Below are 55599 nucleotides of genomic sequence, written 5' to 3'. Positions count from 1 at the left end.
AAAAGCATGAAGTCGGAGTGGTGCGGTTGCATGTGTGGCCCAGCGGGTGTCCAGGAAGAAAACGTTGCTGAATGGATAAAAGCAATAAGCGCACTGAAAACACGGACGCCCTGTGTCCGTTCCATGCCAATGCGGCTTCTGGCCGTTGACTGCCGGCCAATTCAGGGTCTGAATTGCGCAGGCAGGGCCTTCACCGGAGACACTCAACAGTCAGCGAGCACGGCCCCCGTTATTCGGGTGGCCTAAAAACACGGGCCCCACATGGGACCCGAAAATTTTGGCAGGGGTGGAAGGATTCGAACCTGCGAATGCCGGAATCAAAATCCGGTGCCTTAACCAACTTGGCGACACCCCTACACAGGTAGATTGTCGGACCTGAAAACTGTCAAAGACAGCTGTCAGGCGACCGGCAACCAACCCTTTAATCGTTGTTTCTGAAAACACATTCCGTGGCCTTGATCTTACCAACCGGCCAGAGGATGTGCCTCCAGGTTGCTGCATTTGCGGACCTGCCAGTCGCCCGGGGCGACCGCCAGTTCCATCTCGTGCGGCATATGCGCAAACACAGCACTTCCCGAGCCAGTCATGCGGCCTTGCAAATGCTGCATGGACAGCCAATCGAGTGATTGGCCAACCTGCGGACACAAGGCCTGCGCGACTGGCTGCAAGTCGTTATGGCCGAATTCGTAAACAGAGCCAGTTGCGTTTGCAGCAAAGCCTCGGATTGTAGCAGTTTCTGTATCGCGTTTGAGCCCTGGCGAGCGGAAAATGGCGTCGGTCGGCAGCCCGGCGGACGGTTTGACCACGACAAAACGGGCAGCAGGCAGGGTCAGTGGCGTGATTTTCTCACCTACACCTTCCACCCAGGCGTGGCCGCCGCTGAGGAAAAACGGCACGTCGGCACCGAGGCCGAGGGCGATGGCCTGCAGTTGCTCCGCTGCCAACCTGACGCCCCACAGGCGCTGCAGCGCCAGCAGGCAGCTGGCCGCGTCCGAAGAGCCGCCACCCATGCCGGCCTGCGACGGAATGCGTTTTTCCAGCCCGATGTGCACGCCCAGCGCTGTGCCGGCAGCGCGTTGCAGTGCCCGCGCGGCCCGCACCACCAGATCCTCGGCCGGAAGCGCTTCGCTGGCCTCGCTGCCAAGGTCGGCGCGCGTGATCTGGCCATCCTGGCGCAGCTCGAAATGCAGGGTGTCACACCAGTCGATCAGCATGAATGCCGACTGCAGCAGGTGGTATCCGTCGGGACGGCGTCCGGTGATGTGCAGAAACAGGTTGAGTTTGGCCGGCGCCGCGACATCGTAGATCGCCCTCAGCGGCGGGGCCGAGGCAGGGCCCGTCAGTTCGCCCTGCATCAGGGCGCCGCCAGCACGATGCGCAGGTCGGAACGCGGTTGCGGCATGGTCCGGCTGGCCGAGATCCGGCCTTCGGCCTGTTGCGACAGATCGGCATTCCAGCCGTCTGCGACGGTGCTTTTGCCGTCCAGCCAGTCAAACAGGGCCGGTAGCGGCACGGCCGCGCCGGTGGCTTTTTCAAGCAGTTCGTCGACCGTGGCAAAGCGCTGGACCTGGTTGCCGGAATCGAGCACGGCCTCCTGGGGTGACCAGCGCAGCACGGCCAGGCTGTTGCCCAGCGGGCTGTTCAGTGTCAGTTCGCCCTGTGTCGGATTGCCCTTGAGTTCGAAGCCGGCAAAAAAAGCCTGCGGGGGCTCGCTTTGCACCTGCAGGCTGATGCGGCCTGACCAGAATGATCTTTTTTCATCATTTTGGCTTGCAGCCCTTGGCGTGCTTGCGCAACCAGCTATGAAAGATGTAGCAAGCAGCAGGCTCGCCAGCAGGGCGGTCAAGCGGCTCAGTGGAGCGTCAAGGAGGGGCATGGCGGCTTACAGCCTGACGCGAAGGCGTTTGAGTGTTTCGAGCAGGGTTTCGTTGTCGGCGTTGAGCAGCATGCCTTCCTTCCAGATGGCCAGGGCCCTGTCGCGCTGACCCAGGCTCCACAGCACCTCGCCGAAATGCGCGGCGATCTCGGCGTCGGGTTTGGCCTTGTAGGCAGCTTCAAAAATGGCCAGAGCCTCGGCCTTGTTGCCCAGGCGGAACTCGACCCAACCCAGACTGTCCTTGATGAAGGGGTCCTCCGGCGCGTACTCCAATGCCTTGAGGATCAGCTGTTTGGCCTCGGGCAGGCGCACGTTGCGATCGGCCAGCGAGTAACCCAACGCGTTGTAGGCGTGGTGGTAGTCGGGCTTGCGCTCCACCACCTGGCGCAGCAGGCGTTCCATTTCCGGCAGCGCGTCGAGCTTCTCGGCCATCATGGCCTGGTCGTAGAGAAGCTCGGGTTGGTCCGGAAATTGTGCGACGGCCTGGGCCAGCAATTCGTAAGCGCTGCGGTATTCCTTTTGCTCGCGCAACAGGTTGACTTCGGCCATCAGCTTGATGCGTTTGTCATCGGGGCTGCGTTCGGGCAACTTCCGGATCAGCTGGCGGGCCTCGGCGAGTTTGCCCTGCCGGGCCAACAGCGAGGCACGGCGCACCTGCGCCTGGACCAGTTCCTGTGCATCGGGGATCTTGTTGATCCAGTTTTCCGCTGCGGCGAAATCCTTGCGCTTTTCAGCAATCTGCGCGAGGGACAGGTAGGCCTGGGACAGGCCGCGGCTGGTCTGCGGCTGGGCTTCCCCCTGACCGGCCAGCTGAATGTAGCGGAGCAGCGAAGTCTGCGCCGCCGCCAGCTGGTTGTCCTGCAGCTGCAGGGAGCCCAGCACCAGCCAGCCTTCGGGGTAGTCGGGCTTGTCGCGCGTGACCAGTTGCAGCTGCGCGCTGGCTTCGGCATAACGCTGGACATCGACCAGGACGCGGGCATAGGCCATGCGGATCTCAGGCACGGCCCGGGGGTTGCCCGCAAAGTATTTCTGGACCAGGGCTTCGGCGCGCGGCAGTTTGGGGTCCATCAGTTCCAGTGCCAGCAAGGTCGGTCCTTCAGCCGCGGGGTCGAAGGCCTGCCCGCGTTCGGCCGCCTCCAGCGCGCCGGGTGCCTCGCCGGCGGCCAGCCGCATGCGCCCGACGGCGGTCCAGGCAGCCGCGCCTGTGGCCGGGGCCTTCAGCTCGTCGGTCAGCGCCTGCTCGAGCACGCTGGCGGCGAGTTTCTTGTCGCCGACGCGGGCATAAAAACGTGGCAGGCTGGTGATGGTCTGCGTGCGCTCGACCTCGGGGGCGAGCTTCACTTCATTTTTCAGCGGCTCCGCGGTTTCGGTGATGCGGTTCAGTGCCAGCAGGATCTGCAGCACGTAGCGGTTGGCTTCCCGGGAGGCCGGCTGCGCCTGGCGCCAGGCCTGGGCGGCCTGCAGCGCTGCGTCGCCCGAGCGCGATTGCAGGGCGATGTCGGCGGCGCGCTGGTACAGCTGGGCGTCGTTGGTTTTCCGGGCAGCGTCCAGCATCAGTGAAAAACCGGTCGGGGCATCACCTTCACGCGCCGTGAGTTCACCGAGCAGCACCTGGTAGAACAGCTCTCCGTCCAGGCTGGACGGCACCGGGGTGAGCACCTGGGCCGCGGCAGGCGCCTCAGGCTGGGCAGCGGGTGACAAGGCCGGGGCAGGCGGGGTGGTCTGGGCCCACAGCGCCGGAACTGCCAGGCAAAGTGCACTGAAAACGCTGATAAGTTGTTTCATCGGGCCATGATAATTGAAGCCCTGAGCCCATGTAGGCTTGATCCCTGATTGACCCGAGTTGCCCATGCCCGAACTGCCTGAAGTCGAAGTCACCCGCCTGGGTTTTGCCACCCGCATTGCCGGCGCCGAAATACTGGCGCTGCAGACGGGCAAGTCGCTGCGCTGGCCTCTGGGCTGCGACGCCGCGCATCTGACCGGGCATACCGTGATCGAGGTCCGCAGGCGCGGCAAATACCTGCTGCTCGACACCACCGGCGGCCTGCTGCTGATCCATCTGGGCATGTCCGGCAGCCTGGGCTTTGGTGCAGACCTGCCACCGCCCGGGAAACATGACCATTTCGACCTGCGCACCACGGCCGGCACCTTGCGCCTGCATGATCCACGCCGCTTTGGCGCGGTGGTGTACGCGCCGGCCGAGCACGACGCCGCTGCCCAGAAGCTTCTGGGCCGGCTTGGCGTGGAGCCGCTGACGGACGATTTTGACGCGCTGGCCTTTTACCGCGCGCTGCAAGGCCGCAAGACGGCCATCAAGCAGGTGCTGCTGGCTGGCGAGATCGTCGTCGGGGTCGGCAACATCTACGCCTCGGAAGCGCTGTTCATGGCGGGCATCCGTCCGACCGTGCGGGCGGGGCGGCTGAGCAAGCCCCGCGCCGCCAGACTGCATGCGGCGATCCGCAGCGTGTTGACCCAGGCGCTTGCAAAGGGCGGCAGCACTCTGAGGGATTTTTCCAACGCCATGGGCGAGAGCGGCCACTTCCAGCTTGAAGCCATGGTTTACGACCGGGCCGGCCTGCCCTGCAAGCAGTGTGCGGCTCCGGTTCGCATGCTCCGACAGGGGCAGCGTTCCACCTTTTACTGTGTCAACTGCCAGAAACCCTGACCACCCGTCACGCCGGGGGGATGACCGTTTCCGCTGGGCGATGCTATATTGACCGGTCTATGTCCACGCCGAACCATGTCCTTTAACGAACAATTTGACCAGCATGGCGCCTGGCGGCGTGAGTTTGCCTTGCGCCTGAAGCTCCTGTCCGAATGGATGAAGGGCCACGATCTGCTCAATGCCGCCGTGGAAGAGCGCCTGCTCCGCCTGGAGTCGCAAGTGCGTTCGGACAAGGTCATGGTGGCTTTTGTCGCTGAATTTTCGCGCGGCAAGTCCGAACTGATCAATGCGATCTTTTTCGCCGGCTACGGCCGACGCATCATGCCGGCCAGTGCCGGACGCACGACCATGTGTCCGACCGAACTGGGCTACGATCCGGACACGCCGCCCTGCCTGCGTTTGCTGCCCATCGAGACCCGGCTCAAGCCGCAGGCCTTGATGGAATGGCGCATGGTTCCCGAGAAGTGGACCCGTGTCGACCTCGATGTGAATGATCCGGTCAAGCTCTCGAAGGCGCTGGAAAAGGTGGCCGAAGTCCGCCACGTCTCTCAGGACGAGGCACGTGCGCTGGGGTTCTGGCATGACGACGCACCGCAGGACAATCCGCGGGTCAATGCCGACGGTCTGGTGGAGGTGCCGAAGTGGCGCCATGCACTGATCAACATCGCCCACCCGCTGCTCAAGCAGGGGCTGGTGATTCTCGATACGCCAGGGCTCAACGCAATTGGCGCCGAGCCGGAACTGACGGTGAGCCTGATTCCGCAGGCCCATGCGGTGGTCTTCATCCTGGCGGCCGATACCGGCGTGACCAAATCCGACCTGGCCATCTGGCGCGAACACCTGATCACCGAGGGTGACAATAACGATGCCCGCCTGGTGGTGCTCAACAAGATCGATACCCTGTGGGATGCCCTGAGTTCGCCCGCACAGATCCAGGCGCAAATCGAGCGTCAGCGCGCCAGCTCGGCGGAAATTCTGGGGCTGCCGGTGGCCCAGGTCCTGCCCGTTTCCGCGCAAAAAGGCCTGGTCGCCAAAGTCACGGGTGACGACAAGCTGCTGCAGGCCAGCTGCCTGCCCGGCCTGGAGCTGGCCCTGGCGCAGGGTGTGATGGGGCAGCGGCAGAAAATCCTGCGTTCCGCGGTGGCCGCCGGCATCGTCGAGCTGCGCGCCGAAGCGGGCCGCGTCATCCACATCCGCCGGCGCGACCTGGCCGAGCAGATGATCGAGCTGCGCGGTCTGCGCGGCAAGAACGACTCGGTGATCAAACACATGCGCTCGCGCATCGAGCAGGAGCAGCTTGAGTTCAATGCCAGCGGCGCCAAGATTCAGGCCGTGCGTTCCATCCACCTGAAGCTGCTCAGGGAAGTCTTCCACCTGCTGGGCACACCCACGCTCAAGACCGAGCTGGCCGAACTGACCGACGCACTCAAGCAGCCCGGCATCAAGCTGGGCGTGAAGAAGGCCTATGGCAAGACCTTTGCGCGGCTGCGCGAAGGGCTGCAGAAAGCCCAGACCACCAGCGCCGACATCCAGAGCATGCTGGGCGGATCGTTCAAGCAGCTCAATGCCGAATTCGGATTTTCCCTGCAGGCGCCCAAGGAGCCCGAGATGGGCCGCTTCATGGTGGACCTCGAGCAGATCGAGCGCAGCCACCTGCAATACCTGGGCGTCGCCAACATTCTCAAGCTGGCGCAGCCGGATTTTTCCGACCGGCTGGTGCGTGCCCTGGCCACGCGGCTGCGCGTGGTGTATGAGACCGCGCTCGGCGAAGTCGAGCTGTGGAACAAGTCGGCCGCCTCGCAGCTCGATGCCCAGCTCAAGGAGCGTCGGCGCAACTTCAGCCGCCGCATCGAGGCGATCGAACGGATTCAGCAGGCTGCCACCGGCCTGGATGAACGCATCGCTGAAATTGCCGCCCATGAACGGGCGCTGGATGAACTGGACGGCAAACTCGACGAGCTGACGGACCGGCTCGTGCATGCGCCGGCCAGTCCGCACGACCCGGCCTTGGCGGCTCCGGCCGCCGCCATGATCCAGGCCGCCTGAGCGCGGGGATGGCCCTGAGCTCCACGCCCGGCAACGGTGTGCCCCCGCTGCTTTCCGGGTCGGCGGGGACTGGCTGGCAGGCAGAGGAGTTGGGCCGCCGTTTTTCCGCACAGGTCGTGCGCTGGCAGAAGAGCCACGGACGCCACAGCCTGCCCTGGCAGAACACGCGTGACCCTTATCGCGTCTGGCTGTCCGAGATCATGCTGCAGCAAACGCAGGTGGCCACGGTGCTCGACTATTACGCACGTTTCCTGGCGCGGTTCCCGGCGGTGGCCGATCTGGCCGCCGCCGCGCAGGACGATGTGCTGGGTTTGTGGAGCGGTCTGGGGTATTACAGCCGGGCGAGAAACCTGCACCGCTGTGCGCAAGACGTCGTGCGCTTGCATGGCGGGCAGTTTCCGCAGACGGCGGAGCTGTTGCAAACCCTGCCCGGCATCGGGCCCTCGACTGCCGCGGCCATCGCCTCTTTCTGTTTTTCGCAGCGCGTGGCCATTCTGGACGGCAACGTCAAGCGGGTGCTGACACGGGTCACCGCGTTTTCCGGCGATCTCGCTTCCAGCACGCAGGAGCGGCAGCTGTGGGCCATCGCCACCGAACTGCTACCGCGCCGCCAACTGAGGGAAACCATGCCGCGTTATACCCAGGGCCTGATGGATCTGGGTGCAACGATCTGCACGACACGCCAGCCCTCCTGCCTGCTGTGCCCGGTGCAGGGCATGTGCCGGGGCCTGGCCAGCGGCACGCCGGAAAGTTTTCCGGTCAAGACCCGCAAGCTCAGGCGCAGCGCGCAGTCGCTGACCTTGCTGTGGGCAGAAAAAGCCGACGGCAGCGTGTGGCTGGAACGCCGTGCTGCGCCCGGCATCTGGGGTGGCCTTTATTGTTTTCCGGTGTTCGACAGCGAAGAGGATTTGCTGGCGGCCTTGCCCGCGGCCCTGCAGACCCGGTTGACGGCGGTCCAGCCCTTTGTGCATGTGCTGACCCACAAGGACCTGCGCCTGTCGCCGATGGTGCTGGCGCTGTCGGCCCCGGAGGCCAGAAGCACCCGCCTGCCGGGCGCCGGTGCCTGGTTTGCGCGCGAGGGCTGGGAGGCGCTGGGACTGCCTGCGCCGATCAGGAAGTTGCTCACGCAACGCGCGGCCTGATTCCCCGGGATTATTGATGAAAAAGGCCTGCAGCCCTTGATGGGCGGGCGCGAGCAGCTATTAAAAACAGAGTACTCCAGCCGCGCGGGCCAGCTCACGGCGCGGCGTCGAGTTCCCGGTGGCGCTTGAGCGTGACCCAGTGCGGGCCGAAAGCCTGCGCCAGCTGCTCGACCAGGTAAACCGAGCGGTGCTGGCCGCCGGTGCAACCGATGGCCACCGTCACATAGCTGCGGTGGTCGCGGGCCAGCGCGTGCAACCAGTGGCCGATGAACTGCTCGATGTGGCGGAACATGTCGTCCACCTCGGGATGTCCTTGCAGGTAACTCACCACCGCCGCGTCCTTGCCGGTCAGGCGGCGCAATTCCGGTTCGTAATGCGGGTTGGGCAACATGCGCACATCAAACACGTAGTCGGCGTCGACGGGCACGCCGCGCTTGAAGGCAAACGATTCAAACACCAGGGTCAGCTGGGTGGCCGGTGAGGAAATCAGCGCCTTCACATAACCCTGCAGCTGGGACGGCCGGATCATGCTGGTGTCGATCACGTGGGCCTGTTCGCGCAACTCGCCGAGCAGCTCTCGCTCCTCGTCGATTGCATCGACCAGGGCGCGCTGCTGGTCCAGGTCGTCCCGCCGCGACAGCGGGTGCATGCGCCGGGTTTCCGAAAAGCGCCGCACCAGGGTGTCGGTGCTGGCGTCGAGAAACACCGATTGCACGGCCACGCCCTGTTCCCTCATCTGCGCGAGCTGCAGCGGCACCAGCGGCAGCGAGACGGCGCTGCGCACGTCCATGGCGATCGCCACCTTGCTGGCGCCGTGCTGCTTTTCCAGCGCCACAAAAGGCAGCAGCAGCTCGGGCGGCAGGTTGTCCACGCAGTAGTAGCCCGCGTCTTCCAGGGCATGCAGCGCGATGGATTTGCCGGAACCGGACATGCCGGTGATCAGCACCATGTCCATGTGCGGGGTCAGGTCCGTGGCCATGGCCGGGGTGGGGTCGGGGGCGGCGTTCATTGGCCCAGCATTTCCTTGGCATGGGCCAGTGTGGTGCCGGAGAGCTTTTCGCCGCCCAGCATGCGGGCCACTTCGGCCACCCGCTGCTCGCTGTGGACCAGCTCCACGGTGCTCACGGTCTTGCCATGGTCCGGGCGTTTGGCCACCATCAGGTGATGGTCGGCACAGGCCGCGACCTGGGGCAGGTGGGTGACGGCCATGACCTGCCGGTCCTTGCCGAGCTGCTTCATCAGCCGGCCCACGGTTTCGGCCACCGCGCCGCCGACGCCAGCATCCACTTCGTCAAAAATCAGGGTTTGCGCCTGCCCGAGCTGGCTGGTGGTCACGGCAATCGCCAGCGCAATGCGCGACAACTCGCCGCCGGAGGCGACCTTGCCGACCGGCCGCGGTGTGCTGCCGCTGTGGCCGGCCACCAGAAATTCTGCCTGCTCCAGGCCATGCTGCGCGGGCTGCTCCAGCTTGCCCAGCGCGACTTCGAACCGGCCGCCTTGCATGCCCAGGCCCTGCATCGCCTGGGTGATGGCTTTGGCCAGCAGCGGCGCCGCCTTGCTGCGGGTTTTCGACACCTGGCGCGCTGCTTCCATGTACGCGGCCTGGGTCATCTGCTCGGTTTTCTCCAGGCCCACGAGGTCGGCGGCCGCATCGAGTTTCTGCAGCTCGCTGCGCCAGCCGGCCAGCAGTTCCGGCAGCTCGGCCGGCGTGCGCTTGTAGCGCCTTGCCAGGCTGACCCACAGCGAAAGGCGTTCGTCGAGTTCGGCGAGGCGCTGCGGTTCCAGCTCGGCATGCCGGGCGTAGCCGTGCAGCGAATGCACGGCATCTTCCACCTGGGCCAGGGCACTGCTTAAAACCTCGGTCAGCCCTTTGAATTCGGGCTCAATATGCTCCTGATTCTGTAGCGCAGTAAGGGCGCGTCCCAGCAGGGCACTGGCATTGTCATCGGACTCCTGCAGCGCATCGACGGCCGTCTGCACTGCATCGCGCAGGGACTGCACATTGGACAGCCGGCTGTGCTGCGTGTTGAGTTCTTCCCATTCCTGATCGCCCGGTGCCAGCTTGTCGAGCTCACCGATCTGCCAGGCCAGGCGTTCCCGCTCGCGCTGCAGGCTGTCCTGCGCCGCGCGCGCGTCATGCAGGGCCTTGTGCGCACTGCGCCAGGCCTGCCAGGGCTGCGCCAGCGCCTGCGCCGGGACACCGGCGTAGGCGTCGAGCAAGCCGCGCACCGCATCGGGACGGGTCAGGCTTTGCCAGGCATGCTGGCCGTGGATGTCGACCAGCAGGTCGGCGATCTCGCGCAGCTGGGTGGCCGTGGCCGGGCTGCCGTTGATCCAGGCCCGGCTTTTGCCCTGGGCGTCAATCGTGCGGCGCAGCAGCAAGTCGTCTTCGGTCGCAAAGCCGGCCTGGTCCAGCCAGGGGCCGAGCCGGGCCGGTGCGTCGAAGGTGGCGCTGATCTCGCAGCGCTGCGCGCCCTCGCGCACCACACCCGCGTCGGCGCGAGCACCCAGGGCCAGTTGCAGGGCGTCGATGAGGATGGACTTGCCGGCCCCGGTCTCCCCGGTAAGGACGGTGAAGCCGCTGTCCAGGTCCAGCGCGAGTTCACGCACGATGACAAAGTCGCGCAGGGCGATGTTCTTAAGGCTCATACCGCACCTTCATTCCAGTGAAGTTTTTTCCGCAAGGTGTCGAAGTAGCTCCAGCCCCTGGGGTGCAGGAAGCGCATCTGGTACTTCGAGCGCCGCACCGTGATGCGGTCGCCGTGCAGCAGGCTGGCCAGCGACTGCATGTCGAAATTGGCGCTGGCGTCGCGGCCCGCGACAATTTCCACGGTGACCTCGCCCGTGTCGGGCAGCACGATGGGCCGGTTCGACAGCGTGTGCGGCGCGATCGGCACCATGACCCAGCCGGAAATCGAGGGATGCAGCAGCGGACCGCCGGCCGACAGCGCGTAGGCGGTGGAACCTGTCGGCGTGGCAATGATCAGGCCGTCGGCGCGTTGGTTGGCCACAAAACGGCCATCGACTTCGACCCTGAGCTCGACCATGCCGGCCGTGGCGCCGCGGTTCACGACCACGTCATTCATGGCGGTGGCGCTGAAGACGCAGCGGCCGTCACGCATGACCTCCGCCTGCATCATCCAGCGCCGGTCTTCCTCGTATTCGCCGCGCAGCATGGGCTCGAGCGCCGTCTGGAAATCCTCGAAGGCGATGTCGGTGATGAAACCCAGCCGGCCCTGGTTGATGCCGACCAGTGGCACACCGAACTGGGCCAGTTGCCGTCCTATGCCCAGCATGGTGCCGTCGCCGCCGACCACCAGTGCGAGGTCGCAATGCGCACCAACGCCGGCCACGTCGAGCACTGGGTAGTGCATCAGGCCGGTGTTGCTGGCCGTGTCTTTTTCCAGCGTGACCTCGCAGCCCTGCGTGTGCAGGAAGCCGGCAATTTCCTCCAGCGCCGAGCGTGAACCCTGCGCGTGGTACTTCCCGATCAGGGCGACGTGACGAAATTGCGACTTCATCGCCAAATTACATCACAACATTCTTGCCAAGCTTCGTAGAATGGCTTCATGCTTGATGAACGTGCCCGACTGTTGTTAAAAGCGCTTGTGGAGCGCTACATCGCCGACGGTCAACCGGTCGGCTCGCGCACGCTGTCCAAGGCCTCCGGACTGGACCTGTCGCCGGCGACCATACGCAATGTCATGAGCGACCTGGAGGATCTGGGCCTGATCGTCAGCCCGCACACCTCGGCCGGCCGCATTCCGACCGCCCGCGGTTACCGCCTGTTTGTCGACACCATGCTGACCATGCAGCGCGACCAGTATTCGTCGCTCAGCACGCTGGGCGCGCCCCGCCTGGCACCGGACCAGCCGCAGAAGGTTTTCAGCAACGCTGCCAACATCCTGTCGGACCTGTCGCAGTTTGTCGGTGTCGTGATGGCCCCGCGCCGCACGTCGGTGTTCCGCCACATCGAATTTCTGCGCCTTTCCGAAAAGCGCATCCTCGTCATCATCGTCTCGCCCGACGGCGACGTGCAGAACCGCGTGATCTTCACCGAGACCGACTACACCCAGAGCCAGCTCATCGAAGCGGCCAACTTCCTCAATTCACACTACGCCGGCATGGCGATCGAGGAAGTGCGCGAGCGCCTGGGCAGCGAGGTCGAGGCCCTGCGCGGCGAGATCGCCAGCCTGATGCAGGCGGCCGTGCAGGTCAGCACAGAAGCGATCGAGTCGCGCGACGAGGTGGTGATTTCGGGCGAGCGCAACCTGCTGGCCGTCAGCGATTTCTCCAGCGACATGGGCAACCTGCGCAAGTTGTTCGACCTGTTCGAGCAGAAGGCCCAGCTCATGCGCCTGCTCGATGTGTCCAGCCGGGCCGAGGGCGTGCGGATCTACATTGGCGGCGAAAGCCAGGTCGTGCCCTACCAGGAGCTGTCCATCGTGACCGCACCCTACGAAGTGGACGGGAAAGTCGTGGGCACCCTGGGCGTGATCGGGCCCATGCGCATGCCCTATGAAAAAATGATCCAGATCGTCGACATCACGGCCAAGATGGTCAGCAGCGCACTGAGCCACAGCAAGTAGGGCCGGTACAATCTGCACTGGCGACGTGGGGCGTTAGCTCAGTTGGTTAGAGCAGAGGACTCATAATCCTTTGGTCCACAGTTCAAGTCTGTGACGCCCTACCACCCATTAAATAGGTTATAATTTGAGGCTTAGCGGCTGTAGCTCAGTTGGATAGAGTACTTGGCTACGAACCAAGGGGTCGTGGGTTCAATTCCTGCCAGCCGCACCAAACGTCAAGCCCTGGAACCGAGAGGTTCCAGGGCTTTTTCGTTACGATGTCCCGATATGGACACGTTTTGACTGCCTCAGTCACTCATGAGCAAAGCCTTCACCAAAGAAACCGACGCGGAAGACGACGACGAACTGTCGCTGCCGCCTTTGCCTGCGGGTGGCAAGAACTACATCACGCCCGAGGGTTACGCACGGCTCAAGGACGAGTTGCTGGACCTGATCGACAACGAGCGTCCCAAGGTGGTGGAGGTGGTTCATTGGGCTGCCAGCAACGGGGACCGCTCCGAAAACGGCGACTACCACTACGGCAAGAAGCGGTTGCGCGAGATCGACCGGCGCATCCGGTTTTTGACCAAGCGGCTGGAAATTGCCGAAATTTCCGACCCGGCGGTTCACCACGGCAGCGACCAGGTATTTTTTGGCGCCACGGTCACCTACATCGACAGCAGCGGTTCCGGGCAGACCGTGACCATTCTGGGCATCGACGAGGCGAACAGTGCGCGCAACCAGGTCAGCTGGATATCACCCATTGCCCGCGCCCTGCTGAAGGCGCGGGTTGGCGATGAGGTGAAGCTGGCCACTCCGGGCGGGCTCAAGGACATCGAGGTGATGCAGGTCAGTTATCCGGCGCCGGATGCCCGCCGCGGGCAGCACCGCTCATGAGGTAACCAGCCTGCGGGGCGGTTCAGACGCCTGGTTTGGCGCGCTGGACCCGCAAAACCGAAGGCGTGCGCTTGACGCCGCGCATGACCGACGCCAGGTGAATGCGGTCACGCACGGCCACATCAAAGCGCAGGTCAGTGGCGTCCTGCGCCGGCTCCTGTCCCATGTCGACCCGCGTGATGTCGGCTTCGGCGGCGGCCAGCGCCGAGGCCACGCGGGCAAGCACGCCTTTGCCATTGGTGACCGTGACCAGCAGGCCGGTTTCAAAGGCACGGGTGGGTTCGTCCGACCAGTCAACCGCAATGAAGCGCTCGCTGTCGCGGTGCTGCAGCTTTTTGGCGACGGCACAGTCGTCCGTGTGGACCACCAGGCCTTCACCGCGTCCCAGATAACCCACGATGGCATCGCCCGGGATGGGACGGCAACACGGGGCAAACTTCACCGAGGCGCCTTCGCTGCCGTCCAGCACCAAGGCACCCTGAGAAATCGACTCGTGCGCGGTGTAACGCTCGCGGCTCATCAGCAAAGGGTCCGGTTTTTCGCCGGTTTCCGCCAGCAGGGTGACGATGCGTTTGGCGATCATGCTGGCGATCCGTTTGCCCAGGCCGATGTCGGTCAGCAACTCGGCGCGCGTGCGGTTGCCGCTGAAGCGCAGGATTTTTTCCCAGGTGGCGTGGTGGGCGTCGTCGTCCTCGGACAGCCGCTCGCGGTCTATGCCCTCGGCCCGCAGGGCTTGCGCCAGCATTTTCTCGCCGAGGTCCTGCGACTCGCTCAGGGCCATGGTTTTGAGGTGATGGCGGATTTTTGACCGGGCCTTGCCCGTGCGCACAAAACCCAGCCAGGCGGGGTTGGGGCTGGAGACCGACGCGGTGATGATCTCGATCACGTCGCCGTTGTGCAGCTCCGATCGCAGCGGAACCTGCTCGCCGTTGACCTTGGCGGCCACGGCGCGGTGCCCCACGTCGCTATGGATGGCGTAGGCAAAATCGACAATGGTGGCGCCGCGTGGCATGGCCATGATCTGGCTTTTCGGCGTGAACACATACACGGCGTCGGGGAACAGGTCGATCTTGACGTGGTCCCAGAACTCGGCGGCATCCCGCGTCTCATGCTGGATATCGAGCAGGGACTGCAGCCACTGGGTGCCCAGCCGCTGCGAGGCGTCACTGTCCGGGTCGGTGGCCTTGTAGAGCCAGTGCGCGGCAACGCCGGATTCGGCCACGATGTGCATGGCCTCGGTGCGCATCTGGAATTCGATGTTGGTGCCGAAGGGGCCGACCAGCGTGGTGTGCAGCGACTGGTAGCCATTGACCTTGGGAATCGCGATGTAGTCCTTGAACTTGCCCGGCAAGGGCTTGTAGAGCTGGTGCAACACGCCCATGGCGGTGTAGCAGGCAGTGACGCTGGCAACAATGACGCGAAAACCGTAGATGTCCGTCACCTGCGCAAACGACAGGTGTTTTTCATCCATCTTGCGATAGATCGAATAGAGGGCTTTTTCGCGCCCGTAGATATGCACCTGGATGCCGGCGCCGGCAAACGCTGCTTCCACTTCGGACTGGACACGCTTGATCACGTCGCGCCTGCGGCCGCGTGCACGGGTCAGGGCCTTGGTCAGCGTGGCATAACGCCAGGGGTACAGGTGCTGGAAGGCGAGGTCCTGCAGCTCTCGGTAGGTGGCGTTCAGGCCAAGGCGGTGCGCGATCGGCGCATAGATGTCCAGGGTCTCGCGCGAGATGCGCTGCCACTTGCTGCGCGGCACGTCGCCGAGTGTGCGCATGTTGTGGCTGCGGTCGGCCAGCTTGATCAGGATGACGCGGACATCACGCGCCATCGCCAGCAGCATCTTGCGAAACGATTCGGCCTGGTTTTCCTCGCGGGTATTGAACTCCAGTTTTTCCAGCTTGGTCAGGCCGTCCACCAGTTCCGCGACCGGCGCGCCGAAACGCTCGATCAGCTCCGGCTTGGTGACGCCGCAGTCCTCGATTGCATCGTGCAGCAGGGCGGCCATGAGGGCCTGGGCATCCAGCTTCCATTCGGCGCACTGCTGCGCTACAGCGATCGGATGGGTGATGTAGGGCAGGCCGCCGTTGCGGATTTGGCCCAGATGCGCTTCATCGGCAAAGCGGTAGGCGGTGCGGACGTTATTGACGTCCTCGACGCTCATGTAGTCCAGTTTGGCCGTGAGCGCAGCAAAACTCGCTGCGGCGGCATTGGCGGCAGCCGGCGTGGACTTGATGCTTGCGATGGGAAAATCCAGGGCGCTCATGCCTTAAATGTATCGTGGTGCCGATAAAACGTGAAAAAAGCGGGCATTCCACGACGTTGAGAAAACAAAAAAGCACCGCGGGCGGTGCTTTCTGGAGGATAGAGAAGGGGGCTTTAGCCTGGAACCTTTTTCAGCATTTCGAGGCCAATTTTGCCTTCGGCGATTTCGCGCAAGGCGGTCACGCCCGGCTTGTTCTTGCTTTCGATCTTGGGTGCATGGCCCTGGCTGAGCATGCGCGCGCGGTAGGTCGCGGCCAGAACGAGCTGGAAGCGGTTGGGGATTTTTTCCAGGCAGTCTTCAACAGTGATGCGGGCCATGATGATCTCCGGGTTAAACGCAATGGGGGGATAAAGCAGCAGGTCAGTCAATGTGCAAGGCCTTGAAGGTCTCGGCTCGGGCACGTCGTTGGGCTGCAAACTTGAGCCGTTGGGCATGAACAATGGTTTTCAGGTCGAAAACCGCCCGCTCAAATAACTCGTTGATTATAACGAAATCGAATTCACGGGCCTGGGCCATCTCGATGGCCGCATTTTTCAGGCGCAGTTCGATCACTTCCGGCGCATCCTCGCCGCGGCGCTCCAGCCGTGAGCGCAACTCTTCCCAACTGGGCGGCAGGATGAAAATCAGGACCGCGTTGCTGAAAATGCGCTTGATGTTGATCGCTCCCTGAAAGTCGATTTCCAGGATGACGTCGGCACCGGTCGCCACGCGTTCCTCGATCGTCTGCCGCGACGTGCCGTAACGCTGGCCATGGACATGGGCCCATTCGAGGAAGGAGTCCCGCAGCACCATGCCGTCAAACTCCTCCGACGAAATAAAGAAATATTCGCGGCCATGTTTTTCCTGCCCGCGGGGCGGCCGGGTGGTGTGTGACACCGCCGGTTGCACCCGCGCATCGAGCTCCATCAGGGCCTTGACCAGACTGGATTTGCCGGCGCCACTGGGCGCCGCGACAACGAAGAGATTTCCGGGATAGTCCATAGCGGCGGGTGTTGTAGGTTGTTGTTCTGGCCGGTCAGGCCTTATTCGATGTTCTGGACCTGCTCGCGAATCTGCTCTATCAGCACCTTCATGTCCACCGAGACATGGGTAAGTTCCAGCGACCCGGATTTTGAGCCCAGCGTGTTGGCTTCGCGGTGCAGCTCCTGGATCAGGAAGTCGAGTCGTTTGCCCACCTCGCCGCCGGCCGCCAGCAGCCGGTCGATTTCGTCCAGATGGGAGGACAGACGCGTGATTTCCTCCGCCACATCGATGCGTATCGCAAAGGAGGTGGCTTCCGTCAGGGCCCGGTCCTGCGCCGCTTCGGGCAGGGTACTGCCGCCGCCCAGCGCCATGGCTTCCTGCCAGCGTTCCATGAAACGGATTTTTTGCTGCTCGACCAGTTTCGGCACCATGGGCACGGCCGAGGCCGCCAGCGCCCGCAACTGGGCCGTGCGGTCCAGCAGCATCTGCGCCAGCCGGGCACCTTCGCGCTCCCGGGCCGCGAGCAGGTCCTTCAGAGCCTTTTTGGACAGTTTGAGCAACTCGTCGCTGTAGTCATGGATGGTTTTGTCTTCGCCGCCGGCCAGCCGCAGCACGTCGGCCACACTGAGGGCGGCGGCATGGGGCAGCCACGATTTCACCGTGTCTTCCAGGGAGCCCAGGCGCTGCAGCGTGCTGGCCGCCGGGGCGCGCAGGTTGCTGCCGGAGTTGCTCTCCAGCGAGACACGCATTTCTATCTTGCCGCGCTTTAGCTTGCCGGTCAGCAGCTCGCGCAAGGCCGGCTCGACCTGGCGCAATTCATCGGGCAGGCGGAAGGCCAAGTCCAGAAAGCGGCTGTTGACCGAGCGTATCTCCACACCCAGGCGTGCGCTGACGTCCGTCCCGGCGTCTGTTTCAGGGGTATTTCGCGCGGGGTTGGATTGGACGGCTGCATAGCCTGTCATGCTGTAAACTGACATTTAGTAATACGCTTTTCGTAGAGTAAACAGGACCTGGTGATCCCGTCACCTTGCATCAATCCCGAATTATGTCAAAGGTCAAGCCCGCGCCACTCCCACCCGATACCGTCATTGGCGGCTATCGCGTCGTGCGCAAGCTGTCGGCCGGCGGGTTTGGGGTAGTTTACTTGGCCGTCGACAACGAGGGCCAGCAGGTCGCCATCAAGGAGTATCTGCCGTCGTCGCTGGCGAGTCGCCCGCCGGGTGAATTGCTGCCCCAGGTGCAGCCGGAAAAGCTCTCACTGTACCGACTGGGGCTGAAGAGTTTTTTCGAGGAAGGTCGCTCGCTGGCCCAGATTTCGCACGCGTCCGTGGTGAGCGTGCTCAACTTCTTCCGCGAAAACGAAACCGTCTACATGGTGATGAACTACCTGGAGGGTGGCACCCTGCAGGATTTCATCATCACCGCACGCGAACTCAAAAAGCAGAAGGTGTTTCGCGAGTCGACGATCCGCTCGCTGTTTGACGAAATCCTGCGCGGTTTGCGCATCGTGCATCAGCACAAGATGCTGCACCTGGACATCAAGCCGGCCAACATCTTCGTGACCGACGACAACAAAGCCGTGATGATCGACTTCGGCGCCGCCCGCGAGGTGTTGAGCAAGGAAGGCAACTTCATCCGGCCCATGTACACACCTGGTTTCGCCGCGCCCGAGATGTACCGCCGTGATTCGTCGATGGGGCCCTGGACCGACATTTACGCGATAGGCGCCTGCATTTACGCGACCATGCAGGGTTATCCGCCCAATGATGCGCCGCAGCGCCTTGAAAAAGACCGTCTGTCGCTTGCACTGTCCCGTTTGCGCGGCGTGTATTCAGACAACCTCATTGAAGTGGTTGAATGGTGCATGTCACTCGATCCCCTGTCCCGGCCGCAATCGGTTTTTGCCCTGCAAAAAGAGCTCAGCCGCGAGGGTGAGCGTCGCTACACCAAGCTGACGGTCGGCGAAAAAATGCGGCTTCAGTTTGACAACATGGTGTCAGACACCAAGAAAACCGCGCGCAAGGCCACCGGCTTTGCGACGAAATTCAAATGAAATTCTCGGTATTTCAGGTCAGTCGCAAGGGTGGTCGCGAGAAAAACGAAGACCGCATGGGGTATTGCTACACGCGCGAGTCGGGCCTGTTTGTGCTGGCCGACGGCATGGGCGGCCACCCCGAAGGCGAGGTCGCGGCCCAGCTGGCGCTGCAGACCATTTCCGCGCTGTATCAGAAGGAAGCCCGGCCGCTGGTCAGGGACACCACCGAATTCCTGTCGTCGGCCCTGATGGCGGCGCACCACCAGATCATCCGTTATGCCAGCGAAAAAGGCATGCTCGACACGCCTCGCACCACGGTGGTGGCAGCCATTTTGCAGGGATCGGGCGCGACCTGGGTCCATTGCGGTGACTCGCGGCTCTACGTGGTGCGAGACGGCGAGCTGCTGACCCGCACGCGTGACCACTCCTACCTGGAGCAGCAAAACGCCGGCATCATCAAACTCGAGCGCCTGAACCGCAACATCCTGTTCACCTGCCTGGGCTCCCCGTCCAAGCCGGTGTTCGACATCGCCGGCCCGGTGGTCCTGCAGCAGGGCGACAAGCTGATGCTGTGCTCCGACGGGCTGTGGGGCACACTGACCGACGCTGAAATTGTCCGCCATATGGCTGGCAACAGCGTGTCCGAGGCCGTGCCCGACATGGTCGAACACGCGCTGCGTAATGGCGGCGAGCACAGCGACAACGTCACCGTGCTGGCGATGGAATGGGAAACCCCCGACGCTTTTGAATCGACGCGCGGCATTTCGACCGACAGCATCATGGACGGCGTGTTTGCATCGACCATTCAAGCCGGCGTGCTCGACTCCAGCGTCGAAGACCTTGACGATGCGGCGATCGAACGTTCCATCGCTGAAATCAACGAGGCGATCCGCCGCTCGGCGGCAAAAAAGGCCTGAGTTTCCTTCAGGCAGCTTGGCCGCCTTCGCGCAGGTGCTGCCTTTGGCCTGACTTCCCTATTCTTTTTTTCCTGTTTCCCCCGGGCGCAGCGACGCCAGAAAGCCCTGACCATGAGTTCATTTTCACGAAGCAACGCCCGTGCCGCTGACCAGTTGCGCCCGGTGCGCATCACCCGGGCCTACACCGCCTATGCGGAAGGTTCGGTCCTGATCGAGTTTGGCGCGACGCGGGTGCTCTGCACCGCCTCGGTCGAGGAGAAAGTGCCGGGCCACAAAAAGGGCAGTGGCGAGGGCTGGGTCACCGCTGAATACGGCATGCTGCCGCGTGCCACCCACACCCGCAGCGACCGCGAGGCCGCGCGCGGCAAGCAGAGCGGGCGCACGCAGGAGATCCAGCGCCTGATCGGGCGCTCGATGCGTGCGGTGTTTGACCTGAAAAAACTCGGTGAACGCACCATTCATCTCGACTGCGATGTGATCCAGGCAGACGGCGGCACACGCACGGCCAGCATCACCGGCGCCTTCGTTGCTGCGCAGGACGCGGTGAACAAATTGCTGGCTGAAGGCAAACTCAAGGAAACACCGATCATCGGGCACGTGGCCGCCATCTCCGTCGGCATCGTGCAGGGCACGCCCTTGCTCGACCTCGAATACATTGAAGACGTCAGTTGCGACACCGACATGAACGTGGTGATGACCGGCGCCGGCCATTACGTCGAGGTGCAGGGCACAGCGGAAGGCGCGGCCTTCTCGCGCAAGGAGATGGATGCGTTGCTGCTGCTGGCTGAAAAAGGCATCAGCGAGCTGGTCACGCTGCAGGAGCAGTCGCTCCTGAATTAATAGCTGCTTGCGCACGTCCCGATTGGGCTACAGCCTTATTTTAATTATGAAAATCGTACTCGCATCGAACAACCCCGGAAAACTCGCTGAACTGCAGGCCATGCTGGCACCGCTGGACGTGACGCTGGTGAAACAGTCCGACCTGGGCATCCCGGAGGCCGAGGAACCCTTTCGGACTTTTGTCGAAAACGCCCTGGCCAAGGCGCGTCATGCATCACGGCTCAGTGGCCTGCCGGCGCTGGCCGACGACGCCGGCCTGTGTGTTGATGCCTTCGGCGGGCTGCCGGGTGTGGACACGGCCTTTTACGCCACGCAGTTTGGCTACGACAAGGGCGACGACAACAATGTGCGCGCCCTGCTCGAACAGATGGCCGGCTTGGAACAGCGCCGCGCCGCGCTTGTCAGCACCCTGGTCGCCGTGCGTTCAGCCGACGACCCCGAGCCGCTGATTGCGATGGGCCGTGTCAGCGGCGAGATCGCGCGCGAGCCGGTGGGCAGCAACGGCTTTGGTTTTGACCCGGTGATGTACATCCCGGCCTTCGGCAAGACCTTTGCGCAATTGCCGGTCGAGGTGAAAAACGCCCACAGCCACCGCGGCATGGCGGCGCGCCAGATGATGGACCTGATGCGCGAGCGCTGGCTGTGAGCGCTTTCGTGTTCGTAGTCCCATGACTTTTCCCATTCCCGTCGTCAGCGCGTCGCCCGGGGAGGAAGCCGGGGCGGGGCTCAAGGACATCCAGCACTACATGCGGGAAGGCACGCTGCAGCTGTCTGCATTGCCGCCGCTGTCGCTGTATGTGCACCTGCCCTGGTGCCTCAAGAAGTGCCCTTACTGCGATTTCAACTCGCATGAAGTTTCCGGCGAGTTGCCCGAGCAGCGTTACCTGGGCGCGCTGATGGCCGACCTCGAAGCCTCGCTGCCGCTGATCTGGGGCCGCACGGTGCACAGCATCTTCATTGGCGGCGGCACGCCCAGCCTGTTTTCGCCGCAGGCCATCGACCGCCTGCTGGCTGACATCCGCGCGCGGCTGCGGCTGGAGCCCGACTGCGAAATCACGCTGGAAGCCAACCCCGGCACCTTTGAAAAACACCGCTTCAAGGCCTTTCGCAGCGCCGGTGTCACACGGCTGTCGATAGGCGTGCAAAGCTTTGACGACGGGCACCTGAAAGCCCTGGGCCGCGTGCACGACCGCGCCCAGGCGCTGGCCGCGGTCGAGGAAGCCGCGCAGGCTTTCGACACCTTCAACCTGGACATCATGTACGCCTTGCCGGGCCAGACGCTGGATGGGCTGGAGCGCGACATGCTGCAGGCGCTGGCGTTTGCGCCGCCGCATATTTCGATCTACCACCTGACGGTCGAACCCAACACCTTCTTCGCCAAACATCCGCCTGTGCTGCCGGAAGAAGACGACGCCTACGCCATGCTGGACCGCATCACCGAACTGACCGCCGCAGCCGGCATGGACCGGTATGAGGTGTCGGCCTATGCCCGGCCCGGCCACCGCTGCCTGCACAACCTGAACTACTGGAAGTTCGGCGACTACCTGGGCATAGGCGCCGGCGCCCACAGCAAGCTCAGTTTTGCGCACCGCGTGGTACGCCAGGTGCGTTTTCGCGAACCCAGGCTTTACATGGACAAGGCGCTCGCCGGCACGCCGGTGGCGCAGGACAACGAGGTCAGCCGTGCCGATTTGCCGTTCGAGTTCATGCTCAACGCCCTGCGCCTGCGGGAGGGCTTCAAGCTGCAGGACTTTGCCGAAAAAACCGGCTTGCCGTTGACGGCGATCCAGGCCGGGCTGGATGAGGCCGAACGCAAGGGCCTGATCGAGCGGGACTTTGCGCGCGTCAAGCCAACCGAGCGCGGCTTTGACTTCCTGAACGATTTGCAGACGCTGTTTCTGGATCCTGCACAGTCATAAACCGGCTGTTCGCTTTGGGGCAGCGGCCGGCTTTTGGCCCAAGCAGTCTCTCTCAGGTTGGGCATCGCAGGACCCGGGATACGCACCCCCATGACCCGGCCCAAGCATCCCCTCGCGAATTCGCAGTGTTGCTTTTTTGCGAAATGACGGTGATTGCTGCCATCTTCCTACAAACGGACGACACATGCCCGCCCACATTAGCGGGTGATTTCACTCTTGGTGTGACTCGAATTTGTCAATACGAGCCAGGCCAGCAATGAATCAGCGGCTTTTTTATCAACTGTCTCAACCCTTAGGACAAACATCATGACAGCATCAAAATTCCCGGCAGCCCGGCGCGGACTGGGTCTTATCGCTCTGGCGGTACTGGCAACTGTTTCCAGCTCCGGCGCCTTTGCGCAAGACGAGACCACCGGTCCGTATATTGGCGGCAACATCGGTCGTACCCGCGCCGACTTCAACAACGACTCCATCAACCGGACGCTGGTCGGTCAGGGTTTGAGGGTCGGTACCGCGACTGAGGACAACAGCGGCACGGGCTACAAACTGTTCGGCGGCTACCAGCTCAACCGAAATTTTGCGGTGGAAGGTGGTTATTTTGATCTGGGCAAGTCCAGCTACACGGTTAACGCCAACCAAATTGTCGGTAACGCACCCGGCACCTTCAACGGTGAAACTCGCGTTCGTGGTCTGAACCTGGATCTGGTGGGCATGTTGCCTTTGTCTGATCGCTTCTCGGTGTTCGGTCGCGTTGGTGCGGCTTACGCACAAAGCCGGGCCAGCTTCAACAGCACCGGCTCCGTCCCTGTGAACCCCTCCAGCACGCGTAGCAACAAAACCAACCTCAAGGTCGGCGTGGGCATGCAATACGCCATCACCGAAGCGCTGGCTTTGCGTGGCGAACTGGAACGCTACCGCATCGAGGACCCGGTCCGCAACCGCGGCCACATCGATATGGCATCCCTTGGCCTGGTCTACCGTTTTGGCCCCAAAGCCCAGACGCCTGTTGCGCAAGCCTACGTGCCACCGGCCTATGTCGCTCCGGCGCCTGCCCCTGCACCGGTGTACGTCGCGCCTCCTGCGCCCGTGGTCGCACCCGCCGCCGCGCCAACGCCCGCGTACGAGCCACCAGCACGTCCCGCCAAACAGGGCCGTAACTAAGTAGGTCTTGGAGGGGGTTGCAGAAGTAGAAGTACATGCTTCCGTGACCCCCGTCGCTTGACCTGATGCTGGAGGATGACTCGCTCATTCAGCCATCGGCAAAGGGACAAAACGAACGAGAACTTCCCCTGTGGTTGTGTCGGGTTCCCTGTCAAGGAATGGCGAGACAGAGATTTGCCGTGAATATGCCCTGCCGTGTCACGGTCAAGCCTGCATAATGTGACGACTCAGCCTGCCTTGACAGGTTATCGTCTCGCGCTCAGGATCAACACCATGCCAACTCAGATAAAAAATAATGAACGCCGGCTTGGGGGTGGTCTGCCGCAGACCAGTTTCACCCGCTCTGTCTTCCTCTTTCTGGCCCGATGTGTCCTGCCGGGAGCAGTTGCGCTCACTGCAGTGATACTTCCAGCCGCCGCCGCACCGAACTCCCCACCTTCAGGCACGCCAGAACCTGCCATAACTTCGCGTGATAACGCCAGCGCCTCGGCATCTGCCGACCCGCAGGCCGCGCCGGTTCAGCTTGTCAGGCTGGCCAACTTTGGCCAGGAAGCGTCTTCGCCGGAGTCCAGGAAATTGGCCGACTGGGTGGTTGACTCGGCCAACAACGGCAATTTGCCCTTCATGATCATCGACAAGGCACAGGCCCGCGTGTATATGTTCAATGCCCAGGGACAGCTTCGAGGCGCGTCTGCTGCGCTGCTGGGCCTGGCCGTGGGCGATGACACCGTTCCCGGAATTGGTCAGCGCAAGCTGTCGAGCATTCTTCCGTCTGAGCGCACCACGCCTGCCGGTCGTTTTGTGGCTTCACTGGACCGGGATATCCACGGCCAGGAGGTTCTGTGGGTGGATTATGACTCTGCCCTTTCGCTGCACCGGGTCGTGACGGGGCAGCCCAAGGAGCGACGGGCAGAGCGCCTGGCCACACCGAGTCCACTGGACAACCGCATTTCCTTTGGCTGCATCAATGTGCCGGTCAAGTTCTATGAAAACGTGGTGAGTCCGTCGTTTACCGGAACAAATGGCATCGTCTATATCCTCCCGGAAACGCGCTCGGCCCGTGAGGTCTTCGGCTCTTACGATGTGCAGGAGTCCTCGCGCAAGCAAGCCTCCGCCGGGGTTGCTCCGGCAGGTAACGCCGGCGCGAGATAGTTCGGTATTCGAGGGTGGCAGGGGCGCCTCCCAACGCTGCAGGCGATCTTCCCCGCTCATGGGCGGGGCCGGCCGGTCAGGGCTTGCGTCTGGCCTCGTAGGCGGCAATCGCCTTCTTCAGGTCGGTGTACTCTTCGCAGGGCATGAAGCACAGCTTGTCGAGCGCGGCCAGATGCTGCCTGGCCTTGGCCAGGTCCCCCACCATCAGGTAGGCCTCGCCCACATACTCATGCGCGCCGCGGTGTTTCGGGTTGAGCCGCAGGGCTTCCCCATAGTGCTTGAACACCAGCGCCATGTCCGGATTCGCGCCCTTGCGGATCGAATAGGCGTAGAGGTTGTGATAGTCGGCATTTTGCGGCGAGCCCGCCAGCGCTTTCTGCAAGCCGCTCTGGGCGGCGGCCCAGTCCTTCTTCGCAAACGCTGCCTGGGTGGCTGCCAGCACAGGGTCGGCAGAAGCGCCGGCGTCCGCCGAACTGCTCACGTCGCCCGCGGCAAAGGCCGCTGAGCAGACAGACAGCAACGCGAAAACCAGATGTTTGACGAGACGGTTCATGGCTGACTCCCTGGAAGCCGATGGACATGCGCGGGGTGGCATGCAGCACAAATGGTACTGCGCCGGCCGGCGGCAGTAAACCGTCTGCTGCCGGGAATATCGCAGGGGTGGGGTGCACCAGGAAAACGGCGCCGGATGTTCTTGTGATCCGCGGCCTTCACCACGGTCTCGCCGATCCCTTCCACGCGGCGTGTCAAGCCAGGCGGCCTGGAGTCGGTTCGCCTGTTAGCGGTTAAACTACCCCTCCTGGAAGCGTGGCAGAGTGGTCGATTGCACCGGTCTTGAAAACCGGCAAAGGGAAACCTTTCGTGAGTTCGAATCTCACCGCTTCCGCCAGACGGTCCGTCACCGGCCCGTAGCTCAATCTACTCCCATGATTTCCCCCTTTCGTTGTTGGCCCGCTCTCGTCAGCTTGTTGCTGGCTGTTTGGGCCGGCCCTGCAGCCGCACAGCCGCTCGCACAGCCGCTGATTCCGCCCGGGGTGCACCTGGGCGTGACCGTTTCCGAGTTGCGCGAAGCTGTACCGGGCCTTCATCCGGTTCCTCGGCCGCAGTCCGTCGCTGGTGCTGTCGGGCGCTGGAGGGTTGATGGTGTCCAGCAGGCGGGTCTGGCTTTCGACGAGACCTTCTTTTTTGCCGGGCCGGCGCTGCAGCGCGTGGAACTGCTGCTGCAACCCGGCACGTCCTCAACCTCCGGCGAGGCTTTCGCGCATCTGGTGGCCTCGCTGCAGGCTCAGTATGGGCCCGAACTGCCGCTGCACGGCGCTTTGTCCAGCGTGGAGGCGGGAAGCGCCTCCTGGGTGCACGACGGCGTGGACATTCTGGCCCTGCAATCCGGTTCTGCGGGCCGAACCAGCGTGCGTCTGATTTACAAGGCGCGCGTTCTCAAGGACGCAGGCGAACTCTAGAGGCGGGCACCCCGGCTCAGGTTCAAGCCGCGCCCAGCATGCCTCTGCTTTCGATAAACGCCACCACCTCCGCCAGGCCCGTGTTGGTCTTGAGGTTGGTCATGACAAAAGGCTTGAGGCCCTTGGTCGTGGTGCGCATGCGGATGGTGTCGGCTTCCATCACGGCCAGGTCGGCGCCCACGTAGGGGGCGAGGTCGGTCTTGTTGATGACGAACAGATCGCTTTTGGTGATGCCCGGGCCACCCTTGCGCGGAATTTTTTCGCCGGCGGCGACGTCAATCACGTAAATCGTCAGGTCGCTGAGTTCGGGGCTGAAGGTGGCGGCCAGGTTGTCGCCGCCGGACTCGACAAACACCACGTCGGCGTCGGGAAAGTCTTCCAGCATGCGGTCGATGGCTTCGAGGTTGATGGATGCGTCTTCGCGGATCGCGGTGTGCGGGCAGCCGCCGGTTTCCACACCCATGATGCGTTCGGCATCGAGCGCGCCGCTGACGGTGAGGATGCGCTGGTCTTCCTTGGTGTAGATGTCGTTGGTGATCGCGACCAGGTCGTACTTGCCCTTCATGGCCTTGCACAACATTTCAAGCAGGGTGGTTTTTCCGGAGCCGACCGGCCCGCCAATGCCTACGCGCAGCGGAGGGAGTTTTTTGGTTCGATTGGGGATGTGGTGCATGCTCATCGGAAGTGCCTCGGAATGGTGACTTCGCGCTCAGGAGCGGAAAAGCCGGGAATACTGGGTTTCGTGTTGCGATGAAAGAATCGCCAGCATGGGCGAAAAGGCCTGGCGTTCATGGTCTTCCAGCGCCATCGCCGTCGTGATGGCTGCCGGAATTTCTGCAGCCAGCCGCGCCAGGATGCGCTGGCCGGCGCTCTGGCCCAGCGGCACCGATTTGAGCGCGGCCTGCATCATGTTTTCGGCCCAGCCAAACGCGTAGGCGGTCAGGCAATCGGTCACACCGGCAGCCAGTGGCGAGGCGGCCAGTGCGAAGGTGACGGGGTAGGTCGGTGGCAACTTCGCGCAAGCATCGATCGCTGCATCGCTAATGCTGTGGTGATTGCGCAGCCAGTCGAGCAGCGAGCGGCCCATCTGTTCGGTCTGCGCCCGCAGCTCGCTGGTTTCGCGGGTCTGCAGCATCCAGTCGTTGAGGGCTTTGACCTTGTCAAGTTTGGCGCTGCGCCAGGCCGGAATCGCCTGTGCGATCACCGCCAGGTCGGCGCGCGCCAGGCTCAGCTGCATCTGGTCGCTGAGCCAGTCGGCCGCTATGCTTTCCGTAGCTACTCCCGCCCGGTCCACGCCGGCTTCCAGCCCTTCGGAGTAGGAAAACCCGCCGACGGGCAGGGCCGGGGAGGCCAGCCAGATCAGCTGCAGCAGGCTGGCGGCCGGCAGGGGCTGGGCCGTGGCGCTCAATGGCTGTGCGGCTTGTGGGGGTGGATCTGGATCGCGACCGGCGGCGCCTCGTGCGCGTGGTCATGTCCGTGATCGTGGCCGTGATTGCAGTCGGGCCCGTGCACGTGGGGCGCAGGCGCCGCAGCCGGTGCATGCGCATGGCTGTGCTCGTGGCTGTGGCCGCCCGCGCTGTAGGCGCCACCTTCCGGTTCGAAGGACTCGCTGACTTCGTTGACGATCAGGTGCATGGAGCGCAGCATCTCCGCCAGCACATGGTCGGGCTCGATCTTCAGGTGGTCCGGCTTGAGCTCAATCGGCACATGCCGGTTGCCGAGATGGTAGGCCGCGCGGGCCAGGTCGAACGGTGAGCCATGCGCGTTACAGGCGGTGACGCGCAGCACGGTTTGCGGCGCAGCAATGACCCTGATCATGGAGCCGTCTTCGGCCACCAGTACGTCAGCACCTCGCACCAGCGTGCCGCGTGGCAGAAAAATGCCGAGCTGGCGGCCCAGCGAGTCGGTGGCCTCGAAGCGGCTTTTCTGGCGGATGTCCCAGTCGAGTTCGACCGTGGCAGCGCGCTTGAGCAGCACGGGTGCCAGGCCAGCGCCCTGCGGCATGATTTTGGAAACCTGGAGCATGGATGAAGTTCGTTTCAGAAAAGAAAATAGCGCTGCGTCATGGGCAGGCTGGTCGCCGGCTCGCAGGTCAACAACTGGCCGTCGGCGCGCACCAAGTAGGTCTGCGCATCCACTTCCATTTTCGGCGCATAGTCATTGTGGATCATGTGGCGCTTCTGTACGCCGCGGATATTTTTCACGGCGGCGATGTTCTTGGCCAGACCAAAACGCTCCTTGATGCCGCCGGCCAGACCCGCCTGCGAGACGAAGGTCAGCGAGCCCTTGGCAATCGCGCCGCCGAAGCCGCCGAACATGGGCCGGTAGTGCACCGGCTGCGGGGTCGGGATGGAAGCGTTGGGGTCGCCCATGGCGGCCATCGCGATGAAGCCGCCCTTGAGAATCAGCGCCGGCTTGATGCCGAAGAAGGCCGGCTTCCAGACCACCAGGTCGGCCCACTTGCCGACTTCGACGGAGCCGACCTCGTGGGAGATACCGTGGGCGATCGCCGGGTTGATGGTGTATTTGCTGATGTAACGCTTGACGCGGAAGTTGTCACACCGAGGGCTATGGTCTGCTGTACTCGGCAGGCCACCAATCGCTTCCCTCTCCCCACGGGAGAGGGATGGAGGGTGAGGGTTGGCGGGAGGCGCGAGGTGACCCCGCTGGACCTTCATCTTGTGCGCGGTCTGCCAGGTGCGGATGATGACCTCGCCGACGCGGCCCATGGCCTGGCTGTCGCTGCTCATCATGCTGATCGCGCCCAGGTCGTGCAGCACGTCTTCGGCGGCAATCGTTTCCTTGCGGATGCGGCTCTCGGCAAAGGCCAGGTCCTCGGCGATCGCCGGGTCGAGGTGGTGGCAGACCATCAGCATGTCCACATGTTCGTCCAGCGTGTTGACGGTGTAGGGCATGGTCGGGTTGGTCGAGGACGGCAGAAAGTTCTGCTCCCCGACCACCTTGAGGATGTCGGGTGCATGGCCGCCGCCCGCGCCTTCGGTGTGAAAGGCGCACAGGGTGCGGCCCTTGGTCGCGGCAATCGTGTTCTCGACAAAACCGCTTTCGTTGAGCGTGTCGCTGTGAATGGCCACCTGCGTGTCGGTCTCGTCCGCCACGTCGAGGCAGTTGCTGATCGCGGCCGGGGTCGTGCCCCAGTCCTCGTGCAGCTTCAGACCGATCACGCCGGCATCGATTTGTTCATGCAGCGCGGCCGGCAGGCTGGCGTTGCCCTTGCCGAGAAAACCCAGGTTCATAGCAAAGGCGTCGGCCGCCTGCAACATGCGTTCAATGTTCCACGGGCCGGGTGTGCAGGTGGTGGCAAAGGTACCGGTGGCCGGGCCGGTACCGCCTCCCAGCATGGTGGTGACACCCGAGGTCAGCGCTTCCTCGATCTGCTGCGGGCAGATGAAATGGATGTGCGAGTCGATGCCGCCGGCGGTGACGATCATGCCTTCGCAGCTGATGATCTCGGTGCCGGGGCCAATGATCATCTCGACCCCGGGCTGGGTGTCGGGGTTGCCGGCCTTGCCGATGGCCGTAATGCGCCCGCCCTTGAGGCCAATGTCGGCCTTGACGATGCCCCAGTGGTCGACGATGAGCGCGTTGGTCATCACGCAGTCCATCGCACCTTCTGCCCGCGTTTTCTGTGACTGCGCCATGCCGTCACGGATGGTCTTGCCGCCGCCGAATTTGACTTCTTCGCCGTAGCTGCCGGCACGCAAGGTGTAGTCCGCCTCGACCTCGACCATCAGCTCGGTATCGGACAGGCGCAGGCGGTCGCCCACGGTGGGACCGAACATTTCTGCGTAAGCGCGTCTTCCTATCGTTGCCATTAACGGACTCCCGCAGGGCCGCCCCAAGGGAGGCCAGCGCCCCCTCGGGGGGCAGTGAATACACGAAGTGATGAACGTGGGGGCATCAAATCTTCCCTTGGACAAGGCCGCGAAAGCCGTAAATCTTTCGTTCGCCGGCGAAGTCCACCAGCTCCACCGTGCGCTGTTGCCCCGGCTCGAAGCGAACGGCCGTGCCGGACGCGATGTTCAGGCGCATGCCCTGCGCGGCGGCGCGGTCGAAAGCCAGCGCGCCATTGGTTTCGGCGAAGTGGTAGTGCGAGCCGACCTGGATCGGCCGGTCGGCGCTGTTTTGCACCACCACGGTCAGGGTGCGGCGCCCTGTATTGAGTTGGTGGTCGGGGCCGTCAGTGATCAGTTCGCCGGGAATCATGAACTCACCTTAAGCGAGGCGGCCGAGCAGGGCCAGACCGAAGACTGCCACGCCGGCACCGGCCAGACGCGGCACCCAGACGTTGGCGTGGCGCAGGCCCCAGCCGACCGCCACGCCGGCGGCGTGTATCAGCAGGGTGGCGGACAACATGCCGGCCACGACCGGCAGCGCGGTGGCATCGCCGGCGAGCTCGTAGCCGTGGGCCACGCCGTGGAACACTGCAAACACGCCGACCAGGGCGGCAGCGCCGATGCCGGGGACGCGCCAGCGCGTCAGTACCAGCAGGCCGAGGACCAGCAGCGAGGCCGCGATCATGGGTTCGACAGCCGGCAAAGCCACCCCCTGCAGTCCGAGCGCGGCACCGACCAGCAGCATGGCGGCGAAACCCAGCGGCGCCCACAGCAGGTTGGGCCAGGCGCGGCGCGCTGCGAGTGCGCTCCACAGGCCGACCGCGACCATGGCTGAGAGGTGGTCCAGGCCGGTCAGCGGATGCAGGAAGCCGCCCAGAAAGGCGCTGGCGTGGCTGTGCGCCCCCTCGGTGGCTTCATGGCCAATATGGGCGCTAGCCCCCATCGACAGGGCGCAAGCAGCTATAAAAAAGAGAGCGTTCTTGGATTTGATTTGCATGGTGCTGTCTCGGCTTGTTTAAACAATCGGCTGGTGAACGGTGACAAGTTTGGTGCCGTCGGGAAAGGTGGCTTCGACCTGGATGTCGGGAATCAGCTCGGGGATGCCGTCCATCACGTCGGCGCGTGTCAGGAGGGTCCGGCCTTCGCTCATGAGCTGGGCCACGGTTTTTCCGTCGCGCGCACCTTCCATCACGGCGGCGCTGATCAGCGCGACGGCTTCGGGGTAGTTCAGTTTCAGACCCCTGGCCTGGCGCCGTTCGGCCAGCAGGGCGGCCGTGAAGATCAGCAGCTTGTCTTTTTCTCGGGGGGTCAATTCCATGGGTTCTCCGGGGGCGGCTGCGGCATTGTTGGTGTGCCGGGGTGCAAGAATGGTGCCACAGGAACGGGATGGTTTTCCCTCTGTGGCATGGAATCTGCACTTCATCAGCTCCGCCTGATGACGTATTGACACCCCCACCCCCATGGACACCCCAGCCGCACCGCTGACCCTGAAGACGCAGGCCGTGCCCCCGTGGGCGCCTGCGCCGCTGGCGCCGGCCGAGCCGGAAGCGCCGGTGCAGCGCATCATCAAGGTCAGGCGCGACTACAACAGCTGGGTGGCCAGCGAAACCATGGAAGACTACGCGCTGCGTTTCACGCCTCAGCGTTTTCGCAAATGGTCGGAATGGCGGGTCGCCAACACCGCTTTCGGCGCGGCCTCGTTTCTGATCCTGGAGGCGGTCGGCGCCACCTTGCTGGTGCAGTATGGGTTTACCAACGCCTTCTGGGCCATCGTCGCCACCGGGCTGATCATTTTCATGGCCGGCCTTCCGATCAGCATTTACGCCGCCCGTTACGGTGTGGACATGGACCTGCTGACGCGCGGCGCCGGCTTTGGCTACATCGGCTCGACCCTGACCTCGCTGATCTACGCGTCCTTCACCTTCATTTTTTTTGCGCTGGAGGCTGCCGTCATGGCCTATGCGCTGGAGCTGGCGCTGGGCATTCCGCCGAGCTGGGGCTACCTGATCTGCGCGCTGGTGGTGATTCCGCTGGTGACCTACGGCGTGTCTGTCATCAGCCGCCTTCAGATATGGACCCAGCCGCTGTGGCTGATCATGCTGGTGGTGCCGTTTGTGTATGTTCTGGTGCGTGATCCGGGTGCTTTTGCGGGAATAACGCACTACAAAGGTGAGAAAGGGGGCAATTCGGGTTTTGATCTGCACTTGTTTGGTGCCGCCTTGACGGTGGGCATCGCGCTGATCACGCAAATGGGTGAGCAGGCCGACTACCTGCGTTTCATGCCGGCACGCACCGCGGCCAACAGCCGGCGCTGGTGGGCCAGCGTGCTGGCCGGTGGCCCGGGCTGGGTGGTGCTCGGGGTGCTCAAGATGCTGGGCGGCGCGTTTCTGGCCTACCTGGCGATCCAGCACATGGTCCCGGTCGAGCGTGCGGTGGACCCGAACCAGATGTACCTGGCGGCGTATGAATATGTGTTTCCGCATTACGGCTGGGCGGTGGCCGCGACCGCGCTGTTTGTGGTGATCTCGCAGCTCAAGATCAACGTCACCAACGCCTATGCCGGCTCGCTGGCCTGGTCCAACTTCTTCTCGCGCCTGACGCACAGCCACCCGGGGCGGGTGGTGTGGGTGGTGTTCAACACCCTGATCGCCTTCATGTTGATGGAGATGAATGTGTTTCAGGCGCTGGGCGACGTGCTGGGCCTGTACTCCAACATCGCCATCGCGTGGATGATGGCGGTGGTCGCCGACCTGGTCATCAACAAGCCGCTGGGCCTGTCGCCCAAGGGCATCGAATTCAAGCGCGCCCATCTCTACGACATCAACCCGGTCGGGGTCGGCGCGATGGCGCTGGCCTCGCTGCTGTCGGTGAGTGCTCACCTTGGGCTGTTCGGCCCGTTCGCGCAGGCTTTTTCTGCGGTGATTGCATTGGGCACGGCTTTTGTCACCTCACCGCTGATTGCCTGGGCCACGAAAGGGCGCTACTACATCGCGCGACGGGGCGAGGCGCCCGAGACCGATGCCCAGGGCAACGACCAACCGTATGCGCTCAAGCGCTGCGTGATCTGCGAGCGTGACTACGAAGGCCCGGACATGGCGCATTGCCCGGCCTACCAGGGCCCCATCTGCTCGCTGTGCTGCACGCTGGACGCGCGCTGCGGCGATTTGTGTAAGCCGCAGGCCAGCCTGTCCGCGCAGTGGTCGGCGACGCTGCGCTGGCTGTTGCCACGCCGCATCTGGCCTTACCTCGATACCGGACTGGGCCACTTCCTGCTGCTGATGCTGGTCATCGTGCCCTTGCTGGCCAGCGTCTTCGGCCTGCTGTATCACCAGGAAATGAGGGCCCTGCTGGACCTGCAGGCTGCGTCGGAGTCGGCGCTGCGCTCGGGCTTTCTGAAGGCCTACATGGCGCTGCTGGTGATCGCCGGGCTGGTGGCCTGGTGGCTGGTGCTGGCGCACAAGAGCCGGCAGGTGGCACAGGAAGAATCGAACCGCCAGACGCATTTGCTGATGAAGGAAATCGAGTCGCACCGCCAGACGGACGAGGCGCTGCAGCAGGCCAAACGTGTGGCCGACCTCGCCAACCAGGCCAAGAGCCGCTACATCAGCGCGATCAGCCACGAATTGCGCACACCGCTCAACAGCATCCTCGGTTATGCGCAACTGATGGGCGAGGACACCTCGATTCCGCCGCATCGGCAGCAGGCCGTGGGTGTGATCAAACGCGGCGGTGAACATTTGCTGTCGCTGATCGAAGGCACGCTGGACATTGCGCGGATTGAGAGCGGCAAACTCACGCTCAATGTCAAACCCATGCACTTCACCGACTTCGTGCAGGAACTGACCGGGATGTTCGAACTCGAGGCGCAGGCCAAGGGCCTGGGTTTTCACTTCGAGTCCGAGGGCACACTGCCGGTGGTGGTGCGCGCCGACGAAAAACGTGTGCGGCAAATCCTGATCAACCTGCTGGGCAACGCCATCAAATTCACCGCCAAGGGCCGCATCAACCTGCGCTTGAAATACGCGCGCGAGATGGCCAGCATCGAGATCGAAGACACCGGCCCCGGCCTGTCGGCGCAGGAGATCGAGCGCATCTTCGAGCCCTTCACGCGCGCGTCTATGCCCGGACCGGCCGCGCCAGGTGCCGGCCTGGGCCTGACGATTGCCAAGATGCTGACCGACCTGATGGGCGGCGAACTCACGGTGGCCAGCACGCCCGACATCGGCTCGGTGTTTCGCGTCAAGCTGTTTTTGCCCGAGGTCCGGCTGGCGCCCGGCGCGGCATTGCCGGTGCGGTCTTCGCGCGCGCACAAGGCGCGTTACGGTTATGCGGGCGAGCGCCGGCGTGTGCTGGTGGTGGACAACGAAGAGGCCGACCGCGAACTGCTGGTCAATGTGCTGGAGCCGCTGGGTTTCGAGCTGCGCACCGCCGCCAGCGGCCATGACTGCCTGGATTTGCTGGCCGCCGGCTACCGGCCCGAGGTGATCCTGGTGGACCTGGCCATGCCGGGCATTGACGGCTGGGAGACGATTCGCCGCTTGCGCGCGCTGGGCCACACGACCCCCGCCGTCGGGCCGCCCCAAGAATGCATCACCCCCGAGGGGCTGGAGCCGGAGGCTCCAAACCTGCTTGAACAGGTTGGGACAGGCGACAGAAGCGAAGCCTCTGACGAGGGGCGGCCTGCAAGGCCTCGCGCATTACATGCAGTGAAAAGCGTGGGGGCGCACATTGCCATTGTGTCGGCCAATGCCTTCGACAAGGGCCTGGACAACGACGTCGGCATCCGGCTGGAGGACTTCATCCTCAAGCCGGTGCGCCACAGCGAGTTGCTGGACTGGCTGGAGCGGCGCCTGCAACTGGTCTGGCTGGAAGCCCCGGCGCAAGCCCCCGCTGCTCCCGCCAGCCCGGCGCTGCCGCACGTCTATCCGCCGCCCGCGCAGCTCGAGGCCCTGCGCGAGGTGGTGAACCTGGGCTATTTTCGCGGCATCATGAACACGCTCGACGAGATTGAAAAATCGCAGCCGCTGAGTGCCGGTTTTGCCGCCGAGATGCGCGGCCTGGCGCGCCAGTTCCAGTTTGAAACCATGAGCCGGCAGCTCAGCGAGGTACCCCCATGAATGACCGCGTGCTCGCGCAGACGCTGGACCGCGCCAACAGCGATGTGGTGCTGATCGTCGACGACGTGCCCGACAACCTGTCGGTGCTGCACGATGCGCTCGACGAATCGGGCTTCACCGTGCTGGTGGCCACGCACGGCGAGGCGGCCCTGCAGCGCGCCGTCCAGGCCCTGCCCGACATCGTGCTGCTCGACGCCATGATGCCGGGCATGGACGGCTTCGAGGTCGCCAAACGCCTGAAGGCCGACGCACGGACCGCGCATATCCCCATCATCTTCATGACCGGGCTGACCGAGACTGAGTATCTGGTGGCCGCGCTCGATTCGGGCGGCGTCGATTACGTGACCAAGCCGATCAAGCCAAAGGAGGTGCTGGCGCGCATCGGCGTGCATCTGCAGGGCGCGCGCGAGAAGCGCCAGGCGCGCAATGCACTCGACGCCTTCGGCTACGCCACCATCACGGTGCGTGTCAGCGACGGCAAGCTGATGTGGCAGACACCGCTGGCGCGCGAGTTGCTGCTGCAGTACTACGGCACCAGCGCACCGCAGACGCCGGAAGCGGTGCTGACCTGGCTGCGGCGCCACTTGCTTGATGCTGAACGCCAGATAGAACCGCCGCGCCTGGTGTGCGGGAGTGCCGTCTCGGGGGCACGCCGGCTGACCTTTCGCCTGCACCAGCAGACCGGCGACGATGACTGGCTGATCATCATGCGCGAGGAATCGGACGATACGGTGATCCAGGCCATGAGCCTGAGTTTCAAGCTCACGGCGCGGGAGGCCGAGGTGCTGTACTGGGTGGTCAAGGGCAAGATCAACCGCGACATCGGCGATATTCTGGGTACCAGCCCGATGACGGTGAAAAAACACCTGGAGCGGGTGTTTGCCAAACTCGGGGTTGAAACCCGCACCGCAGCGGCCGGCATGGCCATGAGTCGCATCCGGCTGCTGCATCCGCAGTTTGAACAATAGAGAGAGCCCCCACGTTCGCTCGCTGCGCGTAGCTCTCTGCCCCCCGGGGGGGCGCTGCGCCTGCGGACTGGCAGAGCCAGATCCGCGGCCCCTGCTTGAAAATACCTCCCCGGCGGGCGCTCTGCGCCTTGTTTCCTGCGTCCCAGTACTGGCTTTGTGCAGGCAGGCGTGGTAAGGGTTACAATAAGCACTTCGGTAAAGCATCAGCTTTTTTCATCGAAGCCCCCTTACCAAGCGGCTTCCTTCTCAAATGCGGCGCTTCCAAGAGCCCGAATTCACAGTGTGTTCAGTGCCCCTACAGTGCTGAACCCTCTCAAACACTGTTCCATTTCCGGCGAGCACCCCTCCCAACGGTGCCCACGCAAGGCTCAACCAGCCAGCCCTTTATGTTGTAAAGCCTGGCGGTCAGGACCCGAACACGCGCGGGCTTGCTTGCAAGCCACTTATTTCCTTATTTATCAAGCCGGGAAAAATACCCGGCACGGACTTTATGAACATCGATCACACCAACATCGCGGTGGGCAAGTACCTTGTCTCCCCGCTCGCCAAGCCGCAGGGCGAAGGCCTTTACGCTGCGTCTGTCTCCATCCGCTCCGGGCGCGGCAGTGCCACGCATGACCGCGTGCTGCGTTTCAGCGGGCTTTTTGACAGTGCCGCGGCTGCCGTGCATTACGCGACGGAGCATGCGCTGGGCTGGATTCACGAACGCACGTCGCCGGTTTGCGCCTGAGTGGCCCCGCCCACCACCTGCACGACAGATTTTTTTCAAATATCCAAGGAGTTTTCATCATGGCCAAAGAAGAACTGATTGAAATGCACGGGCTGGTCAACGAAGTGCTGCCGGACTCGCGCTTTCGCGTGACGCTGGACAACGGCCACAAGCTGGTGGCTTACACCTCTGGCAAGATGCGCAAGAACCACATCCGCATTCTGGCGGGTGACCAGGTGTCGCTGGAGCTGTCGCCTTACGACCTGAGCAAGGGCCGCATCACTTTCCGGCACATCGCCGGCCGCGGCCCGGGCCCTTCACGCACCCACTAGGCGCGAAACACGCTTTTTCATGATCATTTTGGCTGCCAGCCCTTGATGGGCGTGCGCCAGAAGCTACTTTATTGATAGCAATCTGCTACCGTCTCAAAGGCGGGGCGCGTTGTCCGCAGAAGTCGGCGGCCGCGCCATCCATGCGAACATCGACGAGCGCATCGCTTCCTCAACCGTCATCGCAATCGGTTGTACCCATTCAACAGGCACAAAGACGGTGTAGCCGCCAATCATGTAGCCCATCGGCAAATACACCGCCACACGCTCCCCCGGCAGGAAGCCCGCGGGCAGATCCGCAAAACTGCGGCGCGTGATCAAGCCCACAATTTCGAGCCCGTGGTCCGGCATCCGCAGGATCACCACGCTTTGTTCACCCTGCTTGCCTGTTGGCGAAAAGTAGTCGGCAAAACTCTTGAGCGACGAGTAAATGCTTTTGACGACCGGCAGGTTGGTGAACGGCAACTCGACAAAAAGCAGCGCCTTGCGCACCTTCGGGTTGGACACCAGGTAGCCAATCAGCACAATGCCCAGCATGCCGACCACCAGCCCCATGCCCGGAATGTAGAAGTCACCGAACAGCGGCCGCAGGATCCACAGCGTCAGGGTCTCCATCCATGCCAGCATGACAAAAAGAAGGTACAGGGTCAGGGCCAGCGGCAGGATCGTGATCAGACCGCGGAAGAAATATTTGTAGAGCTTTTTCATGTTGGTTTCAGAGATGGGGCGACCTTGAACAGGAGGGGGAGCGAGGCCTCAATATACCCAAGCTCTGTGGCGCAGGTTGCGCACCCGGTGTGGTGATCAACGCGGCAATGTAGGTCTGGCCCTACTTTTGTTGGGGTCCGCTTCCGGCACGGGTCCCGACAGGCGCTGTTTATCTTTGGATTTCGTACTTATCAAGGAGAAATCACATGCCCATCATTGCCTGGTTACTCGGTGTGCCGGTTACCGTCATCATCCTTTTGATGCTGTTCGGCGTTTTTTGAATCGGGAGGTCCTTCATGCTTCGTAAACTGCTTGTTTTTGCCCTCACCTCCGGAGTGGCGGCCAAGCTCTATGGCAGCTATGTCGCCAGGCGCAGCCAGCCCGTGCCGACGTTCAGGCCAGCTGCGACGCGGCGTCGGCGCGCTGGCGTCCGGAGCGATCAGGCCTGAAACCTTGCCCCGACCTCGCTGGTCGGGTCGGGGCGGGTTTCACGTCGCATGCCTTGCATGCCAACGGCTATTGCATTTTCAACAGGGGCCCAAAGCAGGCCTGGAGCGACGCCTTGTCACACACCAGCATCTTGTCGCCTTGCGGGTTGAACTGGATGAAGCGGGTGCTTTGTTCACCCGGACCTTCCAGCAGCGCCCCGGAACAGTCCTTCTTGTCGTTTTGCCGGACCACCGTTTCCACCAGTTTGTAGAAACCGCTGGCGTCCGGCAGCTTCGCGACCTCGTATGTTTTTTCGGCCACCTCCTGCCCGCTGGTGCTGAGCACCGTGCGGTTGCTGCGGTAATGCCAGGTCTCGGTGCAACTGCCGCCAAACAGCGACCAGGACCAGGTTCCTGTCAGGGGGTGGGCGTTCGCCGGTGCGGGCTCGCCGGCAGCCTGCAGCGCGGAAGCGGTCATGAGCAGGCAGGCAGTGAAAAGCAGTTTTTGCAATCGTGACTTTCTCAGAGACAGGGGTTGGGTGGAGGGTGCCGTGGCCGATGCTACTCCCTTGCAGCGCGTTCCCGGGGGCAGCATCAGGCCCGGTCAAGGGGCTCTCAGGCATTCTAGGGTTCCCGTCCTTTCCGCATGGGCGTGAAGTGCTGCATATTTCATGGCAAAGCGGCGGAGCGGCCGGACCCTCGCAACGCCGTCAGCGTTCACCCTCGCACATCCTGCAGCCAGCCTCACCGTTCACGGGGGCCAGGCAAACGTGACCGACACCCGGCGGGACTTCAATGGCGTGGCACGCTCAACTTCACCTGGAGATAGACATCCTGAAAAAACTTGCCCTTGTGCTCGCCGCCGCTTCGCTGGCTGGCTGCGTGGCCGTGCCCTACGGCGCCGGTCAGCCCTACTACCGATCCCACGGCGTACCCCACGACGGCGACCGCGACCGCGACAGCATTCACAACCGGGCCGACCGGGACCGCGATGGAGACGGCGTGCCCAATCGCCGGGATCGCCGGTCGGACAACCCGCGTCGCTACCAGGAAGTGACGTGGCTATAGTGGGGGATGTTCACGCTGAAGGAAACGCCATGAAAAAGTCCCCCCTGTTGCCCTTGTTGTCCTTGTTGCCCATGCTGCTGCTCGGCGCCTTGTCACCCGTTCGCGCCCAGAGCATTGGCGAGGTGGACACCGTGTTCAAGTTCATCGGGCCAGATCACAAAATTGTGGTCGACGCCCACGATGACCCCAAGGTCAGGGGCGTGACCTGTTATGTTTCCCGGGCCAAAACCGGCGGTATCAAGGGGGCTGTGGGTTTGGCCGAGGACAAGTCGGAGGCGTCCATTGATTGCCGTCAGGTGGGGCCGGTCTCGTTTGTCAAACCGCTGCCGCAACAGGAAGAGGTTTTCAGCGAGCGGATATCGCTGGTTTTCAAGAAGATACGCATTGTGCGCATGGTGGATGCCACCCGCAACACCCTGGTTTACCTGACGTACTCGGACCGGGTGATCGAAGGCTCGCCGCAAAACAGCGTGGCAGCGGTTCCCGTTGATCGCGCGATGAAAATCCCGCTGCAACCCTGATGCACAGGTGGCGGCAGGGCGTTTTTGTGCGATGTCTGCGGACGTGCACGCGCGGCGGCGACCGACATCAACCACGGACTAATCCCTATTTCAACCGCACCGCAGAGGCGCACACTTTCCGCACGGAGGTCGCGGCCTTCGACACGCTCAAACCTTGTAACGAAAGGCGAAGACAAGGCATGAGGAACAGCTCTTCTGGTGAACGGGTGCTTATCCGGCCGCACACGCGGCGCGGGGCGCGCCGGCTCGCCTGCGGCACGCGGCTGGCCGTCTTGAGGTTCGCCCGTGAAGGGTAACGAAGAACTCGCCGAAGAGAACCGTCGTCTGAAGGCGCGGCTGCATGAACTTGAGAGTGCCAACGACCTGCTCGATCGGGCGCTTGCCGAACAAAAACGTGAAGCTGATCTGCTCAGGAGCAGCGCCCAGGGATTGCGCGATCTGGCCACGATATCGGCCGACTGGTACTGGGAACAGGATGCGGAGCATCGTTTCGTCAGGTTTTCCGGCGAGCAGGCGGCCGTCGCGCTCGATGTCGAACGGGACAGCAACATCGGCAAGCGCCGTTGGGAGCTTGCCGGTGCGGTGCCGCTCAGCGGGTCGTGGGAGGCGCACCGGGCTTTGCTGGATGCCCATCAGCCGTTCCGCAATTTCGAATACCAGCGCAAGCTCGGCGACGATTTGCCGCACTACCTGTCGGTCAGTGGCATTCCGGTCTTTGACGACCAGAATCGCTTCCTCGGTTATCGGGGGACGGTGCATGACATCAGCGCGATCAAGCGTTCGGAAGAAACCGAGCGGCAAGCCGCCGGCTTTCTCGATGAAGTGGTTGACAACCTTCCGATCGCCCTGCAGTTGAAGTCTGTTCAGGACGGCTTCAGGATTGTGGGCTGGAACAAGGCCGCCGAGTCTCTCTACGGGGTGACCCGCGAAGAGGCGATGGGCCGCACGGTGCACGATCTCTGGCCGAAAGAGGATGCGGACCGCATGCACGCCGCCGACCTGGAGCTGGTCGCCGCAGGCGTCATGCAGGACCTGCCCGACCGCCTGGCCGCGACAAAACACCGCGGGGCCATTCGTGTTCACATGCGCAAGGTCCCGCTCAAAGACGCCAGCGGCGCCGTCACCCATGTCCTGGTCACCAGCGGGGACGTCACCGGGCGTCTGGCTGCCGAGGCGCGCCTGCGCGAAAGCCAGGAACGTTTTCGCAATCTGACCCAGCTTTCCTCTGACTGGTACTGGGAGCTGGATGACCAGTTCCGCTTCACCCGGATGTCCAGCGGATCGGCCCGTTTTGGCAGGCTTCCGGCCGATTCCGGAGGCCAGGCCCAGATCAGCGAATACATCGGCCGCACACGATGGGACATCGACGACACCCTGCGTAACAAGGCGGCCTGGGCGGTGCATCGCGCGCAGCTGGAGAACCACGAAACCTTCCGTGATTTCGAATACGAGCGCGTGGACCTGGATGGCAGGCGCATCCACTTCTGCATCAGCGGCGAGCCCGTTTTTGACGTGGACGGGAAGTTCACCGGCTACCGGGGCGTGGGCACCGAGATCACGGCGCGCAAACAGACTGAAGCAGCGCTGGTGGCCAGCGAGGCCCGTTTTCGCGGCGTGGTCGGCGCACTCGCCGAAGGCGTCGTCATGCGTGATGCCGAGGGCCGAATCATTGACTGCAATGCCAGCGCCGAGCGTATTCTTGGCGTGAGCCTGGCCCAGATGAGGGGGGAGAAGCTGCTCGGACCGACATGGCAGACGCTGCGCGAAGACGGTTCGTTGATGACCCATGAGGAACGGCCGAGTGTGGTCGCCAGGCGCACGGGCTTGCCGCAGTCCAACGTGGTGGTTTGTTACCGCAAACCCGACGGCAGTGATTTGTGGGCACTGATCAACGTCATGCCGTTCTCTGAACGGGCAGGGGACGCCCCGTCCGGATTTGTCAGCACCATCACCGACATCAGCCAGCGCAAGCGCGCCGAGATGGAAATCGTCCGGCTCAACGTTGACCTGGAAAACCGGGTCTCGCGCAGGACAGCCCAGCTGGAGGCGGCCAACAAGGAGCTGGAGGCATTTTCCTATTCGGTGGCGCACGACCTGCGTTCCCCCCTCAGTGCCATCGACGGCTACTGCGCCTTGCTTCAAAAAACGGTGTCGCCGGAGACCGGCGAACGAGCCAGCCATTACCTCACCCGGATACGCGGCGGTGTGCGACGCATGGGCGAACTCACCGACGGGCTGTTGCTGCTTGCCAGACTGTCACGCACCAGCCTGAACTGGGAAACCGTGGACCTCGGGGCCGAGGCGACGCGGGTCCTCGCACAATTGTCAGAGACGGAACCCGGACGCGACGTTCAGGTGACGGTCGAACCCGGCATGCTGGCCCGGGCGGACGTTTCGCTGATCCGGCAGGTTCTTGAGAACCTGATCAGCAACGCCTGGAAGTTCAGTGCGAAAAAGCCCCGTACGGACATCGTGATCGGCAGGGAAGCCGTGGCCGACCAGCCGCCGGTGTATTTTGTGCGCGACAACGGTGCAGGATTCGACATGGCTTATGCGGACAAGCTGTTCGGCACCTTCCAGCGCCTGCATTCGCCGGAAGAGTTTGCCGGCAGCGGCATCGGCCTGGCCACGGTCAAACGAATCATCATCCGTCACGGTGGGCGAATCTGGGCCAGCTCCGTGCTGGGCGAGGGCAGCACGTTTTATTTCACGCTGGGAAGCGACCAGGGCCATGCCATGCCGGGCGATGATGTTTCCGGAGACGACGCGGGCATTGCGCTGGCGCTTCCCCGCTCGCGCCACCTTTTCCGGGGTACCGGCCAGGCGGCACCGGCCACGGCCGGCTCGCTGATCAGCAGCGACAACGATATTTTTGAAGATGGCGACCAGCAATTCAGCAGCGCTTTTGAGCATGCGGCGATCGGCATGGCGCTGATCGCCGTCAACTCGCGCCGGCTCCGGGTCAACAGTGCCTTTTGCCAGATGCTCGGTTATTCCGAGGCGGAGATGCTGGCCCGCACCGTGCACGAGATCAGCCATCCGGACGACGTCGAATGGGATCTGCTGCAGCGGAAAAGGGCGTTGGCCGGCGAGATCGAAACCTATCAGTGGGAAAAACGCTACATCCACAAGTCCGGGCATATCGTGTGGGGATATCTGACGTGTTCGCTGGTGCGCGACTCCGACCGCAAACCACTGCATTTCATTTCCCAGGTGCAGGACATCACCGAACGAAAAGAGGCCGAACGCACCCTGCGCGAGAGTGAAGAGCGCTTCCGTACTCTGACCGAGTTGTCGTCCGACTGGTTCTGGGAGCAGGATGCAGACTTCCGCTTCGTGCGGGTTTCCGCTGAAGGGCAACGTACCCATACGGCGGCGTTCAAGGGGGACAAGTCCATTGGAAAAACGCGCTGGGAACTGCCTTATGTGCACATGGACGACAGCGTCTGGGCGGCCCACAGGGCGCAGCTTGAAAGACACGAGGTTTTCCGTGATTTCGAGGTCACGCGACTTGACCCCCAGGGACAGATTCGTCATGTGTCCATCAGCGGTGTCCCCGTTTTCGACGCGTCGGGTTGCTTCACCGGTTACCGCGGGACGGGCCGCGACACGACCGAGATGCACCGTGTCAGCAACGCGCTGCGCGCCAGCGAGCTGCAATTGCGTGAGATCACAGACACGGTGCCGGCTCTGATCGCCTATGTCGACAAGGCGCAGTGCTTTCGCTTTCACAACCGGGCTTATGAGGAAGGCTTCGGCCTGTCGCATGAGCAGATCGACGGCAAAACCCTGCTGGAGGTCATGGGTGAGGAGTTCTACCAGGTTGTGCGCGCGCGTGTCGACGAGGTCCTGTCGGGCTACCCGGTGGTTTACGAGCGTACCCAGAAAACCGCGCGCGGCGATCACCGTGACTACGTGGTCAATTATTTCCCGCGTTACGGCGATGGCAAGGAAGAAGGCGAGGTCATCGGGTTTTATTCGCTGGCGACCGACGTGACCGAGTTCAAACGTATAGACCGCATGAAAAGCGAGTTTGTCTCCACGGTCAGTCATGAGCTGCGTACGCCGCTCACCTCGATTCGCGGTTCGCTGGGTCTGATCGCCGGCGGTGTGGCCGGCGAGTTGCCGGCGGCGGTCAAGACCCTGGTGGAGATCGCCAGAAACAATTGCGAGCGCCTGATCCGTCTGATCAACGACATTCTGGATATCGAGAAGATCGAGTCGGGCAAGATGCGCCTGGACCTGCAGGTGGTGGAACTCCAGCCCTTGCTGGCCCAGGTGCTGGCGGCCAACGAGGGTTTTGGGGCAGCGCAGAACGTCGGCTTGACCCTGGATTTTCCGAAGGGCGACCTGCGGGTTCAGGTGGACAGCGACCGCCTGGCCCAGGTCGTGACCAACCTGCTGTCCAACGCGGTGAAATTCTCTCCTCCGGGCGGGCTGGTGCAGGTGCATGTCAGCCGCGCCGGCCTCGGCGTGCGGGTGGAAGTGCGTGACCAGGGGGCAGGTGTTCCGGAAGAATTTCGCAAGCGCATCTTCCAGAAATTTTCCCAGGCGGATTCGTCCGATACGCGCCAGAAGGGAGGTACCGGCCTGGGCCTGAATATTTCGAGGGCCATTGTCGAACGTCTGGGCGGCAGCGTGGGTTTTGACAGCAAAGCCGGCAAGGGCGCCACCTTTTTCTTTGAACTGCCCGAATGGAAAGAGGCTGCGCCGCAACTGCCCGCCCTGCCACGTGCGCTCACCCGGCCGTGCGTGCTGATCTGCGAGGACGACAGGGACATCGCCCGCCTGATCGCGATGATGCTGGACAAGGGCGGTTTTGACAGCGACGTGGTGTACACCGCCGCCGACGCGCTGGCCCACCTGGGGGCCAACCGGTACGCCGCGATGACGCTGGATCTCAAGCTGCCCGACCAGGATGGCGTCACACTCATCCGTACCCTGCGCACCCGGGACGGCACGCGTGATCTGCCGATTGTGGTGGTGTCGGCCATGGCCGGGGAGGGCCAGATCCAGTTCAACAACCAGACGCTGACGGTTTCCGGCTGGCTCGAAAAACCGATTGACGAAAACCTGCTGATCCGCAGTCTGCGCCATGCAATAGACGGCATGGCCGAGGGCAAGCCCCGTATCCTGCATGTCGAGGACGATCTGGATATCCAGCGCATCACGGCAGCGATCGCGCAGGACTTTGCCACCTTCGAATTTGCCGCCACGCTCGAGGAAGCCCGCGCCTGCCTGCTGGCGCAGGCCTACGACCTGGTGCTGCTCGATCTGACCCTGCCCGGTGAATCAGGCTGGGATCTGCTGGCCGACATTGAAGCGCTGGAGCGACCGCCACCGGTGGTGGTTTTCTCGGCCAGCGAGGTGAACCGCGCCCAGGGAACCCGGGCCGCTGCCGTGTTGATCAAGGCGCAAACGTCGAACGAGGAATTGCTGCAGACGCTGCAGCACGTGCTGGCCCAAAGCCGCTAGCGGGCCGCAGGCCTGCGGTGGCTGCGCACTGCAGAATTTTTATGAAAATATGGCTTTATCCCTTTTCTGGCGGGCGCAAACAGCTGCTATTTTGATAGCAAACTACGTCGCCGGGGTAGTCATCATCGCTGTGTAGCGGCGCTGCATCTCTGCTGGTGTCACGTCTTCTATGCTGTGGCCCACGCTCCAGCGATGGCCGGATGGGTCGCGAAAACTGCCGGAGCGTTCACCATAAAAATGGTCCTGTGCCGCCATCTCCAGCGTGGCACCGGCCTTGAGCGCGCGCGCGATCACTTCATCGCAATTGTCCACATGCAGGTGCAGTGTCACGAACGCCGGCGCGCCTGCCTGCGGTGCCAGGATGCCGTATTCGGGGAACGCCTCGGAGAGCATCAACGTGGTCCCGGCGAAATCCAGCTCCGCATGGCCCATGCGGCCACCGGGCTCGACCAGCCTGAACTTTTCGGTAGCGCCGAATACCGCGGTGTAAAACGCAATCGCTTCGACCGCGTTTTTGACGTGGATGTAGGCAAACAGCTCATGAATGGTCATGGGGGCTCCCGTCGTGAAATTCGAACAGGAAGCCAGTCTATCGGCTCGTGTGGATCAGGTGTTGAACAAAATTGACCCTGGGGCAGGCCGCCTGGACGTCACGGCGCCTGCCTTGCGAAAGGCGGCGCCGGCACTGGTACATGATTGGGCGACACGACCGGCGCGCGGAGGTATTGCTCCGGGGTGAGGCCGGAGAACTGCCGGAATTCGCGGTTGAAGTGCGGCTGGTCGCTGTAGCCCGCGTCCTGCGCCACATTGACCAGGCTGAATGTGCCCGTTGCGCCGCCGCGATGCAGCAAGGCCAGGGCCCGCTGAAAACGCTGCACCCGGCTGTATTGCTTCGGGGGCAGGCCCACGCACTGGGAGAGCAGACGGATGAATTGCCGGTGGCTGTAACCGCTTTGTGCCACGGTCTGCCTTACAGTGGCGCCTGCCTTGAGCTGCGCTGCGGCCCACACCATGGCCGGTGAAGCCACAGAAGGCGACGTTGACTTCAGGCGTGCCCGCAGAATACCCTGCAAGCCTTGCATTTTCTGCGCGGGCGTGGCGGCTTCCGCCCACTGCTCCCGCATCCACCTGGCACTGTTGCCCCACAGATCTTCCAGGCGGGTGTGTTGTCCGGCCAGTTCGTTGGCAGGCAATCCCAACAGGGCCAACGCAGCACCGGGCATCAGTTGCACGCCGACGGTCTCTGACGTGCCGGCGACCTCCTTGGCGTAAAAACCGGCGCGTGCGCCGCCGACCACGGCGTGGCCCAAACCCAGGCCGTCCGCCGGGTGTTGGTCGTCAAAAATTCGTATCTCCGGTCCGCGCAGGCGAAACACCAGGTGCATTTCGCCACTGGGGAGAATGTGTTCCCGGGACGCGGGGCTTGCCGTGTCGCCGGGCATGCCCACCCAGACGGACTTGATGAAACCTGCAAGCGATGGATGGGGAAGCTGCTGCATCAGGTGATGGGGAATCAGTCGAAACAGGCGAATGGGAGCGGGGGGCCTGCCAGTTTACGGCTGTTCAATCGTCTGCGTCCGCATGCCCGGGCGGCCCTCGATGCCAGGCGCCCGGCCGGTGCCGGCGGGGGCAGGCTGCGCCCATGAGCACAAGCCTGCGGGAGAAGCATCAAATGCGGCCGAGGTCCTGAATGGCGTCCACCACCATGCTGGTGCCCGCGGCGATCAGCAGAATGTCGCTGGCCACGCGCACATATTTGTGGCCGGCAGGGGGAGTGCCCAGCTGGATCAACACGGCATTGGGCACCGGGTAAAAAACCACGTCACGCGGCAGCGGCTGGCCCATGGCCCACTTTTTGGCCTGGCCCGGAGGCATGCAGCCATTGTTTTTCTTTGCCAGGCCGGGGGGGCAGCGACCTGCCTTGTACTGCTTGCCGTAGTACTCGCGGATCACCACCCGCTGCTGGTCAGCGAAGTGGGCGCCGACCCGGACATCCTGTTGGGCCGGGCGGGACTGCTGGGCGCCCTTGTTGCTGCCGTTGCCCTTGTCCGACTTGCTGCCGGAACGTTCGTTTTGCTCCTGCTTTCCGCCTTTGCCCTGGCCTGCCCATTCGGGTTTCTGGGCCCAGGTGGAGCCCGCCGCGAACGCAAGCGCCAAAACGAAGGGCAGCGCGCGAAGGGGATGAAATGGATTCATGTTCATTAGGTGACCTTGGTCGCTGGGTAATCGGCCGTGCCAGGGTCCGGTGCTTGGGTGACTGCTTTATAACGCGTCACCTTGGATTTCGTTGGCCTTTTGGCTGACATGGAGTCTTCCTGCGATGTTGTCCTGCAGCCAGGAGCCGGTCGCGCGAGGCGCGCCGAGTCGCTCACCACGGTTTACAGCCTGTGGCACACAGGCAGCTGAGGTCATCGCAATTGCCGATCGAGAGCGCTGATGCGCGGATGCCGGAGGTCGCGGAACGTGATGCCAAAAACGGCTGCAGCCCAATACAGGAAAGCGAGAGGCGCTATCAATCGGGGAGCGCTTTCCTCTCCATTCCCCTTCAGCGGCTTTTGGCCTGATTCAATGCGCTTTCGAACTCCTGGTGCGACAGAGTGCTGTCCTTGTTCGTGTCGGCTTCGTCAAAGTGTCTGGCTACCCCGCGAAAGCCGGAGGCCTCTTCGCGGCTGATCTTGCCGTCCTTGTTGGTGTCCATGAAGCTGAATGCCCGCTCGATGTCCGCGGCGCTGTACCTGGGTTGGACGGCGGCCGAGGCCGTCGAGACCACAGAGCTGGCCGGCGCAGCCTGTGCCTGAACGGACGGCGGTACGGCTGGCGCCGTTGCAGCCGGCTGGGCGTGTGCCAGCGGCGTCAGCAATGCCGTTGCGCTGGCGAGAGCGAAAAGTGCACGCGCGGGGGTGCGCCATGTGCCTTGTGAGGCGGAGGTCAAAGTCATCGGTTTCCTGACGGTAGTAGCTGGCATGAGCATCATTGAATGTCATCGGACGCGGCGGCGCCAGCAAGGTTGCACGCTGTTGCCTGACTTTACATCCCTGGGGAAACCGGACACACTTCTTTGCGTTGCCCGGGTCACTCGGGCTGAACGCTGACAGTGCCTGTCGGGGCTGTCCCACACGGTGAAAACCCCTGCGCTGGCGAGTCGATTGTTCAGCAGGGGCCATCATCAGAAGGTGCCCGCGCGCGCGCTGAAATCGGCCTTTCCGGCGGCATCTGTGCGGCGGGCCATTCCCCCATCCAGCAGGACCCGCCAAGCCATGAACCTCCCCGACGCAGCGAAATCAACCGCGCTTGAAGACAAGACCTTCCTGCTTCTGCTGCTGGCCATCTCGGTGGCCTTCCTCTGGATACTGTGGCCGTTTTACGGCGCGGTTTTCTGGGGCGCGGTGCTGGCCATCATGTTCAAGCCGCTGTATCTGCGCGTGCTCAGGGCCATGCCAGCCAGGCGCGTTGGCGCCGCGCTGCTGACGCTGCTGGTCATCCTGGTGGCGGTCATCCTGCCGGTGGGCGTCGTGACCGGACTGTTGATTCAGGAGGGCGGCAGCGTCTACCAGCGCATGCAGTCGGGTGAGCTCAGTGTGGCGCGGTACTTCCAGCAGGTCTACGAAGCCCTGCCGGCCTGGATCACCAGCATGCTCGACCGCTTCGGCATGAACAACTTCGGGCTGGTGCAGCAGCGGATCACGGAAGGGCTGACCAAGGGCAGCCAGTTTTTTGCCACGCAGGCGCTCAGCATCGGGCAAGGCACGTTCGATTTTTTCGTCAGTTTTTTCGTCATGCTCTACCTGCTGTTCTTCCTGCTGCTCGACGGCTCGGCCCTGGTCATGCGCATCAGGGATGCCGTGCCGCTCAATGCAGAGGTCAAGGGCAAGCTGGCAGCCAAGTTCACCACGGTCATTCGGGCCACGGTCAAGGGCAACATCGTGGTGGCGTTGATCCAGGGCGCGCTGGGCGGACTGATCCTGTGGGTGCTGGGCGTGCATGCGCCGGTGTTGTGGGGCACCCTGATGGCCTTTTTGTCGCTGCTCCCGGCTGTTGGCGCCGCCATGGTCTGGTTACCCGTCGCGATTTATTTTCTGGCGACGGGGGCGATCGTCAAAGGCGTGGTGCTGATCGCCTTCGGCGTTCTGGTGATCGGCCTGGTCGACAACATCCTGCGCCCGGTGCTGGTCGGCAAGGATACACGCATGCCCGATTACGTGGTGCTGGTGTCCACACTGGGCGGCATGGCGCTGTTTGGCCTGAACGGCTTTGTCATCGGCCCCGCGATCGCGGCGATGTTCATGGCGGCCTGGGATCTGTTCGCCAAGGCGAGACAGGCGGAAGTGGCTGAAGTGGCGGAGCCGCCCACGCTGCCCTGACACCATCGCAACAGCATTCCTGATGGAAAAATTTCCGGAGTCAGGAGCAGGGACCGGCCGCAAGCAGGCTCAGCGGGGAAGCACCTTGTAGGATCGGCCATCCGTGGCGGAGCCCGAGCTTTCCCCCTGCACCACCAGCGGCGCAAACACGCGTATCTCGGTGGTGGTCGGCACGGTGAATTGGGTTTCCAGCGTGGCTTTTCCGCTTCCCTTGGCGATCACCTTGACATCCTGGCCGAGCTCAGCGCTGTCGGCCGCCAGAACAATCAGTTTGATCGTTCCCGCGTCCGAGGTCAGGACATAACTGACATCGACCTTGAGCTTGACTTGCTGACCCGGGCGAAGGACCTGGTTTGTGTCGGGCGAGATGGCAGTGATTTGCGCCAACGAACCGAAGGGCGGCATGTTGGCCGGTTTTCCAGTGACCTGGCAACCCGACAAAATGCCCGAAACGGCCATCGACAGGAAGAGCGTGGGGAGGAATTTGGTAGTCATCGCCAGATACTAACCGGATGGGAATGAACAGACTGACGAAATGTCAAGGCCGCGGGATCAACGGTGGATGAAAAGGAGTCCGCTTCCAGATCCGTGTGACACCTCCCGGTGCCGGGAGGTGTCCGTGAAAGGCCGGGTTGGTCGGCGGGCAGGAGGCGGCGCCACCCCCGTGAGTTTCTCCCCTGAATCACTGTCGGGATGGACAGGCGATCCTGGTGATCCCGTCCTGCATACGCCACCCGGCGTATTCCCCAATTCCCGGTCGGTGCCCAGAATCGCCTCATCGCTTCGCAAAAGCCCCTTGGCGGCTGGTGTGAAGCGAAACGCGAACCATCTACCTACCGGAGAAGCACATGCAACGTCGTTTTACCCTCAAGGCGCTCAGCGCCGCCGTCGCCCTGGCGGGCCTCTCGGTTCTGCCAGCCCATGCCCAGTCGGGCGGCACCATCAAGGTGGGCATTCTGCACAGCCTGTCGGGCACCATGGCCATCTCGGAAACCGTGTTGAAAGACACGGTGCTGATGGCGATTGACGAGATCAATGCCAAGGGTGGCGTGCTCGGCAAGAAGCTCGAGCCCGTGGTGGTGGACCCGGCCTCCAACTGGCCGCTGTTCGCCGAAAAAACCAAGCAGTTGCTCGGCCAGGACAAGGTCTCGGTGATTTTCGGCTGCTGGACCTCGGTGTCCCGCAAGTCGGTGCTGCCGGTTGTGGAAGAAATGAACGGCCTGCTGTTCTACCCTGTGCAGTACGAGGGTGAAGAGCTGTCCAAGAACGTGTTCTACACCGGCGCGGCGCCGAATCAGCAAGCCATTCCTGCCGTTGACTACCTGATGAGCAAGGCCGGCGGCGGCGCCAAGCGCTGGGTCCTGCTGGGCACGGATTACGTGTACCCACGCACGACCAACAAGATCCTGCGCGCCTACCTGAAAAGCAAAGGCGTGAAAGACAGCGACATCGACGAGAAATACACACCGTTCGGCCACTCGGATTACCAGACCATCGTGGCTGACGTGAAGAAATTCTCTGCCGGCGGCAAAACCGCTGTGGTCTCCACCATCAACGGCGACTCCAACGTGCCCTTCTACAAGGAACTGGGCAATGCCGGCCTGAAAGCCAAGGACGTGCCGGTGGTGGCCTTCTCCGTGGGCGAGGAAGAACTGCGCGGTGTGGATACGAAGCCGCTGGTGGGTCACCTGGCCGCCTGGAACTACTTCATGTCGATCAAGAACCCGACCAACACCGCCTTCATCAAGCAGTGGAGCGAGTACGCCAAGGCCAAGAAGATTCCCGGCCACATGGACAAGCCGCTGACCAATGACCCGATGGAAGCCACTTACATCGGCATCCATATGTGGAAGCAGGCTGTCGAGAAGGCCAAGTCCACCGACACCGACAAGGTCATCGCCGCCATGGCCGGCCAGACTTTCCCGGCACCGTCGGGCATCGTCTCCAAGATGGACGAGAAGAATCACCACCTGCACAAGTCGGTGTTCATCGGCGAGATCAAGGCCGACGGCCAGTTCAACGTGGTGTGGAAGACGCCCGGCCCGGTGAAAGCCAAGCCGTGGAGCCCGTACATCGAAGGCAACGACAAGAAGCCTGACGAGCCTGCAAAGATGGCCTCCAAATAGGGCCGCTGCCGCAAGCCCCTTGGGGGTGGCGGCGCAAGCCGCACCTGGTTTGCTTGAAACAGGTGCGGCTTTTTTCGGTCTGGCCCGCTTCTTGCACTACTCCGGTGCATGAACGGGTTACGGTTTTTTCAGGAAGTTGCAGTCTGGGCAGAGCCGCCAGCCGCGCCGGCTGGTTGCTGTGCCCACCCTACAGGTTCTTCATCATGATGCTTCGCACACTCCTTCTATCTGCTACGTTTTTTATAGCTGCTGGCGCGCATGCCCTGAGCGCGGACGAGGTAAAAGGCATGACTCTCGGGGAAACCGAGGCGCGTGTCGAGGCGCTGGCCAGGGCCGCCGCCAGTCCCGACGACAAAACCGCCGCCTTCATCCAGGCGCTGGCCGACGATGCCGTCAAGGTCGCCGGCGACAAGGTGTTTGTCATCAAGGACGACAAGGGCTACGACCCGGTCACCGGTGCCGAGCTGCCGGTGCCCGCAGACGCTGAGGAAGTGATCAACAACAACCTGATGCGCGGCGAACTCGACAACGCGCTGGCCGCGCTCAAGCTGTTCTCGAAAGAAGAAAAAGTCCGCGCCGAAGCCATCAAGACCCTGGCCGGCGGGGCCGACGAATCACGCCTGCCGCTGATCGAAAAAGCCTGGGCGGCAGAAGCGGTGCCGGCCCTGAAAAACCAGCTCGAGATGGTGCGCGCCACCATTCTTCTGAGCAGCAGCGACAAGGCCAGGCGCATGGAAGCTGCCGCCCGCCTGTCGGGCAGCAACAACCCGATCAGCAAGACTGTGCTGATCGCGCGCCTGTCGGAGGAAGAAGACCCGGAGGTCAAGAGTGCGCTGCAGGCATCGCTGCGCAAGGTCGAGTCGGCGCTGGCCTGGGGCGACAAGCTCGGCGCCATCTTCAGCGGAATCAGCCTGGGCAGCATCCTGCTGCTGGTGGCGCTGGGCCTGGCCATCACCTATGGGCTGATGGGAGTCATCAACATGGCGCATGGTGAGCTCATGATGATCGGCGCCTACGCCACCTACGTGGTGCAGGGCCTGTTCCAGACCTATTTGCCCGGTCTTTTCGACTGGTATTTGCTGGCGGCGGTGCCGGTGGCCTTCCTGGCATCAGCACTGACCGGTGCGGCGCTCGAGCGCGGCGTGATCCGTTTTCTCTATGGCCGTCCGCTGGAGACGCTGCTGGCCACCTGGGGCATCAGCCTGATGCTGCAGCAGGCGGTGCGCTCCCTCTTCGGCGCGCAAAACGTCGGTGTTGAAAACCCGGTCTGGATGAGCGGCGGCGTGCAGGTGCTGGGCAACCTGTCGCTGCCCTACAACCGGCTGGTCATCATCGGTTTTGCGGTTGCCGTGCTGCTGGCCATGGCCTGGCTGATCAGCAAAACACGGCTCGGCCTGTTTGTGCGCGGCGTCACGCAGAACCGGCCGATTGCCTCCTGCATGGGTGTGAACACGGCGCGTGTGGACACCTATGCGTTTGCGCTGGGCTCGGGCATCGCGGGCCTGGCCGGTTGCGCGCTGAGCCAGGTCGGCAACGTCGGCCCGGACCTCGGCCAGGGCTACATCGTGGATGCCTTCATGGTCGTGGTGCTGGGCGGCGTGGGCCAGCTCGCCGGCACCGTGTACGCCGCGATGGGCCTGGGCATCCTGAACAAGTTCCTCGAAGGCTGGACCGGTGCGGTGCTGGCCAAGATTGCGGTGCTGGTGCTCATCATCATCTTCATTCAAAAACGTCCGCAGGGCATCTTCGCCATGAAGGGCCGCTCAGCGGAAGCATGACATGACCCAACCCCCCCATTCGATCACTCTGCCGGCCAAAGGTCCGCTGCTCACACGCGTTGGCATGAGCGCCTTTATCGTGGCACTGCTGCTTGTGTGCGCGCTGGCCCCGGTGCTTAATTTGCTGGTGCCCGAAACCAGCCTGTTCCACATGAGCACCTACGCGGTGGCGCTGCTCGGCAAGATCATGTGTTACGCAATCGTGGCACTGGCCATGGACCTGATCTGGGGCTACACCGGCATCTTGTCGCTGGGCCATGGCCTGTTTTTTGCCCTCGGTGGTTATGCCATGGGCATGTACCTGATGCGCCAGATCGGGCGTGACGGCAACTACAAAAGTGACCTGCCGGACTTCATGGTGTTTCTCGACTGGAAGGAACTGCCCTGGCACTGGGCCTTCAGCGACAGCTTTGTCGCCACGCTGTTCCTGATCGTGCTGGTGCCTGGCGTGGTGGCCTTTGTATTCGGCTACTTCGCTTTTCGCTCGCGCATCAAGGGTGTCTATTTCTCCATCATCACGCAGGCCATGACCTTTGCAGCCATGCTGCTGTTCTTCCGCAACGAGACCGGCTTTGGCGGCAACAACGGCTTCACGGACTTCAAACGTATCCTGGACACGCCGATCGCCACGCCCACCATGCGCATGGGGCTGTTCGTGATCACCGGCCTGACCCTGCTGGGCTTTTTCCTGTTTGCCAAATGGCTGGTACGCAGCAAGTTCGGCCGGGTGCTGCAGGCGATCCGCGACGCCGAGACGCGTGTGATGTTCTCTGGCTACAACCCCATCGGCTACAAACTGACCATCTGGACCCTGTCGGCCGTGATGTGCGGCATTGCCGGCGCCCTGTACGTGCCGCAGGTCGGCATCATCAACCCGAGCGAAATGAGCCCGGCCAACTCGATCGAGATGGCGATCTGGGCCGCTGTCGGCGGACGCGCCACCCTCATCGGCCCCATCGTTGGTGCCTTCATCGTCAACGGCGCCAAGAGCTGGCTGACGGTGGCCTACCCCGAATACTGGCTGTATTTCCTGGGCATGTTGTTCATCGCGGTCACGCTGTTCCTGCCCCATGGGGTGGTCGGCCTCGTCAAAAAGCTGCGCAAGGGGGCGTCCCAATGACCCCCGATCTGCTGGAGCAGGGCGCGCGCCGCATCGAGGAGCGCCGGTCGGCGCTGGAGGCCGGCCGCAGCAACACCGAGTCCGGCGGCCGTAGCGCGAGCGGCAGCCGTATCGCCACGCCGGGCGAGGTCGATGTCACGCATGGCCGCATCCTCTATCTCGAGGACGTGAGCGTCAGCTTCGACGGCTTCAAGGCCATCAACAAACTCTCGCTGGACATCGCGCCGGGCGAGCTGCGCTGCATCATTGGCCCCAATGGCGCCGGCAAAACCACGATGATGGACATCATCACCGGGAAGACCCGGCCCGACGAGGGCACGGTTTACTTCGGCAGCACGATCGACCTGCTGCGCCACACCGAGCCGCAGATCGCCCAGCTCGGCATTGGGCGCAAGTTCCAGAAGCCCACGGTGTTCGAACAGCTCACCGTGTTCGAAAACCTGGAACTCGCGCTCAAGACCAACAAGGGCGTGAGGTCGTCCCTGTTCTTCAGGCTCGACTCGTTGCAGAGCGACCGCCTCGCGGAAATCCTGGTGACGATTCATCTGGCTGACAGCGTGGGCCGCATGGCCGGCGACCTGAGCCACGGGCAAAAGCAGTGGCTGGAAATCGGCATGCTGCTGATGCAGGATCCCAAGCTGCTGCTGCTCGACGAGCCGGTGGCCGGCATGACCGACGAGGAAACCGCGCGTACGGCCGAGCTGTTCCTCACGCTCAAGGGCAAACATTCGCTGATGGTGGTCGAGCACGACATGAGTTTCATCCGGACGATCTCGGAGATCGTCACGGTGCTGTGTGACGGGTCGGTGCTGGCGCAGGGGACGCTGGATCAGGTGCAGGCGGATGAACGGGTGATTGAGGTGTACCTTGGGCGCTGAACTCTTCGCCGTTCTGGCGGGGCTTGTTGAAGCCGTTGCAAGCTTGCGCTTCAGCAGGTCTTCCGACAGGCCGGGTCTCGCCCCGGCGGGCGAGGCACTTTTCTTTGCGTCGCCAAAGAAAAGTACCCAAAAGAAAGGCGACCCGATGGTCTGGGTCCCCTGCGCTGCGCTCCGGGGCAACCTGCGGTGCTCGACAAAAGCGGGGTCTCGCTCGAACTCGCCTTCGGCTCAGACAATCGCGAGCCCTGA

The 55599-nt window shown here is 63.2% G+C and carries 52 protein-coding genes and 4 tRNA genes (1 of these 56 only partly in view); 29 read left to right on the top strand and 27 right to left on the bottom strand.

Annotation, left to right across the window (positions count from 1 at the left end; translation table 11 throughout):
* From PSV26_RS05760 to PSV26_RS05740, 5 genes are all read right to left on the bottom strand, one after another.
* A protein-coding gene (locus PSV26_RS05760; protein ID WP_300514099.1) for a ribose-phosphate pyrophosphokinase crosses the window boundary here: on the bottom strand, positions 1–32 show its 5' portion. It extends 943 nt beyond the left edge of the window; only the first 32 of its 975 coding nucleotides appear in the window; its start codon is at positions 30–32; its stop codon lies off the left edge, out of view.
* 246 nt (positions 33–278) lie between these two features.
* Positions 279–355, bottom strand: a tRNA-Gln gene (locus PSV26_RS05755).
* Between the two features lie 106 nt (positions 356–461).
* On the bottom strand, positions 462–1355 hold the full coding sequence (gene ispE, locus PSV26_RS05750; RefSeq protein WP_300568742.1) for a 4-(cytidine 5'-diphospho)-2-C-methyl-D-erythritol kinase: 894 nt from the start codon (positions 1353–1355) through the stop codon (positions 462–464).
* A complete protein-coding gene (locus PSV26_RS05745; RefSeq protein ID WP_300514097.1) occupies positions 1355–1876 on the bottom strand; it encodes a lipoprotein insertase outer membrane protein LolB in 522 nt (173 codons plus the stop codon). Before PSV26_RS05745 ends, ispE begins: the two co-directional genes overlap by 1 nt.
* A 6-nt stretch (positions 1877–1882) precedes the next feature.
* A complete protein-coding gene (locus tag PSV26_RS05740) occupies positions 1883–3661 on the bottom strand; it encodes a tetratricopeptide repeat protein (protein ID WP_300568739.1) in 1779 nt (592 codons plus the stop codon).
* Positions 3662–3725: 64 nt separating this feature from the next.
* On the opposite strand from PSV26_RS05740, the gene mutM reads away from it, so the two are divergent.
* The 3 genes from mutM (at position 3726) to mutY (ending at position 7729) form a co-directional block, all read left to right on the top strand.
* Positions 3726–4541: a bifunctional DNA-formamidopyrimidine glycosylase/DNA-(apurinic or apyrimidinic site) lyase gene (gene mutM / locus PSV26_RS05735; protein WP_300568736.1), complete on the top strand. Its 816-nt coding sequence runs from the start codon at positions 3726–3728 to the stop codon at positions 4539–4541.
* A 75-nt stretch (positions 4542–4616) separates the two neighbouring features.
* A complete protein-coding gene (locus PSV26_RS05730; protein WP_300568733.1) occupies positions 4617–6587 on the top strand; it encodes a dynamin family protein in 1971 nt (656 codons plus the stop codon).
* Positions 6588–6676: 89 nt separating this feature from the next.
* Positions 6677–7729 carry an A/G-specific adenine glycosylase gene (gene mutY / locus PSV26_RS05725; RefSeq protein ID WP_300569074.1) on the top strand — a complete coding sequence of 351 codons (1053 nt, stop codon included), beginning with the start codon at positions 6677–6679 and terminating at the stop codon, positions 7727–7729.
* Positions 7730–7823: 94 nt separating this feature from the next.
* On the opposite strand, the gene rapZ is transcribed toward mutY, so the two are convergent.
* The 3 genes from rapZ to PSV26_RS05710 are packed head-to-tail and all read right to left on the bottom strand — an operon-like array spanning position 7824 to position 11250.
* On the bottom strand, positions 7824–8684 hold the full coding sequence (gene rapZ / locus PSV26_RS05720; protein ID WP_300569071.1) for an RNase adapter RapZ: 861 nt from the start codon (positions 8682–8684) through the stop codon (positions 7824–7826).
* A gap of 50 nt (positions 8685–8734) precedes the next feature.
* Entirely contained in the window at positions 8735–10378 is a 1644-nt protein-coding gene (gene recN, locus PSV26_RS05715) for a DNA repair protein RecN (RefSeq protein ID WP_300568730.1), read from the bottom strand.
* Entirely contained in the window at positions 10375–11250 is an 876-nt protein-coding gene (locus tag PSV26_RS05710; protein ID WP_300568727.1) for an NAD kinase, read from the bottom strand. The genes recN and PSV26_RS05710 overlap by 4 nt, the downstream gene beginning before the upstream one ends.
* A gap of 48 nt (positions 11251–11298) precedes the next feature.
* On the opposite strand from PSV26_RS05710, the gene hrcA reads away from it, so the two are divergent.
* The 4 genes from hrcA to greB all read left to right on the top strand — a co-directional run bounded on the left by hrcA (position 11299) and on the right by greB (position 13194).
* A complete protein-coding gene (gene hrcA, locus PSV26_RS05705) occupies positions 11299–12318 on the top strand; it encodes a heat-inducible transcriptional repressor HrcA (RefSeq protein WP_300568724.1) in 1020 nt (339 codons plus the stop codon).
* Between the two features lie 27 nt (positions 12319–12345).
* Positions 12346–12422, top strand: a tRNA-Ile gene (locus PSV26_RS05700).
* A 30-nt stretch (positions 12423–12452) separates the two neighbouring features.
* Positions 12453–12529, top strand: a tRNA-Arg gene (locus PSV26_RS05695).
* A gap of 86 nt (positions 12530–12615) precedes the next feature.
* Positions 12616–13194 carry a transcription elongation factor GreB gene (gene greB, locus PSV26_RS05690; protein WP_300568722.1) on the top strand — a complete coding sequence of 193 codons (579 nt, stop codon included), beginning with the start codon at positions 12616–12618 and terminating at the stop codon, positions 13192–13194.
* Between the two features lie 22 nt (positions 13195–13216).
* Here greB and PSV26_RS05685 read toward each other — a convergent pair whose 3' ends face one another.
* The 4 genes from PSV26_RS05685 to PSV26_RS05670 form a co-directional block, all read right to left on the bottom strand.
* Positions 13217–15463 (bottom strand): bifunctional (p)ppGpp synthetase/guanosine-3',5'-bis(diphosphate) 3'-pyrophosphohydrolase, encoded by a 2247-nt coding sequence (locus PSV26_RS05685; RefSeq protein WP_300568719.1) that lies wholly within the window; start codon positions 15461–15463, stop codon positions 13217–13219.
* A 113-nt stretch (positions 15464–15576) separates the two neighbouring features.
* Positions 15577–15780, bottom strand: a complete 204-nt coding sequence (gene rpoZ / locus PSV26_RS05680) for a DNA-directed RNA polymerase subunit omega (RefSeq protein WP_077592946.1) — start codon at positions 15778–15780, stop codon at positions 15577–15579.
* 43 nt (positions 15781–15823) lie between these two features.
* Entirely contained in the window at positions 15824–16444 is a 621-nt protein-coding gene (gmk, locus tag PSV26_RS05675; protein ID WP_300514053.1) for a guanylate kinase, read from the bottom strand.
* Positions 16445–16485: 41 nt separating this feature from the next.
* Positions 16486–17403, bottom strand: coding sequence for a YicC/YloC family endoribonuclease (locus PSV26_RS05670; RefSeq protein WP_300513526.1), 918 nt, complete (start codon positions 17401–17403; stop codon positions 16486–16488).
* A 68-nt stretch (positions 17404–17471) separates the two neighbouring features.
* Between PSV26_RS05670 and PSV26_RS05665 the strand changes: the two genes are divergently transcribed.
* The 7 genes from PSV26_RS05665 to PSV26_RS05635 all read left to right on the top strand — a co-directional run bounded on the left by PSV26_RS05665 (position 17472) and on the right by PSV26_RS05635 (position 24450).
* Entirely contained in the window at positions 17472–18479 is a 1008-nt protein-coding gene (locus PSV26_RS05665) for a serine/threonine-protein kinase (RefSeq protein ID WP_077592949.1), read from the top strand.
* On the top strand, positions 18476–19378 hold the full coding sequence (locus tag PSV26_RS05660) for a PP2C family serine/threonine-protein phosphatase (protein WP_300513524.1): 903 nt from the start codon (positions 18476–18478) through the stop codon (positions 19376–19378). Before PSV26_RS05665 ends, PSV26_RS05660 begins: the two co-directional genes overlap by 4 nt.
* 111 nt (positions 19379–19489) lie before the next feature.
* Complete coding sequence (rph, locus tag PSV26_RS05655; protein ID WP_300568717.1) at positions 19490–20218, top strand: ribonuclease PH; 729 nt, start codon at positions 19490–19492, stop codon at positions 20216–20218.
* 46 nt (positions 20219–20264) lie between these two features.
* Positions 20265–20864, top strand: coding sequence for an RdgB/HAM1 family non-canonical purine NTP pyrophosphatase (gene rdgB, locus PSV26_RS05650; RefSeq protein WP_300513520.1), 600 nt, complete (start codon positions 20265–20267; stop codon positions 20862–20864).
* Positions 20865–20886: 22 nt separating this feature from the next.
* Entirely contained in the window at positions 20887–22137 is a 1251-nt protein-coding gene (hemW, locus tag PSV26_RS05645) for a radical SAM family heme chaperone HemW (RefSeq protein WP_300568715.1), read from the top strand.
* A gap of 306 nt (positions 22138–22443) precedes the next feature.
* Positions 22444–23298, top strand: coding sequence for an outer membrane beta-barrel protein (locus PSV26_RS05640; RefSeq protein WP_300513517.1), 855 nt, complete (start codon positions 22444–22446; stop codon positions 23296–23298).
* A 273-nt stretch (positions 23299–23571) separates the two neighbouring features.
* Positions 23572–24450 carry a hypothetical protein gene (locus PSV26_RS05635; RefSeq protein WP_300568712.1) on the top strand — a complete coding sequence of 293 codons (879 nt, stop codon included), beginning with the start codon at positions 23572–23574 and terminating at the stop codon, positions 24448–24450.
* A gap of 76 nt (positions 24451–24526) precedes the next feature.
* Here PSV26_RS05635 and PSV26_RS05630 read toward each other — a convergent pair whose 3' ends face one another.
* Entirely contained in the window at positions 24527–25003 is a 477-nt protein-coding gene (locus tag PSV26_RS05630; protein WP_300513513.1) for a hypothetical protein, read from the bottom strand.
* A gap of 248 nt (positions 25004–25251) precedes the next feature.
* On the opposite strand from PSV26_RS05630, the gene PSV26_RS05625 reads away from it, so the two are divergent.
* Together PSV26_RS05625 and PSV26_RS05620 are read left to right on the top strand one after the other, a co-directional pair.
* Positions 25252–25339: transfer RNA gene (locus PSV26_RS05625), tRNA-Ser, on the top strand.
* A 37-nt stretch (positions 25340–25376) separates the two neighbouring features.
* A complete protein-coding gene (locus tag PSV26_RS05620; RefSeq protein WP_300568709.1) occupies positions 25377–25910 on the top strand; it encodes a hypothetical protein in 534 nt (177 codons plus the stop codon).
* Between the two features lie 22 nt (positions 25911–25932).
* Here the strand turns inward: PSV26_RS05620 and ureG are convergent, their stop codons facing one another.
* From ureG to PSV26_RS05585, 7 genes are all read right to left on the bottom strand, one after another.
* A complete protein-coding gene (ureG, locus tag PSV26_RS05615) occupies positions 25933–26589 on the bottom strand; it encodes an urease accessory protein UreG (RefSeq protein ID WP_300568706.1) in 657 nt (218 codons plus the stop codon).
* A 30-nt stretch (positions 26590–26619) separates the two neighbouring features.
* The gene (locus PSV26_RS05610) at positions 26620–27318 is read right to left on the bottom strand and encodes an urease accessory UreF family protein (RefSeq protein ID WP_300568703.1); all 699 of its coding nucleotides are present in this window, start codon (positions 27316–27318) and stop codon (positions 26620–26622) included.
* A complete protein-coding gene (ureE, locus tag PSV26_RS05605; protein ID WP_300568700.1) occupies positions 27315–27935 on the bottom strand; it encodes an urease accessory protein UreE in 621 nt (206 codons plus the stop codon). Before ureE ends, PSV26_RS05610 begins: the two co-directional genes overlap by 4 nt.
* Positions 27936–27949: 14 nt before the next feature.
* On the bottom strand, positions 27950–29743 hold the full coding sequence (locus PSV26_RS05600) for an urease subunit alpha (protein ID WP_300568697.1): 1794 nt from the start codon (positions 29741–29743) through the stop codon (positions 27950–27952).
* A gap of 85 nt (positions 29744–29828) precedes the next feature.
* Positions 29829–30134 (bottom strand): urease subunit beta, encoded by a 306-nt coding sequence (locus PSV26_RS05595; RefSeq protein WP_300568695.1) that lies wholly within the window; start codon positions 30132–30134, stop codon positions 29829–29831.
* A gap of 9 nt (positions 30135–30143) precedes the next feature.
* The gene (locus PSV26_RS05590; protein WP_300568693.1) at positions 30144–30761 is read right to left on the bottom strand and encodes a HupE/UreJ family protein; all 618 of its coding nucleotides are present in this window, start codon (positions 30759–30761) and stop codon (positions 30144–30146) included.
* 18 nt (positions 30762–30779) lie between these two features.
* Entirely contained in the window at positions 30780–31082 is a 303-nt protein-coding gene (locus PSV26_RS05585; protein WP_300513499.1) for an urease subunit gamma, read from the bottom strand.
* 142 nt (positions 31083–31224) lie between these two features.
* Here PSV26_RS05585 and PSV26_RS05580 point away from each other — a divergent pair, with 142 nt between their 5' ends.
* The 4 genes from PSV26_RS05580 to infA all read left to right on the top strand — a co-directional run bounded on the left by PSV26_RS05580 (position 31225) and on the right by infA (position 36890).
* Entirely contained in the window at positions 31225–34881 is a 3657-nt protein-coding gene (locus PSV26_RS05580; protein ID WP_300568690.1) for an ATP-binding protein, read from the top strand.
* Positions 34878–35849, top strand: a complete 972-nt coding sequence (locus PSV26_RS05575; protein ID WP_300568688.1) for a response regulator transcription factor — start codon at positions 34878–34880, stop codon at positions 35847–35849. Before PSV26_RS05580 ends, PSV26_RS05575 begins: the two co-directional genes overlap by 4 nt.
* 490 nt (positions 35850–36339) lie before the next feature.
* Positions 36340–36579 carry a hypothetical protein gene (locus tag PSV26_RS05570; protein ID WP_096695462.1) on the top strand — a complete coding sequence of 80 codons (240 nt, stop codon included), beginning with the start codon at positions 36340–36342 and terminating at the stop codon, positions 36577–36579.
* A gap of 59 nt (positions 36580–36638) precedes the next feature.
* On the top strand, positions 36639–36890 hold the full coding sequence (gene infA / locus PSV26_RS05565; protein ID WP_077592971.1) for a translation initiation factor IF-1: 252 nt from the start codon (positions 36639–36641) through the stop codon (positions 36888–36890).
* A 93-nt stretch (positions 36891–36983) separates the two neighbouring features.
* Here infA and PSV26_RS05560 read toward each other — a convergent pair whose 3' ends face one another.
* Complete coding sequence (locus tag PSV26_RS05560) at positions 36984–37595, bottom strand: DUF502 domain-containing protein (protein WP_300568685.1); 612 nt, start codon at positions 37593–37595, stop codon at positions 36984–36986.
* A gap of 296 nt (positions 37596–37891) precedes the next feature.
* On the opposite strand from PSV26_RS05560, the gene PSV26_RS05555 reads away from it, so the two are divergent.
* A complete protein-coding gene (locus PSV26_RS05555) occupies positions 37892–38044 on the top strand; it encodes a hypothetical protein (RefSeq protein ID WP_300568682.1) in 153 nt (50 codons plus the stop codon).
* A gap of 67 nt (positions 38045–38111) precedes the next feature.
* Here PSV26_RS05555 and PSV26_RS05550 read toward each other — a convergent pair whose 3' ends face one another.
* Entirely contained in the window at positions 38112–38501 is a 390-nt protein-coding gene (locus PSV26_RS05550; protein ID WP_300568680.1) for a hypothetical protein, read from the bottom strand.
* Between the two features lie 317 nt (positions 38502–38818).
* On the opposite strand from PSV26_RS05550, the gene PSV26_RS05545 reads away from it, so the two are divergent.
* The 3 genes from PSV26_RS05545 (at position 38819) to PSV26_RS05535 (ending at position 45087) form a co-directional block, all read left to right on the top strand.
* Positions 38819–39091 (top strand): hypothetical protein, encoded by a 273-nt coding sequence (locus PSV26_RS05545; RefSeq protein WP_300568677.1) that lies wholly within the window; start codon positions 38819–38821, stop codon positions 39089–39091.
* 71 nt (positions 39092–39162) lie between these two features.
* A complete protein-coding gene (locus PSV26_RS05540) occupies positions 39163–39612 on the top strand; it encodes a CreA family protein (protein WP_300514595.1) in 450 nt (149 codons plus the stop codon).
* 285 nt (positions 39613–39897) lie between these two features.
* The gene (locus tag PSV26_RS05535; RefSeq protein WP_300568674.1) at positions 39898–45087 is read left to right on the top strand and encodes a PAS domain S-box protein; all 5190 of its coding nucleotides are present in this window, start codon (positions 39898–39900) and stop codon (positions 45085–45087) included.
* 102 nt (positions 45088–45189) lie between these two features.
* Here the strand turns inward: PSV26_RS05535 and PSV26_RS05530 are convergent, their stop codons facing one another.
* From PSV26_RS05530 to PSV26_RS05515, 4 genes are all read right to left on the bottom strand, one after another.
* Positions 45190–45639, bottom strand: a complete 450-nt coding sequence (locus PSV26_RS05530) for a VOC family protein (protein ID WP_300568671.1) — start codon at positions 45637–45639, stop codon at positions 45190–45192.
* A gap of 98 nt (positions 45640–45737) precedes the next feature.
* The gene (locus tag PSV26_RS05525; protein WP_300568668.1) at positions 45738–46586 is read right to left on the bottom strand and encodes a helix-turn-helix transcriptional regulator; all 849 of its coding nucleotides are present in this window, start codon (positions 46584–46586) and stop codon (positions 45738–45740) included.
* A gap of 169 nt (positions 46587–46755) precedes the next feature.
* Entirely contained in the window at positions 46756–47283 is a 528-nt protein-coding gene (locus PSV26_RS05520; protein WP_300568665.1) for a hypothetical protein, read from the bottom strand.
* Positions 47284–47632: 349 nt separating this feature from the next.
* Positions 47633–48025: an EF-hand domain-containing protein gene (locus tag PSV26_RS05515; protein WP_300568662.1), complete on the bottom strand. Its 393-nt coding sequence runs from the start codon at positions 48023–48025 to the stop codon at positions 47633–47635.
* Between the two features lie 319 nt (positions 48026–48344).
* Here PSV26_RS05515 and PSV26_RS05510 point away from each other — a divergent pair, with 319 nt between their 5' ends.
* On the top strand, positions 48345–49448 hold the full coding sequence (locus PSV26_RS05510) for an AI-2E family transporter (RefSeq protein WP_300513476.1): 1104 nt from the start codon (positions 48345–48347) through the stop codon (positions 49446–49448).
* Positions 49449–49517: 69 nt separating this feature from the next.
* Here the strand turns inward: PSV26_RS05510 and PSV26_RS05505 are convergent, their stop codons facing one another.
* Positions 49518–49943, bottom strand: a complete 426-nt coding sequence (locus PSV26_RS05505; protein WP_300513474.1) for a hypothetical protein — start codon at positions 49941–49943, stop codon at positions 49518–49520.
* 353 nt (positions 49944–50296) lie between these two features.
* Between PSV26_RS05505 and urtA the strand changes: the two genes are divergently transcribed.
* The 4 genes from urtA to urtD all read left to right on the top strand — a co-directional run bounded on the left by urtA (position 50297) and on the right by urtD (position 55350).
* Complete coding sequence (gene urtA / locus PSV26_RS05500) at positions 50297–51574, top strand: urea ABC transporter substrate-binding protein (RefSeq protein WP_300513472.1); 1278 nt, start codon at positions 50297–50299, stop codon at positions 51572–51574.
* A gap of 203 nt (positions 51575–51777) precedes the next feature.
* Positions 51778–53352: an urea ABC transporter permease subunit UrtB gene (gene urtB, locus PSV26_RS05495; protein WP_300568659.1), complete on the top strand. Its 1575-nt coding sequence runs from the start codon at positions 51778–51780 to the stop codon at positions 53350–53352.
* 1 nt (position 53353) lies between these two features.
* Positions 53354–54472, top strand: a complete 1119-nt coding sequence (gene urtC, locus PSV26_RS05490; protein WP_300568656.1) for an urea ABC transporter permease subunit UrtC — start codon at positions 53354–53356, stop codon at positions 54470–54472.
* Positions 54469–55350 (top strand): urea ABC transporter ATP-binding protein UrtD, encoded by an 882-nt coding sequence (gene urtD, locus PSV26_RS05485; protein ID WP_300568653.1) that lies wholly within the window; start codon positions 54469–54471, stop codon positions 55348–55350. Before urtC ends, urtD begins: the two co-directional genes overlap by 4 nt.
* Positions 55351–55599: the final 249 nt, after the last annotated feature.

The sequence above is a fragment of the Polaromonas sp. genome, assembly GCF_029945685.1.
Taxonomy (GTDB): domain Bacteria; phylum Pseudomonadota; class Gammaproteobacteria; order Burkholderiales; family Burkholderiaceae_C; genus Polaromonas.
Note: the sequence above shows the minus strand (reverse complement) of the source record. Positions and strands in the feature narration are given on the sequence as shown.

Bases quoted from the DNA above. Each gene is read 5' to 3' on its own strand.
- ispE (WP_300568742.1), bottom strand. From the start codon at position 1,355: ATGCAGGGCGAACTGACGGGCCCTGCCTCGGCCCCGCCGCTGAGGGCG.
- PSV26_RS05745 (WP_300514097.1), bottom strand. From the start codon at position 1,876: ATGCCCCTCCTTGACGCTCCACTGAGCCGCTTGACCGCCCTGCTGGCG.
- PSV26_RS05740 (WP_300568739.1), bottom strand. From the start codon at position 3,661: ATGAAACAACTTATCAGCGTTTTCAGTGCACTTTGCCTGGCAGTTCCG.
- mutM (WP_300568736.1), top strand. From the start codon at position 3,726: ATGCCCGAACTGCCTGAAGTCGAAGTCACCCGCCTGGGTTTTGCCACC.
- PSV26_RS05730 (WP_300568733.1), top strand. From the start codon at position 4,617: ATGTCCTTTAACGAACAATTTGACCAGCATGGCGCCTGGCGGCGTGAG.
- rapZ (WP_300569071.1), bottom strand. From the start codon at position 8,684: ATGGACATGGTGCTGATCACCGGCATGTCCGGTTCCGGCAAATCCATC.
- recN (WP_300568730.1), bottom strand. From the start codon at position 10,378: ATGAGCCTTAAGAACATCGCCCTGCGCGACTTTGTCATCGTGCGTGAA.
- PSV26_RS05710 (WP_300568727.1), bottom strand. From the start codon at position 11,250: ATGAAGTCGCAATTTCGTCACGTCGCCCTGATCGGGAAGTACCACGCG.
- hrcA (WP_300568724.1), top strand. From the start codon at position 11,299: ATGCTTGATGAACGTGCCCGACTGTTGTTAAAAGCGCTTGTGGAGCGC.
- greB (WP_300568722.1), top strand. From the start codon at position 12,616: ATGAGCAAAGCCTTCACCAAAGAAACCGACGCGGAAGACGACGACGAA.
- PSV26_RS05685 (WP_300568719.1), bottom strand. From the start codon at position 15,463: ATGAGCGCCCTGGATTTTCCCATCGCAAGCATCAAGTCCACGCCGGCT.
- rpoZ (WP_077592946.1), bottom strand. From the start codon at position 15,780: ATGGCCCGCATCACTGTTGAAGACTGCCTGGAAAAAATCCCCAACCGC.
- gmk (WP_300514053.1), bottom strand. From the start codon at position 16,444: ATGGACTATCCCGGAAATCTCTTCGTTGTCGCGGCGCCCAGTGGCGCC.
- PSV26_RS05670 (WP_300513526.1), bottom strand. From the start codon at position 17,403: ATGTCAGTTTACAGCATGACAGGCTATGCAGCCGTCCAATCCAACCCC.
- PSV26_RS05665 (WP_077592949.1), top strand. From the start codon at position 17,472: ATGTCAAAGGTCAAGCCCGCGCCACTCCCACCCGATACCGTCATTGGC.
- PSV26_RS05660 (WP_300513524.1), top strand. From the start codon at position 18,476: ATGAAATTCTCGGTATTTCAGGTCAGTCGCAAGGGTGGTCGCGAGAAA.
- rph (WP_300568717.1), top strand. From the start codon at position 19,490: ATGAGTTCATTTTCACGAAGCAACGCCCGTGCCGCTGACCAGTTGCGC.
- rdgB (WP_300513520.1), top strand. From the start codon at position 20,265: ATGAAAATCGTACTCGCATCGAACAACCCCGGAAAACTCGCTGAACTG.
- hemW (WP_300568715.1), top strand. From the start codon at position 20,887: ATGACTTTTCCCATTCCCGTCGTCAGCGCGTCGCCCGGGGAGGAAGCC.
- PSV26_RS05640 (WP_300513517.1), top strand. From the start codon at position 22,444: ATGACAGCATCAAAATTCCCGGCAGCCCGGCGCGGACTGGGTCTTATC.
- PSV26_RS05635 (WP_300568712.1), top strand. From the start codon at position 23,572: ATGCCAACTCAGATAAAAAATAATGAACGCCGGCTTGGGGGTGGTCTG.
- PSV26_RS05630 (WP_300513513.1), bottom strand. From the start codon at position 25,003: ATGAACCGTCTCGTCAAACATCTGGTTTTCGCGTTGCTGTCTGTCTGC.
- PSV26_RS05620 (WP_300568709.1), top strand. From the start codon at position 25,377: ATGATTTCCCCCTTTCGTTGTTGGCCCGCTCTCGTCAGCTTGTTGCTG.
- ureG (WP_300568706.1), bottom strand. From the start codon at position 26,589: ATGAGCATGCACCACATCCCCAATCGAACCAAAAAACTCCCTCCGCTG.
- ureE (WP_300568700.1), bottom strand. From the start codon at position 27,935: ATGCTCCAGGTTTCCAAAATCATGCCGCAGGGCGCTGGCCTGGCACCC.
- PSV26_RS05600 (WP_300568697.1), bottom strand. From the start codon at position 29,743: ATGGCAACGATAGGAAGACGCGCTTACGCAGAAATGTTCGGTCCCACC.
- PSV26_RS05595 (WP_300568695.1), bottom strand. From the start codon at position 30,134: ATGATTCCCGGCGAACTGATCACTGACGGCCCCGACCACCAACTCAAT.
- PSV26_RS05590 (WP_300568693.1), bottom strand. From the start codon at position 30,761: ATGCAAATCAAATCCAAGAACGCTCTCTTTTTTATAGCTGCTTGCGCC.
- PSV26_RS05585 (WP_300513499.1), bottom strand. From the start codon at position 31,082: ATGGAATTGACCCCCCGAGAAAAAGACAAGCTGCTGATCTTCACGGCC.
- PSV26_RS05580 (WP_300568690.1), top strand. From the start codon at position 31,225: ATGGACACCCCAGCCGCACCGCTGACCCTGAAGACGCAGGCCGTGCCC.
- PSV26_RS05575 (WP_300568688.1), top strand. From the start codon at position 34,878: ATGAATGACCGCGTGCTCGCGCAGACGCTGGACCGCGCCAACAGCGAT.
- PSV26_RS05570 (WP_096695462.1), top strand. From the start codon at position 36,340: ATGAACATCGATCACACCAACATCGCGGTGGGCAAGTACCTTGTCTCC.
- infA (WP_077592971.1), top strand. From the start codon at position 36,639: ATGGCCAAAGAAGAACTGATTGAAATGCACGGGCTGGTCAACGAAGTG.
- PSV26_RS05560 (WP_300568685.1), bottom strand. From the start codon at position 37,595: ATGAAAAAGCTCTACAAATATTTCTTCCGCGGTCTGATCACGATCCTG.
- PSV26_RS05555 (WP_300568682.1), top strand. From the start codon at position 37,892: ATGCTTCGTAAACTGCTTGTTTTTGCCCTCACCTCCGGAGTGGCGGCC.
- PSV26_RS05550 (WP_300568680.1), bottom strand. From the start codon at position 38,501: ATGACCGCTTCCGCGCTGCAGGCTGCCGGCGAGCCCGCACCGGCGAAC.
- PSV26_RS05545 (WP_300568677.1), top strand. From the start codon at position 38,819: ATGGCGTGGCACGCTCAACTTCACCTGGAGATAGACATCCTGAAAAAA.
- PSV26_RS05540 (WP_300514595.1), top strand. From the start codon at position 39,163: ATGCTGCTGCTCGGCGCCTTGTCACCCGTTCGCGCCCAGAGCATTGGC.
- PSV26_RS05530 (WP_300568671.1), bottom strand. From the start codon at position 45,639: ATGACCATTCATGAGCTGTTTGCCTACATCCACGTCAAAAACGCGGTC.
- PSV26_RS05525 (WP_300568668.1), bottom strand. From the start codon at position 46,586: ATGCAGCAGCTTCCCCATCCATCGCTTGCAGGTTTCATCAAGTCCGTC.
- PSV26_RS05520 (WP_300568665.1), bottom strand. From the start codon at position 47,283: ATGAATCCATTTCATCCCCTTCGCGCGCTGCCCTTCGTTTTGGCGCTT.
- PSV26_RS05515 (WP_300568662.1), bottom strand. From the start codon at position 48,025: ATGACTTTGACCTCCGCCTCACAAGGCACATGGCGCACCCCCGCGCGT.
- PSV26_RS05510 (WP_300513476.1), top strand. From the start codon at position 48,345: ATGAACCTCCCCGACGCAGCGAAATCAACCGCGCTTGAAGACAAGACC.
- PSV26_RS05505 (WP_300513474.1), bottom strand. From the start codon at position 49,943: ATGACTACCAAATTCCTCCCCACGCTCTTCCTGTCGATGGCCGTTTCG.
- urtA (WP_300513472.1), top strand. From the start codon at position 50,297: ATGCAACGTCGTTTTACCCTCAAGGCGCTCAGCGCCGCCGTCGCCCTG.
- urtB (WP_300568659.1), top strand. From the start codon at position 51,778: ATGATGCTTCGCACACTCCTTCTATCTGCTACGTTTTTTATAGCTGCT.
- urtC (WP_300568656.1), top strand. From the start codon at position 53,354: ATGACCCAACCCCCCCATTCGATCACTCTGCCGGCCAAAGGTCCGCTG.
- urtD (WP_300568653.1), top strand. From the start codon at position 54,469: ATGACCCCCGATCTGCTGGAGCAGGGCGCGCGCCGCATCGAGGAGCGC.